The organism is Polymorphobacter multimanifer, assembly GCF_014205635.1.
Lineage (GTDB): Bacteria > Pseudomonadota > Alphaproteobacteria > Sphingomonadales > Sphingomonadaceae > Sandarakinorhabdus > Sandarakinorhabdus multimanifer.
The window spans coordinates 112,218-158,993 of record NZ_JACIIV010000008.1; the positions used below are offsets into that span (position 1 = coordinate 112,218).

Genomic DNA, 46,776 nt, shown 5'->3' on the forward strand with positions numbered 1-46,776 from the left:
GGGCTCGGCATATTCGCGCGCTGCGGTGACGCCCATCACATAGCCGGTGGCGGCGAGCACGATGAACAGCTGGTAACCCCAGAAGACGAAGCGCGCGAGGCCGCCGAACGCAAGCCGGGCGCGGCAGGTGCGCTGCACGACGTAGAAGCTGGTGGCGATGAGGGCATTGCCGCCGAAGGCGAAGATGACCGCCGAGGTGTGCAGCGGGCGCAAGCGGCCGAAGCTGGTGTACTCGATATCGAGGTTGAGCAGCGGGAAGGCGAGCTGCGAGGCAATGAGCAGCCCGGCCAGGAGCCCCACGACACCCCAGAAGGTCGTGGCGATCACGCCCCAGCGGATCACGTCGTCATCATAGCCGGTCAGGTCTTGCGAGATGCTGCCGACCGCGAGCTTGTGCTCGCGGTTGAGCGTGGCGACGACCATGAGGGCGGCGGCGACGGCGAAGATGATCATGTGGACGGCAAAGGGCGTGTCGACGGCTTGCGTGGCAGCAGCAAGTGCCAGCAAGGCGGCGAGCGACCAGCCCGCCGTTCTCAAAATTCTGAAATCCATGGAAAATCCGATCAGCGCTTCTCGCCTCCGCTTGCGGGCCCCTGCGGCGAGCGTCATTGATCTGGATCAAACTATGGGGTGTTTGCCTGCGCGTGCGGCAATTGGCCGCATGGAACTATCGATGGCTTCGGCGTGCCGCGTATCACTGACCCTTGAAGGCTCCAGCACGCTTTTCGACAAAGGCGGCCATGCCTTCCTTCTGGTCCTCGGAGCCGAACAGCGCGTGGAACAGCCGACGTTCCAGCCGGATGCCGGCGGTGAGTGTGGACTCGAAGGCGGCATCGACCGCCTCCTTGGTGGCGATGGCAGCGAGGGGTGCCATGGCGGCGATGGCGGCGGCGGTTTTCAAGGCCTCGTCGACCAGTTCGGCCATCGGCACCAGGCGCGCCACCAGCCCGGCGCGTTCGGCTTCAGCGGCGTCCATCATCCGGCCGGTGAGGCACATTTCCATCGCCTTGGCCTTGCCGATGGCGCGGACCAGCCGCTGTGAGCCGCCCATGCCGGGCATGACCGCGAGCTTTATCTCGGGCTGGCCGAATTTTGCGGTTTCGGATGCGATGATGAAATCCGCCATCATCGCGAGCTCGCAGCCGCCGCCGAGCGCGAAGCCCGAGACGGCGGCGATCCAGGGCTTGCGACAGGCGGTGATCCGGTCGTAGCCGGCGAAGAAATTGCCGCCATACATGGCGGCGAAGCTCTGCTGGCTCATCTCCTTGATGTCGGCACCCGCAGCAAAGGCCTTGTCGGATCCGGTGAGCACAAGACAGCGCTGGGCGGGATCGGTCTCATAGGCGGCGAACACCGTGATGAGATCGGCGAGGACGGCCGAATTGAGCGCGTTGAGGGCCTGGGGGCGATTGAGGCGAACCAGCGTGACCGCATCATGGGTTTCGACCAGCAGCGTTTCAAAGTTCATCGGATGCTCCTCAAGCAGCTTCGCCCATGGCAGCGCTCATGGCGCAGGGGGCGGGGCAGGCTTCGACGCCCGCTTCGATCTGGAACGTGGCGTGGACGATGCCGAAATCATGCGCCATCGCATGTGCCATATGGCCGATGGCGGCATCGCCGGGGTGGCCGCCGGGCATGACGAGATGGGCGGTGAGTGCCACCTGGCTCGTGGTCATCGGCCAGATGTGGAGATCGTGCACCGCCGCGACTCCGGGGGTCGCCAGCAGGGCGGTACGCACCTTGAGCGGGTCGATATGCGGCGGCACGGCATCGAGCACGGCGGCGAGCGACTCCTTGAGGAGGCCCCAGGTGCCGCGTACGATGAGCGCCACCACGAGCAGGCTGAGTGCCGCATCGATCCAGTGCGCGCCGGTGAGCAGGATGAGCAGCCCGGCGACCACCACGGCGGCGGAAATTCCGGCATCGGCCATCATGTGCAGATAGGCGCCGCGGATGTTGAGATCGTCCTTCCGGCCTTTCAGGAACAGCATTGCGGTGGCGAGATTGATGACGACGCCGATGCCTGCCACCAGCATCACCACGCCGCCGGGCACCGGCTCGGGCACCTGCAGCCGGCGCACCGCCTCCACGGCGATGGCACCGCAGGCGGCGAGCAGGATCATGGCGTTGGCGAGTGCTGCAAGGATGGTCGAGCGGCCGAGGCCGAAGGTGAAGCGCGCCGTGGCGGGGCGCGCGGCGAGCGCCACCGCTGCCCAGGCAAGGGCAAGGCCGAGCACATCCGACAGATTGTGCCCGGCATCGGCGAGCAGCGCCATCGAGCCGGTCATGAGCCCGGCCGCAACCTCGGCGATCACATAACCGAGGTTGAGCGCGATCCCGAGACGGAACGCCGGCCCCTGATCCTTGAGCTGGACGCCATGGTTGTGATGATCATGATCATGGTGATGGTGGTGGCCGGCCATGCTGGTCTCAGCCCGCGGTTTCGTCGCGGAAGGTCAGCCCGGCATGGCTGGACAGCCGGTCGACCAGCCGCTGGCCCAGCGCGGCCCCCGGCACCCAGATGCCGCCGGCCACATCGGGGGCTTCGATGAGGCAGAGGGCGGTTTCGGCGATGAGCTTTGAGGTGCTGGCATAGCCGGGATCGCGGTCCCCATGCACGCTGCCGCGCACCTGCCGGCCATCGGCGGCGACGGCGACGAACAGCAGGTCGTAGTATCCCGTCTCGCGTTCCTCGCGGCTGGGACCTTCGCCGGGGGCGGGAGCGTCTTCGGCCGAGAGGCTGGGGAATTCGGTCTGCACGCCGGGCTGGACGATCGCCATTTCGTCATACTGGAAGTCGGCGCCATAGGGCAGGCCCTGCAGCAGGTTTGAGCGGTGGACATTCTTGGTGTTGATCGCTGCCATCATGAAGGGGCCGACATCCTCACCGATGAGGTCGTCGTGCCGGGGCTTGTCGCCGCGCGGCTGCTCGGCGCCCTTGAAGCCGGGGGTGAGCGCGAAGGGATCGAACATCGTCGCCAGCAGGCCGGGGTTGGCCTGGATGGCGGCCATGGTGGCGCGACCGCTGGCAGCGGTGCCGCCCGAAAGCCCGCCCTTCATGTCGCGGACACGGCCGGCCACACGCGGCGCGGATGCCCCCAGAAGCCGGCGGGCGAGCGACTGCACATGGAAGACGCCGAGCTCGAACGGGATCGAATCGAAGCCGCAGGAGAAGAGGATGCGCGCACCGCTGGCCTTGGCGGCGGCATCGTGCTTCTCGATCATCGCTGCCATCCACAGCGGCTCGCCGGCGAGATCGAGATAATCCGTGCCCGCTGCGGCACACGCCGCCACGAGCGGCTCGCCGTAGAGCTGGTATGGCCCGACGGTGGTGATGACGGCCTTGGTCTGGCGCACCATGGCATCGAGCGAGGCGGGATCGGCGGCATCGGCGATGATGAGCGGCAGCGATTCGGGTGCGCCGATCTCATCGCGCACGGTGGCAAGCTTGTCGGCGCTGCGGCCGGACATTCCCCAGCGGATCGAACTGTCGGCACCATGGCGGGCAAGCAGGTGCTCGGCGATCAGCCGGCCGGTGAAGCCGGTGGCACCGTGCACGATGAGATCGAAGGGGGCATCGGGGTTCATGGGTCGGCTCCGGAAGGTCGCAGTCACCTTATCGCGTGTGTGCAGCCGAAAACAGGGGGTGCCAGTCAAGCGGGGCGGTCTTGTCGCGCTGGCAATGGCGGGCGGGCTGCGCTAGGCGCACGGCATGTCGAAACCACTCACCCTTGCCCTGCCGAAGGGGCGCATTCTCAAGGAGGCGCTGCCGCTGCTGGCGCGTGCGGGAATCGTGCCCGAGGCGGATTTTCACGATGATGCCAGCCGCAAGCTGATGTTCGAGACAAGCCGGCCGGATGTGCGCATCATTCGCGTGCGCAGCTTCGATGCCGCGACCTTCGTTGCCTTTGGCGCTGCCGAGATCGGCATCGCCGGCAATGATGTTCTGCTCGAATTCGCCTTTCCGGAAATCTATGCGCCGGTCGATCTCGGGATCGGCCATTGCCGGCTTTCGGTGGCGCAACCGGCGGCACTCGCCGAGGACATGGCGAGCCTGTCTGCCGTGCGCGTGGCGACGAAATATCCCGGCCTCACCCGGCGGCATTTCGCGGCGCGCGGAATCCAGGCCGAGTGCATCAAGCTGAACGGTGCGATGGAGCTGGCACCGCTGACCGGCCTTGCACCGCGGATTGTCGATCTGGTGAGCACCGGCAAGACGCTCGCCGAGAACGGGCTGGTCGAGGTCGAAGTGATTGCCGCGATCAGCTCGCGGCTGATCGTCAACCGGGCGGCATGGAAGACGCATGCGGCCGTGGTGCCGCTGGTGGAGCTGCTGCGCGGGCTGGTGGAGGGTGACCATGCCGCTGCGGCTTGACGCGGGCGCCCCCGGCTTTGCCGAGGCCTTTGCAGGCCTGGTCGCCGATGTGCGCGCCAGTGCCGGCGATGTGGCCGCCGATGTGCGCGCCATCATCGCTCGCGTGGCGGGCGAGGGCGATGCCGCGGTGGCGGAGCTGACCGAGCGCTTCGACGGTGTCGACCTCGACGCACAGGGCTGGGAGATCGGCCCGGCCGAGCTCGATGCCGCACTTCACGGCCTGTCGCCCGAACTGCGCGCTGCCCTCGATCTTGCCGCCGCGCGCATCCGCGCTTTCCATCTGCGGCAGATGCCGGCGGGCAATGACGCGACTGATGCGGTGGGTGTGCGCACCGGCGTGCGCTGGACGCCGGTCGATGCCGCCGGGCTTTATGTGCCCGGCGGGCGCGCGGCCTATCCATCGTCGGTGCTTATGAACGCCATTCCCGCGGTCGTGGCGGGCGTGCGCGACCTCATCATGGTCACGCCGACGCCGGGCGGCGAAGCCAATCCGCTGGTGCTGGCTGCCGCCCGGCTCGCCGGCGTCTCCCGCGTGTTCCGCATCGGCGGGGCGCAGGCGGTGGCGGCGCTGGCGCTGGGCACGGGGCGCATTCCCAAGGTCGATGTCATCACCGGGCCGGGCAATGCCTGGGTGGCCGAGGCCAAGCGCCAGCTCTATGGCACGGTGGGGATCGACATGATCGCCGGACCATCCGAAGTGGTGATCCTGTCCGACGGGATGAACGACCCGGCCTGGCTGGCGGCGGACCTGCTGGCGCAGGCCGAGCATGATCCGGTGGCGCAATCGATCCTCATCACCACCAGCGAGGTCGAAGCCGATGCGGTGATGGCGGCGGTGGAAGCCGCACTGCCGGCACTTTCCACCGAGGCGGTGGCGCGGGCGAGCTGGGAGCGTTATGGGGCCATCATCACGGTCGAGGCGCTGCAGGACGCGGTGCCGCTGCTCAATCTGCTCGCCGCCGAGCATGCCCAGCTGATGATCGAGGACCCCGAGCCGATCTTCGCGCAGCTGCGCCACGCGGGCTCGGTGTTCCTCGGCCGCCACACGCCCGAGGCGGTGGGGGACTATCTTGCCGGCCCCAACCATGTGCTGCCCACCGGGCGCCGCGCGCGCTTTGCTTCGGGGCTCTCGGTGGTCGATTTCATGAAGCGCACGACGTTTCTGGACTGCTCGGCCGAAGGGCTGGCCGCAATCGGCCCCGCCGGCGCGTTGCTCGCGGACACCGAGGGGCTGCCGGCGCACGCGGCGTCGATCCGGCTGCGGATGGGCAATGGCTAGAGCCTTTTCCCTCGTCGATGTCTTCGCCAATGGCGCGCTCGGCGGCAACCCGCTGGCGGTGGTGCATGATGCGGAAGCGCTGGGCGATGCCGAGATGCTGCAGTTGACGCGCTGGCTGAATTTTTCCGAGACGAGCTTCCTGCTGCCGCCGACCGATGCGGGGGCGGACTATCGCGTGCGTATATTCACCCCCGATCGCGAACTGCCCTTTGCCGGGCATCCGACGCTGGGCAGTGCGCATGCCTGGTTGGCGGCGGGCGGTGTGCCGCGCTTGGGCGGCGAATTGGTGCAGGAATGTGGCGTGGGGCTGGTGCCGCTGCGGGTGGCGGACGGGCTGATCGGTTTTGCGGCACCGCCGCTGCTGCGCGAAGGGCCGGTCGATGATGCCGACCGCGACGATGTCCTGGCGCTGCTCGGCATTGAGGGGGCCGACGTGCTCGACATGGCCTGGGCGGACAATGGGCCGGGCTGGATCGCGGTGCGGCTGGCGAGTGCCGAGGCGGTGCTGGCGCTGGCACCGGCGCGCAGCTGGCCGCGGCGGATCGAGGTGGGTGTTGTCGGCGCGCATCCGGCTGGCGGCGAGGTGGCGTTCGAGATCCGGACCTTCTTCACCGACCAGGCGCTGGTGGTGCGCGAGGACCCGGTGACGGGGAGTTTCAATGCTGCGGCGGCGCAATGGCAGGTTGCGCAGGGGTTGGCTGGGGGGTGCTGGCGGGCGGCGCAGGGGCAGGCGATGGGGCATGACGGGGTGGTGCATCTCGATGCGCGGGAGGCAGGACGGTTGTGGGTTTCCGGCGCGTGCCGCACCATCGTGCAGGGGTCGCTTTCAGGCGACGCTTGCGTCCTGAACCATCCCGCAGCATGAGGCGAAAATGACCTTCAAGCTCGGCACCCGTGGTTCTCCGCTCGCACTGGCACAGGCGAACATGACAGCAGCGGCCTTGCGCCAGGCGCATGGCTGGGCCGAGGACGCGACCGAAATCGTCGTCATCAACACCAAGGGCGATCAGGTGCAGGACCGGGCGCTCGCCGAGATCGGCGGCAAGGCGCTTTGGACCAAGGAGCTCGATGCGGCGCTTCTCGATGGGCGGATCGATTGCGGCGTGCATTCGATGAAGGATGTCGAGACGCAACTGCGCGACGGCATTGCGCTGGCGGCGATGCTGCCGCGCGCCGATGTGCGCGAGCGGCTGCTGGGGGCGGAATCGATCGCGGCACTTCCCCAGGGCGCCGTGATCGGCACCAGCAGCCCCCGCCGCGCTGCACAGCTGAAGGCGCTGCGGCCGGACCTGCGCACCGAGGTGCTGCGCGGCAATGTGGCGACGCGGATGGCCAAGGTGGAAGCCGGGGCCATTGACGCCACGCTGCTCGCCGCTGCCGGGCTCGACCGGCTGGGGGTGAAGGCCGGGCATCTGGTGCCGCTCGACGTGATGCTGCCGGCCAGTGCACAGGGGGCAGTGGGCATCACGGCGCGGCTTGGCGATGAGGCGGTGCTGGCGATGCTGGCGGCAATCGACGATGCCGACACCCATGCGGCGGTGCTGCTCGAGCGCGGCTTCCTCGCGGCGCTGGGCGGCTCCTGCCACAGTCCGGTGGCGGCGCTGGCGCGGCTGGAGGGCGAGCTTGTGCACTTTCGCGCCGAGATTCTGGCTGAGGACGGCAGCGAGCGGCTGGCCGGCGAGCTGATGGTACCGCGCGCCCATGCCGCCGACGAGGTGGCAGCGCTTGCGGTGCGGCTGCTCGGCGAGGCTTCGCCCGCGGTGCGCGCGCTGTTCGACCCGGCCTGAGCCGCCATGCCGGCACGCGTGCTGGTGACACGCCCCGAGCCCTCGGCGTCGCGCACCGCGGCAGCGCTGGAAGCCGCCGGCTTTGAAGCGGTGGTGGCGCCGCTGATGGACCATGAAGCGCTCGACTGGGCCTTGCCGGAGACTCGGCCGCAGGCGGTGATGATCACCAGCGCCGCCGGCGCGCGGCTTGCCGGGCCTGCCGCCGCAGCGCTGCACGATCTGCCGGCGCTGTGCGTGGGCGAGGCGACTGCCGCCGCGGCGCGCCGTGCCGGCTTTGCCGAAGCGCACGCACTCGGCGGGGACGTGGCGGCGCTGCTCGATGCGGCAGCCACCCGGGGGTTTTCCCGGTTGCTGCACCTCGCCGGCGAGGACCGGACTGCAGTGGGAATGCCTGCGGGCATCGCCATCACGGTGCGGACCGTCTATCGCGCCCGGCTGCTGCCGCTCGCCGATCCCGGGCCGCTCGAGGCAGTGCTCCTCTACAGCCCGCGCAGTGCAGCGCATTTCGCGGTCGAATGGGCGCGGCTGGGACGGGTTCCGGACCTCCTGCTCGCGGCCCTCAGCCCTGCCGTGCTGACGGCCGCGGGGCCATGGGCACGGACCGTTACGGCAGCCTCGCCCGATGAACCATCGCTGCTGGCGGCGCTGGCCGATGCCGGGCTATAAGCGCCACACATGGATACTCCCTTTGATCGTGGCGAAGTCGATCGCGCCAGCCTCGAAGCCACCGAGCGCCTGCGCCAGCGGCTGGCGACCGAGCGTGGCTCGCGAAGCGCCGGCGGCGAGCGCAGCCGCGCGCCGCTGCCCTGGCTGGTGGCCGGCGGGCTGCTGCTGTTCAGCGCCGGGATGATCGCCAACCCCTGGTTCGAGGACAAGGTGCGCACGCGGCTGCCTTTTGCCGATGATCGGCCAAGCGTGATCGCCGCCGCCGAGCTCGCCACGCTGGCGCGGCGGATGGAGGTGCTCGAAGCGCGCAAGGAGGAAACGCCGGCGCCCGATGAGCGGCTGGCGCGGACCGAGGCCAGGGTGGAAACCAGCACCGACCTGCTGGCGCGCGAGGCCGACCGGATCGACAGGTTGACTGCCGAAGTTGCCGGGCTTGCCGCCAAGCTGGAAGCCGATGAAGCGCGCGGCGAGTCGGCGCTGGTGAACGCCGAAGCCGCCTCGGGCCGCGTGCAGGCGATGCTGACGGTGATGCTGGCACGCCGCGCGCTTGTCGAGGGGCGCCCGCTCGGCGCGGTGGAAGCGCCGCTGCGGAGCGCCTTCGAGACGCGCTACCCTGGCGAAGTGCGCGCGGTGGCGGCGCTCGGCAATGCCCCGGTGACGCTGGCGCAATTGCAACGTGAACTCTCCGCGCTGTCGGCGACAACCGGTCCGGCAGCATCGGGGCAGAGCTGGTGGAACGTGTTCAGCCAGCGCGTTTCGAAGCTGGTGCGGCCCGCTGGCGCCGACGCCGGCCCGCCGCCACGGACAGCGGCCGAGCGCCTACTGGCAAATGGCAATGTCGAGGGGGCGGCACTGCAATTGCGCCGGCTGCCGAACCCGAGGCCGCCCGCCATCGATCGCTGGCTCGCGGCTGCCACCCGCCTTGTGGCCGGGCAGGAGGCGCTGGCGGCGCTGGAGGTTGCGGCGCTGATCCCGCCGCCTGCCGAGCCCAAGGAGGGTGCTGTGACGCGGCTGGGCGAAGAGCGGCCGGGCGAAAAGCGGCCAGCGGAGCGAACCGCCGCCTGACGGCAGCTCAGCCGCGCCCGCCGAACAGCGCGCTGCCGACGCGGACCATCGTGGCGCCCAATTGCACTGCCAGCGGATAATCCCCGGACATGCCCATCGAGACTTCCGGCAGCGCCAGGTCGCGCGCCATCTTGTGGAGCAGCGCGAAATAGGGAGCAGGGTCGGTTTCGGCCGGCGGCACCGCCATCAGGCCATGGATCTGCAATCCCGCGGCACGCGCCGAGGCGATGAGCGCCGGCGTTTCGGCAATGGCACAGCCGCCCTTCTGGGGTTCGTTGCCGATGTTCACCTGCACGAGCAACCGCGGTCGGCGATCGGTGGCGGCCAGGGCGCGGGCGAGCGCGGTCACGAGCGAGGGGCGGTCGACGGCATGGATGACATCGAACAGCGCCACGGCCTCGGCGACCTTGTTGGACTGGAGCTGGCCGACAAGATGCAGCTCCACACCCGGCCATTCGGCGCAAAGCGCCGGCCATTTCCCGGCGGCTTCCTGCACGCGGTTTTCCCCGAAGCGGCGCTGACCGGCGGCCAGCAGCGGCGTGATCGAATCGGCGCCGAAGGTCTTGCTGACGGCGACCAGCGCCACCGATGCGGAATCGCGCCCGCTGGTGCGGCAGGCGCTGCCGATATGCTGTTGCACGTCTGCAAGCCGGGTGGCGGGTGTGTCAGCACCCTGCGGAAGGCCGGCGATGGTCAAACCCCGATCAGAAGGCGATGTTGGTGCCGACATAGACCGACTGGTCGGCCCGGTTGCTCTCGAGCGGGGTGGGGGCCTCGGGCGCCAGCTTGTAGCGGACGCCGCCGGTGACCGACAGGCGGGGAGCGACCATGTATGCGCCGCCGAGCGCCACCGAATAGCGCCGGTCGACAGGCGAAAAGCCGAGATCGATCCGCTCCTCGGCGGTGCCCTGCAGGCTGGTCCGCCAATTGGCGCCGCCGAAGCTCAGGCCGAGGTCGACCGAATCCCGAATGCTTGCGAGGGGTGCAGCGCGTTCCGCCGGCTCGGCATGACTATAGCCTGTGTTGATCGCAAAGCCCTTCCAGGCGATCGACACATCGACGTTATAGGCACGGTTGTTGACGAGGATCGGTTCGGCGGCGGCCAGCGTGCGCGAGCGATCGAGGGCCGGCGTGTTGACGCGTGTGGCGACGCCGACCGAAAGCGCCTTGCGATTGTCGCTCTGGCCCGACGGCGTGAAGCGAAAGGCGCGCTCGACGGTCTGCGCCCGTGCCGATGCGGCGCCGGGAACGGTGAAGCTGAAATTGGTGCTGTCGTCGGTCATCGGCGACTTGAACGGCGTGATCGGAGTCTCGAGGACCAGCTTGGGCTTGGGCGGCACCTTGGCAGCCTGCGCCGGTGCCGCTGCGCACAGGGCGATCGCCACAGGCAGTGCCCATGCCAAAGCGCTTGCCAATGCGCGCGAATCAGACGTCCCGATCATCATTTTGCCCTACCAGTCTCTCATCTTGCCGCCCATAGCTTAACGACTGCTGAGCAGCGAAATGGTCCCGCATTTTTCTGCATCTGTTGTTTCAGACCCACAGTTTTCGGGTGTGGCGCACGCAGGGGCGGAAGGGATTGGCGCAATGCGCCGGGCACGCTTATATGCGTGCACCTGTTGCACTGAAAGATTGACGATGCGTCGCCCCTCCGCCCTGCTCGCTTCCACCCTTGTGATTGTTCTTGCCGCCTCGCTCGCGGGCTGCGGCAAGTCCCGCGAGGAAGGGCTTGCGAGCCGCGAGGCGCCGGCACGCGTGACCACCATCGGTGTCAACGCCTATCTCTGGCGCGCCTCGCTCGACACGCTGGGCTTCATGCCGATCATGCAGGTCGATTCGAACGGCGGCGTGATCGTGACCGACTGGTACAGCACCCCTGCTGCCCCCAATGAGCGGGTGAAGGTGACCGTGGCGATCCTCGACACCGAGCTGCGCGCCGATGCGCTGAAGGTCTCCGCCGTGCGGCAGACGCTCGCCGGCTCGGGTTGGGTCGATGCCGCAGTGCGCGCCGGCACCGTGCAGAAGCTGGAGGAAGTGATCCTCGGCCGCGCGCGTGATCTGCGCCGCGCCCAGATGATCGGCTGACCGGAAACCATGGCGGAAAAGTTCGATTCAAGCGCCGCCGAGCGGCGTTGGCAGGACGCATGGGACAAGGCAGGCAGTTTTCGCGCGCGCGATGACAGCCCCAAGCCCAAAGCCTATGTGCTTGAAATGTTTCCCTATCCTTCGGGGCGCATCCATATCGGGCATGTTCGCAACTATACGATGGGCGACGTGATTGCGCGCACGCGGCGCGCCCAGGGCTTCGAGGTGCTGCACCCGATGGGTTGGGATGCCTTCGGCATGCCGGCGGAAAATGCCGCAATGGAGCGCAAGGTGCATCCCGGCGCCTGGACGCGCGCCAACATCGCCAACATGAAGGCACAGCTGCAGCGTCTCGGCTTCGCGCTCGACTGGTCGCGTGAGCTGGCCACCTGCGACCCCGAATATTATGGCCATGAGCAGGCGCTGTTCCTCGACATGCTCGCCGCCGGGCTGGTTTATCGCAAGGAATCGGCCGTCAACTGGGATCCGGTCGACAACACCGTGCTCGCCAACGAGCAGGTGATCGATGGCCGCGGCTGGCGCTCGGGGGCGCTTGTCGAGCGGCGGCGGCTGAGCCAATGGTTCCTGCGCATCACCGACTTTGCCGATGAACTGCTTGAAGGCCTGGCAACGCTCGACGCCTGGCCCGAAAAGGTGCGGCTGATGCAGGAGAACTGGATCGGTCGGTCGCGCGGCATGAAGTTCCGCTTCGCGCTTGCCGGGCGCGATGATGGTTTCGAGGTTTTCACCACGCGCCCCGACACGCTGTTCGGCGCGAGCTTCGCCGCGATTGCCGCCGAGCATCCGCTCGCACTGGCGCTCGCCGAGACCGATCCCGCCCTCGCCGCCTTCATTGCCGAATGCCGCGCCGGGGGCACTGCCACCGCCGACATCGAGACGCAGGAAAAGCGCGGGCACGACACCGGCCTCGAAGTCATCCACCCGCTCGACCCCGCCATACGGCTGCCGGTGTTCGTCGCCAATTTCGTGCTGATGGACTATGGCACAGGCGCCGTTTTCGGCTGCCCGGCGCACGACCAGCGCGACCTTGATTTCGCGCGCAAATATGCGCTGCCGGTGCCACGCGTTGTTGCCCCGGAAGGCGAGGCCGACACGCCGATTCAGGACGAGGCCTATACCGGGCCGGGCGTGCTGGTGCACTCGCACTTCCTCGATGGCTTGAGCGTCGATGCCGCCAAGGCGGCGGTGATCGCGCGCGGCGAGGCCGAGGGCTGGGGACAGGGCACGACCCAGTATCGTCTGCGCGACTGGGGTGTGTCCCGCCAGCGCTATTGGGGGACGCCGATCCCGATCATCCATTGCGAGGCCTGTGGCGCAGTGCCGGTGCCGCGTGACCAGCTTCCGGTGGTGCTGCCCGAGGATGTGAGCTTCGATGCGCCGGGCAACCCGCTCGACCGCCACCCGAGCTGGAAGCATGTCGATTGCCCGGCGTGCGGCAAGCCGGCGCGGCGCGAGACCGACACACTCGACACCTTCACCAATTCTTCGTGGTATTTCATCCGCTTCGCCAGTGCGCCGGCCGACAAGCCGTTCGACCGCGCGGTGGCCGAGCAATGGCTGCCGGTGGGCCAGTATATCGGCGGCGTGGAACATGCGATCCTGCATCTGCTGTATGCGCGCTTCTGGACGCGGGCGCTCTCGCACATCGGCAAGCTCGATGTGGCCGAGCCGTTTGCCGGGCTGTTCACCCAAGGCATGGTGACCCACGAGACGTACAAATCGGAGGCCGGGGCCTGGCTCGAACCCGGGGCGATCGAGCGGCGCGACGGGGGGCTGATCGAGACCGCGACCGGCCTGCCGGTGGCGCTCGGGCGTGCGGAGAAAATGTCCAAATCGAAGAAGAACACGATCGATCCGGATATGATCATCGGCACCTATGGCGCCGATGCGGTGCGCTGGTTCATGCTTTCCGACAGCCCACCCGAGCGCGACCTTGCCTGGTCCGAATCGGGCATCGATGGCGCCTGGCGCTTCGTGCAGCGCGTCTGGCGGCTGGCGAGCGATGAGTCCCTGGCTGCCGACGTCACCGACGACAAGCTGGCGCGCGTGCTGCACCGCACCATCGCCGGGGTGACCGAAGACATCGACCGTCTGCAGTTCAACAAGGCCGTCGCCAAGCTTTACGAGCTGGTCAATGCGCTCGAGCGTGCTGCTCCCTCCGCCACACGGGCTGCTGCCATCCCCGTGCTGCTGCAGCTGGTGGCGCCGATGTGTCCGCATCTGGCCGAAGAAGGCTGGGCAGCCCGCGGCTTGGACGGCATGGTGTGCGACGCCGCCTGGCCGGTCGCCGACCCGGCCCTGCTGGTGGAGGACCAGGTGACGATCGCCATCCAGATCAACGGCAAGCTGCGCGACAGCTTCGAGACGCCCAAGGGCCGCGACCGTGCCGAACTCGAAGCCGAGGTGCTGGCGCGCGACAAGGTGGTGCGCGCGCTCGAAGGCAAGGCGCCGCGCAAGGTGATCGTGGTGCCCGACCGGCTGGTGAACCTTGTCGCTTAAGCCGGCCCTTGCTGCGGGCGCGCTGGCGCTGGCGCTGGCTGGCTGCGGGCTGTCGCCGGTCTATTCGGGCGGGGCCGGCGGTGCGGCGGCGGCGAGCTTCCGGAATATCAGCGTCGCTCCCATTCCCGATCGCTCGGGCTTTCTCGTCCGGCAGGCGCTGCTCGACCGGCTTGGGGGGCCGGTGGATGATGCCCGCTACCGGCTGGAGATCGAGCTAGACGACCAGATCGTCGCCTTCGGTGTGCGCGGCGACAACTCGGCTGCCCGCGAGCGCCGCACGCTGCGTGCCCGCTATCGACTGGTCGACACGACGACCAACACCGTGGTGCTCGACGCAACCGCCGGCGCCGATTCGGGCATTGACCGGGTGAGCTCCAACTATGCCGTGGTCGCTGCCGAGGCGACGGCGCTGGAGCGGCTTTCGACCGAGTTGGCGCGCCAGATCGGCGCCAAGCTGGCGCTTTTTGCGCGTGGCCGCTGAGGGCCAGCGCGCGTGAATGCCCGCGTCAGCGAGCTTGCCCGCCGCTGGCCCGACGGTTTGAGGCTGGTGCTGCTCCATGGCTATGACCCGAGCCAGTCGCTCGAACATGCCGGACGCATCGTCCGCGGGCTTGGCGATCCTGCCAATCCGATGGCGCTCGAACGGCTGACGGGCGATCAGATTGCCGCCGATCCGGAGGCGCTGGTCGCTGCGGCGGCAGGGATCTCGATGTTCGGCGGGCAGACACTCGTGCGGATCGATGGCGTGGATGACAAGGCCGTTCCGGCGCTGGTGCGGCTGCTGGATGCGCCGCCGGGCAATCCGGTGATCGTCGTGGCGGAGGGGCTGAAAAAGTCGAGCGCGCTTCTGGCTCTCGCCGGGCGGCCAGGCGTGATGGCGCTTGAAAGCAGGCAGACCGGGCCGGGCGATCTCAAGGAAATTGCTGCCGAATTCGGCCTGCAGCCCGACCGGGAGGCGCTGCAGCTGCTATACGAAGCCAGTGCCGGGGACCGCACGCTGATCCGCAGCGAGCTGGAAAAGCTGGCACTTTACCTTGATGCCCGGCCCGAGGCGCCGCAGCCGCTGGGTGTCCCCGCGCTCACCGCGGTCGCCGCCGGGATCGATCCTTTCGACCAAAATGCGCTGCTCCAGGCGGTGCTCGCCGGGCGCCGGGCGGAGGCGGTGGCGCTGCTCGGCGCGATGCCCGATGGTTTTGGCATCGTCGTGCTGCGCCAGCTCGGGGGCCGGCTGGCGCAGCTTGCGGAGCTGCGGCTGGCGGTCGATCGCGGGCAGCGGCCCGAAGCTGCGGTCGAGTCCGCACGGCCGCCGGTGTTCTTCAAGGAAAAGCCGATCTGGATCACGGCGTTGCGCCGCTTCACGTCGAAAACGCTGGCCGATGCGCTGGCAGCGACGTTGGCGGCAGAGCGCGCGGTGAAGTCGAGCGGCAGCACCGGTGACCTGCTCGTGCATGCCCTGATCGTGCGGCTGGCGCGCGTCTAGCCGCCCAGGCGAGCGCAAAGCCAGTCGAGCTGGTCGAGGCTGTCGAAGCGCACGGTGAGGCTGCCGCTGCTGGCGCTACCGCCCATCGCCACCGCCACCGGCATCCCGATCTGCTCGGCCAGCTGCAGTTCGAGTGCTTCCAGATTGGCGTCGCTGGTTGCGGCCGGGGCTGCAAGCGCGTGGCGCGGACGCGGCGTCTTGCTGCCGGCGGCGAGCGTTTCGGTCGCTCGCACCGACAGCCCCTCCTTGATCACCCGCTGGGACAAAGCCACCGGGTCCGCGGCGGCCGCGACCGCGCGCGCATGGCCCATCGACAGTTCGCCAGCTTCCAGCAATGATTGCACTGCCTCGGGAAGATCGAGCAACCGCAGCAGATTGGCGACATGGCTTCGCGACTTGCCGATGATATCGGCCATCGCTGCCTGGGTGTGGCCGAACTCGGTCATCAGCCGACGATAGCCACGCGCCTCCTCCATGGCATTGAGATCACTCCGCTGAATGTTCTCAATCAAAGCAAATTCAAAGGCTTGGCCATCATCAAGCGGTTTGATGAGCGCCGGAATGTCGTGCAAGCCGGCGGTCTGCGAGGCCCGCCAGCGGCGTTCGCCCGCCACGATCTCGTAGCGACCATCGGCAACCGGCCGCACCAGGATGGGCTGAAGGACGCCATGGGCTTTCACCGAAGCGACGAGCTCGGCCATGGCTTCGACGGTGAACTGGCGCCGTGGCTGGGTGGGATTGGCGACGATGTCTGCCAGTGAGAGGCGCGTGGCGCTTGCGGCGGCGGCGGGGCTCGACGCCTCTTCGAGCAGAGCGGAAAGCCCGCGGCCGAGGCCGGACATGCGTTTCTTTTCAGCCATCAGATCGCCTCGACAGGGATTGCAGTCCGGGTTCGGCCGAGCATCTCGCGGGCCAGCGCGACATAGGCCTCCGAACCGGCGCAGCGATGATCGTAAAGCAATGCGGGCAAGCCGTGGCTTGGCGCTTCCGAAAGCCGGACGTTGCGGGGGATCATCGTGTCGAACACCTTGGCGCCCATCACACTTCGCACATCCTCGGCGACGTTTTCGCTGAGACGGTTTCGGCGATCCACCATTGTAAGCACGATGCCGAGCAACTTGAGCCTGGGATTGAGCTTGCCGCGGACACGCTCGATCGTCCCAAGCAACTGGCTCAAGCCTTCGAGCGCGAAGAATTCGGCTTGGAGCGGCACGATGACCTGGTCCGCTGCGACCAGGGCATTGACGGTGAGCAGGCCGAGCGACGGCGGGCAATCAATCAGGATGAAATCGAAATCATCCAGTGTTGCCAAGGCGTTGGCCAGCCGATGGGTGCGCTGCTCGAGCTCGACAAGCTCGATCTCGGCGCCGGAGAGCGCCGAGGCAGAGGGCATGATCATCAATCCGGGAACACACGTCGGCAAGATGGCCTCGGCGGCGTCATTGTCCCCGATCAGCACCTGATAGGTGGAGATCTCGCGTGCCTTGCGATCGATACCAAGGCCGGTCGACGCATTGCCTTGCGGGTCGCAATCGACCACGAGCACCCTGAGGCCCGAAGCCGCCAGCGCAGTCGCAAGGTTGATCGTCGTCGTCGTCTTGCCGACGCCGCCTTTCTGATTTGCCAGCGCCACTATCATTGCGCCACCACATCATGTGCGATGATGATCCGCGCCTGAGCGTCGGTCAGGCTCGGGCGTGTGACATGGCTGAAGCGGTATCGTCCTTCGGTCGCGGCAAGCTCCTCCTCCCATCGGGCGCCCTTGGGCAGCACCCAGCGCGTATCCTTGTCAGCAAGGTGTCGCGCCCAATCGAATATCTGTACGATCGGCGCCAGTGCGCGAGCGGTGATGATGTCGAACCGCTGGCGGGGCAGCGCTTCGACGCGACGGTTCTCGATTATCACGCGGCGATCCAATCCAAGTTCCGATGCCACAGTCTCGAGAAAGCGGCACTTCTTGGCAATCGATTCGACGAGGGTGACGGTCGATTTCGGGTCGATCGTTGCAATCAGCAGACCGGGGAAGCCACCCCCGGCACCGATATCGAGCCAAGTTCTGCCATGTCCTGCATGGACGAGGAGTTGGGCCGAGTCGGCGAAATGCCGATGCCAGGTTTGCGGGAGCGTGCTTGGGCCTACGAGGTTCATGCGCGTCTGCCAGTCCGTCAGCAATGTCGCATACCGGTCGAGCTGCGCCATTGTTTCACGTGGAACATCGAACGCTGCCGCAAATCCCTCGCGATCAATCACGCTGCGCGCCGTACGAAGGGCAAGAGTGCCATCAATGCTGCCGGGCTGACGCCGGGCACGCGACCAGCCGCGCCAAGGGTGGCCGGTCGTGCTGCCTGCAGCCGGTCTGCCATCTCGTGGCTGAGGCCAGGAACTCGCGTATAATCGATCGTGCCGGGAAGCTGCAGATTTTCGTCACGATGGAAGCTCGCAAGATCCTGTTCTTGCCGCTCGACATAGGTCGCGTATCGCGCATCGATAACGAGCGTTTCAAGCAGGGCGGGGGGAAGGCCTGCCAGTTCGGGCCAGATGATCACAGCTTCGGCTGTGCCGACCGTGGGGAAACGCAACCACTTGAATGCGCTGCGGCTGACGCCGTCCTGTCGCGTCTCCACGCCCTTCTGCGCCAACTGATGCGGGGTCGCGCGCAGCGTGTGCAGCAACGCTCTTCCGGCTTCCCGTTCGTGCAAGATGGCCAGTGTTTCGCCCGCATGCGTTTCGCTCAGAAGCCCGTGCGCGATGGCCATCGCGCCCAAGCGCTCCGCCGCATTGTCGGTTCGCAGCCGCAGCCGATATTCGGCGCGTGACGTGAACATGCGATAGGGCTCGCTGACGCCATGGGTCACGAGATCATCGATCATCACGCCGACATAGCCCTCGGCGCGGCTGACATGGAGCCGTGCTAGCCCGCACGCTTGCGCCGCGGCGTTGGCGCCGGCAACAAGGCCCTGCGCGGCTGCCTCCTCATAACCCGTAGTGCCATTGATCTGGCCAGCGAGGAACAGGCCTTTCACATCATGCGCCTCCAGCGTGGGCTTCAGCGCACGTGGGTCAACATGGTCATACTCGATGGCGTAGCCGGGTTTCAGGATGCGCGCCTCTTCCAGGCCGGCAATGGTGGCAAGCATCGCCTGCTGGATTTCTTCGGGCAGAGATGTGGAAAGGCCGTTCGGATAGATGCTGATGTCATCATAGCCTTCCGGCTCCAGATAGATTTGATGACCATCACGGTCGCCGAAACGCACAACCTTGTCTTCTATCGACGGGCAATAACGCGGGCCGATCGAGCTGATATGCCCGCCATAAAGTGCGGAACGTTGCAAGTTCTCGCGAATGATGCGGTGCGTTTCGGACGTTGTCCGCGTCACCGCGCAGGGCAAGGCCGGCAGCCGCCGCTTCGGCATGGGGCCGAAGCAGGGATCGTCGGCATCACCATATTGCCAATCAAGACGTGACCAGTCGATGGTCCGGGCATCGAGGCGCGGCGGCGTGCCGGTTTTCAGTCGCGCGACTGGCAGCCCGAGACGGCGCAGTGCGTCGCCGAGGGTCGAGGCACCGGCGCCCATGCGCCCGCCAATCTCTCGCTCGGCACCGCGGTGCATCACGCCGCCGAGAAACGTACCTGTCGTCATCACAACGGTATTGGCGCGGATTTCTCCGTCGTTCGTCTCGACCCCCTCGACGGCATTGCCGTTGAGAATCAACGCCGTTGCGTGACCGATCAGCGGCGTGACGCCGTCAACATTCGCCAAGGCATCCCTCATGGCCAAGCGATAACGCCGGCGATCGACCTGGGCGCGGGGTCCGTGAACTGCTGGGCCTTTCGACCGGTTGAGGATGCGAGACTGGAGACGAGCGGCATCGGTCACGCGGCCCATGAGCCCGCCGAGGGCCTCGATCTCCGCCACAAGATGACCCTTGCCGATTCCGCCTACCGCGGGATTGCACGACAGGGTGCCGGCATCATCTGCATCGAGCGTGAGCAAGGCAGTGCGCGCACCTCGCCGAGCGGCGGCCGCCGCAGCTTCGCATCCGGCGTGGCCGGCGCCGATCACAAGAACATCCCAACAACTCATGCCGCATCTTTACAGCGATGGCCGTCAATGTTCCACGTGAAACAACATCGCTATTTTCCGATGCAGAACCGGCTGAAGATCTGATCGAGCACATCATCGATGTCCACACGCCCGGCAATGCGAGCAAAGGCACTGGTGGCGAGCCGCAGGGCTTCAGCGCGAAGCTCGGGCAATGGTGCCGATGCAGCCTCGCGAAGCCGAGCGGCGGCTTCGGCGAACGCCTCACGGTGGCGAGCGTGAGCGAGCAAGGCCGGCTCGCCGGGCCGGAGGAGCACTGCGGCCCAGTCGACCAGCCATTGCCGCAGGGCTGGCATGCCTGCGCCACTGAGCGCCGAGATTGCAACATGGCCTGCCGGCGCCGAACGGCCGTGAAGATCGAGCTTGTTGATGACGAGCAGCGCGGAGGCTGGCAGGGGGGCATCCGGATTGTCGGTGACATGCATCACAAGGTCGGCTGCCGCCGCCTTGGCCCGGGCACGCGCAATGCCTTCGGCCTCGACCGGGTCGGCTGTGTCCCGAAGACCGGCGGTGTCGATCAATACTGCGGCGACGCCGCCAAGGTCGATCGGCACTTCGATCGAGTCTCTGGTCGTGCCGGGCACCGGCGTCACGATCGCTACGTCGCGCATCGACAAAGCATTGACGATGCTAGATTTTCCGACATTTGGTGGCCCAGTTACGACGATGGTCAGCCCATCCCGTATCCGCGCTGCGCGAGCGCTGTCTGCGATCATCTGGTCCAGCTCATCGGCCATCGTCGTCAAGGCGTCAGCCGCTGCCAGGTCGAGCCGTGTGGCAACGTCAGCCTCGTCTTCGGCAAAATCCAACCCGGCCTCTGCCTCGGCGAGCAATTGCAGGCACCGCTCGCGCCATGCCTCGGCCAGCCGTCCCAGGGTGCCGCCTGCGAGTGCCAGCGCCTGCTGCCTCTGGCTTGCGGTTTCTGCCGACAGCAGATCGGCGAGGCCTTCGACTTGCGACATGTCGAGCCTTCCATTGTCGAAGGCGCGGCGGGTGAACTCGCCAGGTGTCGCAAGCCGGGTGCCGGCGCACGCGAGCACGGCGTCGACAAGCCCGGCGATGACAGCGGCACCGCCATGCAGGTGGAACTCTGCAGTGTCTTCGCCTGTAGCGCTCGCCCGGCCGGGCATCCACGCCACCAATGTCCTGTCGATCGCGCTGTCGGGTCCATGCAGATCACGCATTGTGAGTGCGCGCGGCACGGGCAAGGGGGCGCCGGATATCTGCTGCAGCACTGTGCCGGCGGCAGGTCCGGAGACGCGTACCACTGCGATTGCCGTTGGCGGTCGCCCGGAGGCGAGCGCCACGATCGTATCTGTCATGCTATTGCGGGGGCTTGGGGATCGCCGACAGCATCATCTGGCGCCATTGCTCGAAACTATCCGCCACGCCGGGCATCCAGCTGCGCGTCATCTTCTCGATATCGGCAGCCTGCACGCCATCGGTGATCATCGACTTCATCTTGTCGACATAGGCATCATGCACGGGAGACAGGTCGGGAAGCCCGAAAAATGCGCGCGCTTCCTCGGGTGAGCATTCGATCTCGACATTGACCTTCATGGCGATCCTTCCACCCGCGCGCTCTTGGCATCGAGGCTTCCGAAGTCTAGCCTCGGCAACGTCGGCTTCGCAAGTCACAAGCCGCAGGTCGCCAGTGTGACCAGGCGTGGAGACCAGTCAAAACATGCATGTAAATGCGCTCAATCTTCTTTGAATTGAATATCTTACCGCGCAACATCAGGAGTTATCGAGAATGCAGTCGATCCGTTTTTCAGCACCCGGCGGCCCTGAGGTTCTTCGGATGGAAGCGCTATCGCTTCCGCAGCCGGAAGCCGGCGAGGTGCGCGTCCGCCATACGGCGGTCGGCCTCAACTTCATCGACACCTACCACCGCACCGGACTGTATCCGATCCCCATGCCGAGCGGTCTGGGACTGGAAGCGGCCGGGGTGATCGAGGCGGTGGGGCCGGGGGTGGAGACGCTGCGCCCCGGAATGCGGATCGGTTATTGCTGGGGGCCGATCGGCGCCTATGCAACGCACCGGAACATCGCTGCCGGCAAGGTCGTGGCGCTGCCCGACGGTGTTTCGGACGAGGTTGCCGCGGCGGTGCTGCTGAAGGGCTGCACGGCCGAGTTTCTTGTCGAGCGGTGTGCGCGGGTCCGGCCGGGCCAATGGGCGCTTGTGCAGGCGGCCGCGGGCGGCGTGGGGCTGCTGCTCGTGCAGTGGCTCAAGCATGTCGGCGCCCATGTGATCGCAGTGGCCGGCTCGGACGCGAAAGTGGCGATGGCGACGGCGCACGGGGCGGACCATGGCATTGTGCAGTCGGACACGCTGGCCGCGCAGGTTCGCGACATTACCGGCGGGCGGGGCGTCGATGTCGTGTTCGATGGCGTGGGCAAGGCGACCTTCGAGGCTTCGCTCGACAGCCTTGCGCGACGCGGGCTGAACATCAGCTATGGCAACGCCTCGGGCGCGGTTGGTGCGGTCGATTTCGGCATTCTGGCGCGAAAGGGCTCGCTGTTCACCACCCGGCCGACGCTGTTCGATTATTACACGACGCGTGAGGAGATCGAACGCCATGCGGGGCGGGTGCTCGACCTTGTGGCCTCGGGGGTGCTGAAGGTGAATATCGACCAGCGATATCCGCTTGCGGATGCTGCCCGGGCGCATGCCGATCTTGAAGGGCGGCGCACCACCGGATCGACAGTGCTGGTGCCGGGGTGACGCCGGCACTTGCAGGGGACATGGTGCTGCCGGGGAGGATTGAACTCCCGACCTCAGCCTTACCAAGGATGCGCTCTACCACTGAGCTACGGCAGCATGCCCATGCCATGATGCGAACACCATGAGACGCGGGCCTATGGGGGAGGGGCCGCCCCCTGTCAAGCGGTGGGGACTGGCACTATCGTGGCGTGGCGGTTAGGTTGCCCGCCATGACCGATCCCGAGGCCAAGAATTCCACCAGCCCTCGCGATGCCAGGCTGGCTGCAGCACTCCGCGCCAATCTGGCACGCCGCAAGTCGCTCAGCCGCGCGATGGGCAGCGAGGACGAGGCGGCGGCGCAGGCCGAGATCCGGCCTGCGCCCACCGATTCGCGCTAGCCCCTGGTGGCGATCGCCTTGTCGACTGCGGCGACGAGCTCGGGCGCCTGCGGGGTGACCTTGGAGGGGAAGGCAGCGATCAGCTTGCCGTCCCGGCCGACGAGATATTTGTGGAAGTTCCAGCCCGGCGTCTTGTCGGCGCCGAGCGTGGCCGATGCCCAGCGATAGAAGGGCGCCGCACCCGGGCCTTTGACCACGGCCTTTTCGGTCATGGGGAATTTCACGCGGTAGGTGGCCTCGCAGAAGTCCTTGATCTGCTTGCCGTCCTTATATTCCTGGTCGCCGAAATCACCGCTCGGCACGCCGATGACGGTGAAGCCTTTGGGGGCATATTCGTCCTGCAGCTTTTGCAGTCCTTCATACTGCGGGGTGAAGCCGCAGAAGCTGGCGGTGTTGACCACGAGCAGCACCTTGCCCTTGTACTGCGCCCAAGGCATCGGCTTGCCGTCGATCGTCTTGGTGGTGAACTGGAAGGCCGATTGCGGGCCGGCGGGTGTTGCTGCGGTGAGCAGCGTGACGGCGGCGACGGCGACGGCGGTGGTGGCGATGGACTTGAGCATGGATATTCTCCCCTGAAAGCTGATCTGGATTAGCAGCATCGTGCGGCGCGCGCGAGTGCTGCACGCTGTCGCTGGCAGCGCGCGCCCGTGGCGGCTATGGGACGGGGATGAGCATCGTCCTCGGCCTTGAATCCTCGTGCGACGAGACGGCGGTGGCACTGGTCACCAGTGACCGCCAAATTCTCGCCCAGCGTATCGCCAGCCAGGACGAGGCGCATCGGCCATTCGGCGGCGTGGTGCCCGAGCTGGCGGCGCGCGCACATGCCGAGCGGCTGGCACCGATGGTGGAAACTGTGCTTGCCGAAGCGGGGCTGACGCTCGCCGATGTCGATGGCATCGCTGCCACCGCCGGGCCGGGGCTGATCGGCGGGGTGATGATCGGGCTGGTGACGGGCAAGGCGCTGGCCATGGCGGCGGACAAGCCGCTGATCGCGGTCAACCATCTGGAGGGCCATGCACTTTCGGCGCGGCTGACCGATTCAAGCCTCGAGTTTCCCTATCTGCTGCTGCTGGTTTCGGGTGGGCATTGCCAGCTGCTTGCGGTGGAGGGCGTAGGGCGTTTCCGGCGGCTGGCAACGACGATCGACGATGCGGTGGGGGAGGCGTTCGACAAGTCCGCCAAGGTCATGGGGCTGGGCTTCCCCGGCGGGCCTGCGGTGGAGCGTGCGGCGCGCGGCGGCGACCCCAGGCGTTTCGCGCTGCCGCGGCCGCTGCTGGGGACCGATGAGCCGCATTTCAGCTTTGCCGGGCTCAAGTCAGCGGTGCTGCGCAGCTGGGCGGCACTGGATGCGCCTGGCGCGCAGGCGCAGGCGGACATGGCGGCATCCTTCCAGGCGGCGGCGACCGATTGCCTGGTCGATCGCACCGCGCGAGCCATGGCGGTGGCCAAGGGGCCGCTGGTGGTGGCAGGCGGAGTCGCCTCCAACGCGCATATCCGGGGAGCGCTTGCGGGGCTTGCGGAGACGCATGGCCGTCGTTTCGTGGCGCCTCCCGCCTGGCTGTGCACCGACAATGCGGCGATGATCGCCTGGGCGGGTGTGGAGCGGCTGGCGCTGGGGCTGGTCGACGGCCTCGATGCACCGGCGCGGGCGCGCTGGCCGCTCGATCCCGATGCTGCTCCGGCGCGCGGGGCGGGGGTGCGGGCATGACGATCGGCGTGATCGGTGGCGGCGCCTGGGGGACGGCGCTGGCGCAGGCGATGGCAAGCGGCGAGGATGTGCTGCTCTGGGCGCGCGAGCCGCAAGTGGTGGCCGATATCAACAGCGCCCGAGAGAACCGCAGCTTCCTGCCCGGCGTGGCGCTGTCGGCGCGCGTGGCAGCGACGGATGACATTGCCCGGCTTGCCGAGGCCGATCTCTGGCTGGTGGTCTGCCCGGCCCAGCATCTGCGCGCTGTGCTCGGTGCAGCCCCTTTGGCGCATCGGCCGACGCTGGTGCTGTGCGCCAAGGGCATCGAGGCGGGCTCGCTCAAGCTGATGGCCGAAGTGGCGGCGGATGTGTGCGACGCGCCGCTGGCGGTACTCTCCGGCCCCAGCTTCGCTGGAGAAGTGGCAAGGGGGCTGCCCACCGCGATCACGCTCGCCTGCGCCGATCCGGTGCTGGGGCCGGCGCTGGTGCAGCGGCTGGTGCGCGAGCGGCTGCGGCTTTATCTCACCGATGATGTGGTGGGTGCCGAGATCGGCGGGGCGGTGAAGAATGTCCTCGCCATCGGCTGCGGCGTGGTCGAGGGCGCCGGCCTTGGCCTCAATGCGCGGGCGGCGCTGATCGCGCGGGGCTTTGCCGAGATGCTGCGCTTCGGCATCGCGCGCGGCGCGCGGGCGGAGACGCTGGGCGGACTTTCGGGGCTGGGGGACCTTGTGCTCACCTGCACCTCTACCAACAGCCGCAATTTTTCGGTGGGCGTGGGGCTTGGCCAGGGGCGCAGCGCCGCCGAATTGCTGGGGGGCAGTGCGACCGTGGCTGAGGGTGCTGCCACGGCACCCGTCGTGGTGGCAGCGGCGCGCGCCGCAGGGGTCGACATGCCGATTGCCGAGGCGGTGGCGGACCTGCTTGCCGGTGCGCCGCTGGCCGATGTGGTGGAAGCGCTGCTGAGCCGGCCTTTGCGCGAGGAATAGCTACCAGATACTGAGCAGCTTGGCGCCCGCCACCAGCAGCACGGCCGCCAGCAGCCGGAACAGCACCGGCTGCGACACCTTGATGCCGAGCCGCGTGCCGGCAAGCCCGCCGACGAGCACCGCGGCCGCATAGAGCGGGAGCGCTGCCGGCAGTGCCTGCACCGAGGCCAGATTGCCGGCCAGCCCGGCGATGGAATTGGCGAGGATGAAGGCGGCTGCCACGCCCGAAGCGATCTTGGGTGCCGACCAGCCGGTGAACAGCAGGATGGGGGAGAGGAAGATGCCGCCGCCGGTGCCGGTGAGCCCCGCCAGCAGGCCGATGCCGGTGCCGGCGAGAATGCCCGGCACGACAGGCGGGTCCTTGGGCGCAGTGACGCTCGGCAGTGGGGTGGGCCAGAGCAGCCGGGCGGCAGAAAACCACAGCACCAGCCCTACCAGCGGCCGGTAGAGCGTGCTGGGGAGGGTGATGCCGCCGCCGATGAAGGCGAAGGGCACCGCCCCGATGAGGAACGGCCAGAGTGTGCGCCAGCGGAAAAGCCCGGCGCGGGCATAGCGGGTGGTGGCCAGCGTCGCCACAAGGACATTGAGGACGAGTGCCGTGGGCCGCATTTCCTCGGGCGCCACGCCGGCAATCGCCATCAGCGCGATATAGGCCGAGGCGCCGGCATGGCCGACGCTCGAATAGAGCAAAGCCCCTGCCAGCAGGCCCAGCGCCAGCAGCAGGGTTTGCGGGTCGGTCATTCAGAAGTCGACGGCGATGCCGCCCTTTTCCCAATCGCCGTAGCGCACCGGATCGGGGCCGCCACGGCCGCCGATCTCCTTTTCCTTGGGCGGGGCAGGCGGGGACGCAGGCTGCTCGATTTCGGGGGCTGGCGCGGGGGTGGGCTTATCGGTCATGGTCGCCGGGTTACGCCGCATGTGCACGGCTGAAAAGGGGGAGCGACCATTGAGCATCCTGAGCGGCCGCGTGATCGCGGTGACAGGCGCGGCCAGCGGCATCGGCCGCGCGCTCGCCGTCAACCTCGCCGCGCGCGGCGCGAAGCTGGCGCTGGCGGACCGGGATGCCATGGGGCTTGCTGAGACCAAGGCGATGCTCGGCAACGCCCATGCCACCACCACTGCGTTCGACGTCACCGACACCGCCGCACTGCAGGCTTTCATCGATGCCGCAGCGGCGGAGTTCGGGCGACTCGATGGCATGATCAACAATGCCGGGCTGACCGTGGTGGCCCCATTTACCCAGACCCCAAAGGAAAAGTTCGATCTCGTCATGCGCGTCAATTTCGATGCCGTGGTCGAGGGCTGCCGCGCCGCCATTCCGCACCTGCGCAAGAGCGACCAGGCCTGGCTGGTCAACATCTCGAGCGTGTTCGGCATGATGGCCTACCCCACCCAATCCGCGTACAATGCCAGCAAGTTCGCGGTACGCGGGCTCACCGAAGCGCTGCATATCGAGCTCGCCGCTACCGACCCGCAAATCACCGTCATCCGCGTCCACCCCGGCGGTATCAAGACCAACGTCGCGCGCAACGCCGAGCGGTTGGCAGTGATGCCCGGCACACCGGCAGCAGCTGATTCCGGGGTGGACTTTGCCGCCGAATTCGAGAAAGCCGCCAAGACGACGCCCGAACAGGCGGCGGAAACCATCGTGCGCGGCATGGAAAAGCGGCAGCACCGGGTGCTCATCGGCCCCGATGCCCGTTTCATCGACTGGATGGTGCGGCTTTTCCCGGTGACGCACGCACGGCGCATCGGATCATTTCTGGGAGGCGGCAATCGCAAGAGTTGAAAAGCAGCGCGAGCCGGTGGCAGCGGGCGTGCCCGCGCGGCGATCGGCGCTCAAGCTGGTGATGGCGGTGCTTGGCCGTGGGACGCCGCTGGAGCTGGCGCTCGATGCGGCGCTTACCGAAGTGAAGCTGCCGCAGGACCGCGCACTCGCCCGCCACCTTGCCGCCACGGTGCTGCGCTGGCTGCCCGATATCGACGCGCTGATCGATTCGGCGACGCCGCGCCCGCTGCCCGAGGACGCGCGGGCGCGGATGGCGCTGCGCGTGGCGGTGGCCGGCTGGCTCAAGCTCGGCACGCCGCCACATGCCGTGGTCGCCACGGCGCTGCCGCTGGTGGAAGGCGGCCCGCGCCGGCTGGTGCATGGCGTGCTCGGCACGCTGCTGCGTGGTGACCTGCGGCTGCCCGATTCGCCGCATCTGCCCGATCTGTTCGCCATCCGCTGGGCGATGGACTGGGGTCCGGAGGTCGCCGAAGCCGCCGGCCGCGCACTGGTCGATGAGCCCGCGACCGATCTGACGCTGCGCGATGCGGCCGAGACGGCGAAATGGGTGGAGGCACTGGGTGGCACGAGCCTGGCACCCGGCCATGTCCGCGTGCCGCGCACCAAGGACCTGGGGCAGATCACCGAATGGCCCGGCTTTGCCGAGGGTGCCTGGTGGGTGCAGGACCTCGCCGCCTCGCTGCCGGTGCGGCTGCTGGGCGCGCAGGCTGGCGAGAGCGTGCTCGACATGTGTGCGGCACCGGGGGGCAAGACGCTGCAGCTGGCTGCGCTCGGTGCCGATGTGACGGCGCTCGATGTGTCCGACGCGCGGCTGGAGCGGGTGCGGGAGAATCTCGATCGCACCGGGCTTTCCGCCACGCTTGCCACCGGCGATGCGCTGCGCTGGGAGCCGGGCCGGCAGTTCGACCGCATCCTGCTCGATGCGCCCTGCTCGGCGACGGGCATCTACCGCCGCCACCCCGATGTGCTGCACCTGAAAGGCGCGCGTGATCTGCAGCCGTTGACCTTGCTGCAGGCGGCGCTGCTGCGGCGTGCGGCTGGCTGGCTCAAGCCCGGCGCGACGCTTGTCTATGCCACATGCTCGCTCGATCCGCGCGAGGGCGAGCGGATTGCCGAACGGATCATCGCCACGCTGCCGCGCGTGCCCGTGGAGGCGCGGGAGCTTCCCGCGGGGCTTGTGCCGACCGGTGAAGGCTGGGTGCGGACGCTGCCGGGGCAGCTCGAGGGCGAGGGTGGACTTGACGGGTTCTTCATTGCGCGCTTCCGGAAGATCTGAAGCGGTCGCGCAGGGGGCAGTTGCGGTCGGTGGCGACGCTCAGCCGGCGGTGAAATAGTCCATGATCCAGGCCAGTTCCGCGGCCATTGGTTCGTTGCATTTCCCCAACAGGAGTCGCCATTGGCTGTAGATGACATTTCCGTCTTCAATGATCGTGATTCCGCCGCCACCCTTTCCGCCACGGCTGAAGGCCAGCATGCTGATGGCAAGCCGCGCGTCACGACCGACCGGGACGATGTTTCTTTCGCCGAACATCTGCATGTGGAGATGTGGATAAACCCAGCGCCTCTGAAAGTTTCCATCGAAGTAGAGATCGGCGCTGGGCTGGTTCCAGCCACGCCGCGTAAAGACGCCGTAAATATCGTATTTCCCCATGTATTGGCGTGGGGGTGGTGGTTGAGTGGCCATGGTCGAGCCTCGCGAGCATGCTGACACCTGAGGTCAAATCATCACCCTTTGCGCATTGCTCGTCAAGACGGCGCTTCTTGTGCACGCCAAGAAGTAATCGGGCGCCGTTCCGGGGATTTTCAGGCAATGCCAACTTCGCGCGCGAAGTCGAGCGCCAGCGCAGCATGGGCGGCGGGGTCTTCCTCGTGCGCCAGATGACCAAGGGCGGGGAGGATGAGGGCGCGGCCCCGGGGGAGGCGGGCGGCGACTTTGGTGGAGACGGTGGGCGGGATGGTGGCATCCTTGGCACCGTGGACGAGGAGGATGGGGAGATCGAGGCTCGGCAAAGCGGCCTCGAGGGGGTTCAGGTCCCAGTTCGCCATCAGCGCGAGGGCGCCGCCGACGTGGCTGGAGGCGCCCATCAGCCGCTCGTAAAGGGCGATGCCGCGGGCATCGAGGTGCGAGCCGGTGGAGCGGGCGAGGAAGCCCGGCACTTCGCCGGGGCGGCGGGCGCGCATGGCGAAAAGCTCGGGCACGAAGGGATTGACGAACAACATCCGCGCCATGGCGGGGAAGATCTTGCCCGCCATGCCGGGGAAGGGCAGCAGCGCGCCGCCGAAGCCGATGATGGCGCGGGGGGCCGCGAGCTTGCGCTGCGCCATGGTGAGCGCCAGCGCAGCCCCGGCGCTGTGGCCGATGGTGAGGTCCGGGGCGAGGCCGAGAGCGTCCATGAGGGCGGCGGTGGCGGTCGCGACGGCGGATGGCGTGGGGCGGCTCATGCGGCTGGAGAAGCCATGGCCGGGGAGATCGGGGGCGACGACGGTGAAATGCTCCGAAAGCATCGGCGCCAGGTCGCGCCAGCTGTGGGTGCTCGCGGCGGTGCCGTGGAGGAGGAGGAGCACCGGGCCGCTGCCGCTGACCTGCACATGCCATTTGATGCCGCCCGCCGACACGAAGCGGCTGGCTTGCGCATTGGGCCAGGTCCTGCTGTCGGTGGGCCAGTGCAACGCGCTCATGTTATTGCCTTTTGTGCTACTTCGACGGCGGCGACCACCGCCTTTGCATCGAGCCTCGGCAGCGGCACATGCGGGGCACCCATGGCCGCGGCGAGGGCCGGGCCTTCGGGGCGGGGGCGGGCGGCGCAATCGATGAACACGGCGCGGATGCCGGTGGTGGCGAGCGCCCGCGCCTCGGCGAGGGCGGCTTCCTGCGGGGGTTTGCCGCTGGCATCGGGCACATTGGCGCGGCCATCGGTGAGGATGACGATGAGCGGCGTGCGACCACGGCCGCGCTCGGTCTCGGCGACGCGGCGGGCGAGTGCCAGCCCGGCGGCGATCGGCGTGCCGCCGCCGGCGGCGAGGGCTGCGAGTTCCTTCTTGGCGCGGGCGAGGCTGCGGGTGGGGGGAAGGGCGAGCAATGCTTCGGTGCCGCGGAAGGCGACAAGGGCAACTTCTGCCCTTTTTACATAGGCTTGCGCCAGCAAGAGCTCGATGGCGCCCTTGGTTTCGGCGAGCCTTGTGAAGGCAGCAGAGCCCGAGGCATCGACCGCAAAGATGGTGGTGGAGGCAGCGCGCGCCACGAAACGGCGGATGCGCAGATCGTCGTGGCGGATGGTCAAACGGCCATCGTCGCGCGGAGGGCGGAGCTTCTGGCGGGGGGCTGCGGTCTTGATCGTCTCGATGATTGCCAGCCTGGCACCGCGGCCGGGGGCGCCGGCGCGGACACCGGCGGGGCGGCCGCTGGTGATCGAGCGCAACTTGGCGCCGGCACTGCCGCCGGCGCTGTTTTTGGCGGCCAGGCCCTTGGACAGGCTGTCGAGGACGCCGGGCGGAATGGTGGCGGCGGCGGCTTCGAGCACCAGGTCGGTCAGATCCTCCGGATTGGGCTGCTGCTGTTCATTGTCGGGGGAATCGGGGGGTGTATCGGGGTTGGGCGGGGGCGGTTCGTCGGGGGGCGGAGGGTCGTTTTCGGGCTCCTGGGGGGCATCGCCGGGCGGCAGACGGGTGGCGCGGGGGCCGAGGACGAGGGCGGCGGCGAGTTGCAGATCGGGGGCGGCAGGACCTGAGCGGCCATCCGAGCGGGCATGGGCATGGGCGAGGCGCAGCGCATGGATGGGGGCGCGCACCGATGCGATGCCGAGGGCGACGGCGGCTGCGGCGAGGTTGCCGGCGGGATCGTCGACGCGGGTCATGTCCCCTTCGGGCATGAAGGGATCGAGATCGGGGGTTTCGCCGGCCAGAAGGGCGGCCATCGGCAGGCGGACGCCGGTGAGATCGAGGTGAATCGCCAGCCGCTCGATGAGCGATTGCGGGATGGGGTTTTCAGGCATTTCGCCCGGCTCGGGGGGTGGGGATTCGTCGAGCAGCACCACCACCGGGCCGCGCTCATCGAGGCTGGCGGCAAGGCGGGCGGCAAGGCTGCGTGACAGGCGCTCGGCCATGGGGACGAGGAGAATACCGTCCCCCAGTTCGGCGAGCAGGCCGGGGCGCTGGGCCGGGCGGCCGGCGGCGAGGGTGGCGGCGAGATCGAGGCCGCCATCGAGCGCATCGGCATCGGCGCTGCTCGGAAGGCGGCGGACGGGTTTATGGCGCGCCAGTGCCTCGCACCAGATGTCACGGACCGGGCCGGGGGGGGCCTTCATCCAGATGCCGCCGAGCATGGGCGCATCGGCGATGAGCGGGATGGCGGCGAGGGCCAGCGCCCAGCGGGCGGCGGCGGCAGCGGCGGCATCCGGAGCGGCTTCGGCGGGTGCATCGAGCAAGCCCGCCTTGGCCATGGCGTTCATGCGGCAACCAGCTCTGCCACCGCCCGCTCGATGCGCGCGGTGCTGCCGGTATCGTCGAGGACGTTCTTGCGCATGCGGTGGCGCAGCGCCAGCGTGGCGACGGATGCCAGATGATGCGGCGCCACCAGCTTCTTGCCGGCAAGTGCGGCCGTGGCGCGAGCGGCGCGGAGCAGGGTGAGTTCGCCGCGCAGGCCATCGGCGCCGACGGCCTGGCAGAGCCGGGTTCCCAGTTCCAATATGCTGTCGGGCACCTCGACCTTGGGGAGGCGCTTGCGCGCGGCGGCAATCTGGTCGACGACCTTGTGTTCGGCGTCTTCGAAGCGCGCGCAAAAGGCATCGGGCTCGCGGTCGAAGGCGTCGCAGCGCTTCACGATCTCGATCCGGTCGCCGATATCGGTCGGGGTGCGGACATCGACCGAAAGCCCGAAGCGATCGAGCAGCTGCGGGCGCAGCTCGCCCTCCTCGGGGTTGCCGCTGCCGACGAGGATGAAGCGCGCCGGGTGGCGGATGCTCAGGCCCTCGCGCTCGACGACATTCTGGCCCGACACTGCCACATCGAGCAGCAGATCGACCAGATGATCTTCGAGAAGGTTGATCTCGTCGATATAGAGAAAGCCGCGATTGGCCTTGGCGAGCAGACCGGGCTCGAAGCGCTTCTCGCCCGTCGCCAGCGCCCGCTCCAGATCGAGGCTGCCGACCACCCGGTCTTCCGTCGCACCGAGCGGCAGATCGACAAAGGGCACCGGCACTTGCTGCACCGCCTTGCCGGCACGCTCGCGGCAGCCTTCGATGCACGGCGCACTGTCCACCGGCGCGCAGCTGTAGCGGCAACCGGGCACGATCATCATCGGTGGCAGCAGCGCCGCAAGGGCGCGCACCGCGGTCGATTTGCCGGTGCCGCGATCGCCGAACACCATGACCCCGCCAAGGCGCGGCTCGACCGCCGCCATAAGAAGAGCCTGTTTCATTTCGGTCTGGCCGACGATGGCCGAGAAGGGGAAAGCCTTGCGCATGGGTGAAGGCTCTACGGTGCGCTTCGGGTGCCTGCAAGCGGTGCGGCGCTTTGGGTCTGGGGCCTCCGGCGGCTGGGGCCTTAGGCCCCAGACCCCATGTGTCGGGCTTTCGCTTGCAATGGCTTGGTCGGGTACGGCGAAAGCGGCATTGATGGGGTCTGGGGCCTAAGGCCCCAGCCGCCGGAGGCTCAACCCAAGGCCGCTGTTGCCGCTTCGAACCAGCCGCGCGTCTCTTCCGGGAGGGCATCGCCCAACTCCGCGCGCACGCGGGCGTGGTAGGCGTCGATCCAGGCGATTTCGTGCGCGCTGAGCAGGCTGGGTTCGATCAGGTCGCGGTCGAGGGGCGCGAGGGTGAGTTCGCGGAAGCGGAGCATGGGCTTTTCGGCGCCGGGGACATCGGCTTCCTCGATGAGGACGAGGTTCTCGATGCGGATGCCGTAGGCGCCGGTCTTGTAATAGCCGGGCTCGTTGGAGAGGATCATGCCGGCCACCAGCGGCTCGTCGCTGCCGGCATAGGCAGCGGAGCTGGCGATGCGCTGCGGGCCTTCATGGACGGCGAGATAGCTGCCGACGCCGTGGCCGGTGCCGTGCGCATAATCGAGGCCGGCAGCCCAGAGCGGGGCGCGGGCGAGCGAATCGAGCTGGCCGCCGCGGGTGCCGGCGGGGAAGACGGCGGTGGCGAGCGCGATATGGCCCTTGAGGACGCGGGTGTACCGATCCTGCATTTCCGCACTCGGGGTGCCAATGGCGAGGGTGCGGGTGACATCGGTGGTGCCGTCGCGATATTGGCCGCCCGAATCGACGAGGTAGAGGCTGCCGTCCTCGAGCGGGCGGTTGGTCGCGGGGCTCGAGCGGTAGTGGACGATGGCGCCGTTGGGGCCGCTGCCCGAGATGGTGTCGAAGCTCAGGTCTTCGAGCATGTTGGTCTCGCGGCGGAAGGACAGCAGCTGGTCCGAGGCGGAAAGCTCGTCCTCGGCGCCCGGCGGCTGCGCCTTGACCCAGTGGAGGAAGCGGGTGAGCGCCGCGCCATCGCGGCGGTGGGCGGCTTGTGTGCCGGCGATCTCGACCGGGTTCTTGATGGCCTTGGGGAGCACGCAAGGGTCGCGGCCTTCGATGATTTTCGCCCCGCCGGCTTCGAGCGCGTTGAAGATGCCGGCAACGCCCGAGGCGGGATCGACCTGCACGCGCTTTCCAGTGAGCGTGGCGAGATGGGCGGCGAAGGCGCTGCGATCATGGGTGCGGACGCCCTGCCCCAGATGGTCGCGCACGGCGGGGGTGATCTTTTCGGGCGCGGTGAACAGATCGACGCTGGCATCGGCGTGGAGGAGCGCGAAGGCGAGGGCGACGGGGGTGTGATCGACGTCGCGGCCGCGGATGTTGAGCGCCCAGGCTATCGAATCGAGGGCCGAGATGACCGCGCAGTCGATCTTGCGGTCACGCAGGGTGGCGGCGAGGGCGGCGCGCTTGTCGGCGCTGCTGCGGCCGGCAAACTGGTCGGCATGGACTTCGACCGGGGCGAGCGAGGGGGCGGGTTGGTCTTGCCAGATGGCATCGATGGGGTTGGTTTCGGTGGCGACAAGCTCGGCGCCGCGCGCGGCGAGGGCGGCGGCGGTGGTGCGCGCCCAGCTGCGCGTGTGGAGCCATTGATCGTGACCGATCCTTGCGCCGGCGGGGGCATGGGCGGCGAGCCAATCGGTGGCGCTGGTGGCGGGGATATCCTGATATTCGAAGAGATCGCCATCGACCTGGGCGCGGACCTGGATCGTGTAGCGGCCATCGGTGAAGATGGCGGCGCGGTCTGCCAGCACGGCGGCATGGCCGGCGGAGCCATGGAAGCCGGTGAGCCAGGCGAGGCGCTGGGCATAGCTGCCGACATACTCGCTCATGTGCTCATCGGTGAGCGGCACCACGAAGCCGTCCAGCCCGCGCGCTGCAAGTTCGGTGCGGAGGGCGGCGAGGCGGGCGGCGTGAGCGGTCAGGGGTGCTCTCAGGGGTGCTGTCGGGGGGGCGGTCATCGGGATTCCTGCTTTGGCTATCGTGTGGGGGCAGCATAGGGATAGATGCGGGGCGATACCAGTTGACGGGCGTGAGCCCGAAAGGACGCGGATGACTGACTTGACCCTTCCCCCCCTGGCGCCGCAGCGCTCGAATGTGCGCGAATATCATGGCGAAACGCTTGAAGATCCGTGGTTCTGGCTGAAGGATCCGGGTTATCCGAACGTGACCGATCCGGACGTGCTCGGCTATCTGGAGGCGGAGAATCGCTGGTTCGAGGCGGGCATGGCGCCGCTGCGGCCGCTGGTGGACACGCTCTTCGAGGAGCTGAAGGGGCGGGTGACGCCCGACGAGAGCAGCGTGCCGGTGCGCAAGGGCGGCCATGAATATTGGTGGGCGTTCGAGCCGGGCGCGCAGTATCGGCAATGGTGGCGGCGGCCAGCTGCCGAGAATGGGGGCGGCGGGCCTGATGAATTGATCCTGTCGGAGCCGGCACTGGCTGAGGGCAAGGATTACTTCCGGCTGGCGGGAATCAGCGCCAGCCCCGATGGGCGGCTGCTGGCCTATGCCTTTGATGACAATGGCTCGGAGCGGTTCACGCTCAAGGTGCGCGATCTGGCGAGCGGGGCGGATGTGGCGACGGTGGCGACCACGAGCATCGGTGTGCCGGTGTGGACGGCGGATTCGACCGCACTGGCCTGGACCGAGGTGAACGAGAATTGGCGGAGCTTCCGGGTGGCGCTGCACCGGTTGGGGGGCGGAGACGACATCACGCTTTACGAGGAGTCGGACCCCGGCTTTTCGGTGGGGGTCGACAAGTCACAGGATGGCAAGTGGCTGATCATTGCGGCGGGGGACAAGGTGACGAGCGAGGTGCGGCTGTTGCCGGCGGGCGATCCGCTGGCGCCGCCGCGGCTGGTGCGGGCGCGGCAGGTGGGGCTCGAATATGATGTCGATGTGCGCGGGGACACGCTGTTCGTGCGCGCCAATGACACGCATCCGAACTTTCGGGTCGCCACGGCCTCGGTGGCTGGTCCGCCAGAAGCGTTAGGCGAGTGGACGACGCTGATCGAAGGCAGCGACACGGATTACATCCAGGGGATCAGCGCCTTCACTTCCTTTCTGGCGGTGAGTGGCCGCGAGGCGGGGCTCGACCAGGTCTGGCTGCATTTCGGGGATGGGCGGACCCAGCGGATCGCGTTTCCCGAAGCCAGCTATTCGGCGCGGATCGGGGACAATCGCGAGCCCGATGCGCCGCTGCTGCGGCTGGGATACAGCTCGATGGTGACGCCTTCGAGCGTGTTCGACTATGAGGTGGCGACGGCCATGCTGCACATCCGCAAGGTGCAGCAGGTGGCCTCGGGCTATGACGCCAATCTTTATGCGACCGAGCGGCTGATGATTGCGGCGCGCGACGGGGTGCTGGTGCCGGTGTCGCTGGTCTATCGCAAGGACTGGGACCGGCAGCGACTGCACCTCTATGGCTATGGCGCCTATGGCATCGCGATCCCGCCGGGGTTTTCCGCCAGCCGGCTCAGCCTGCTCGACCGCGGGCTGGGCTATGCGATTGCGCATGTGCGCGGCGGCGATGACCTGGGGCACCAATGGTATCTCGACGGCAAGCTGGAGAAGCGCGCCAATGCCTTCACCGACTTCATCGATGTGGCGCGCGGGCTGGTGGCATTGGGGTATGCCGCACCGGGTCAGATTTCGGCGAGTGGGGGCTCGGCCGGCGGCGAGCTGATGGGGGTGGTGATCAACGATGCGCCCGAGCTCTGGGCGGCGGTGGTGGCGGATGTGCCCTTTGTCGATGTGCTCAACACCATGCTCGATGACAGCCTGCCGCTGACGCCCGGCGAATGGCCCGAATGGGGCAACCCGATCATCGACAAGGCGGCGTATGACCTGATCCGCAGCTATTCGCCCTATGACCAGGTGAAGCGCCAAGACTATCCGCCGCTGCTGGTGACCGCGGGGCTCAACGATCCGCGCGTGACCTATTGGGAGCCGGCGAAATGGGTGGCGAAGCTGCGCACCCGCAAGACCGATGCCAACCCGCTGTATCTGAAGACCAACATGGGCGCGGGGCACGGCGGAAAGTCCGGGCGGTTTGCAGCACTTGAGGAGACGGCGGAGGAGTTCGCCTTCATCTTGAAGGCGTTCGGGCTCGCCTGATGCCGGCGCCGGGGCGTCGGCATCAGGGCGGCGGCATCAGGGCGTCTCGGGCTCCTGGTGCGACCATAGGGTGTGGCTGTCGATGCGCAGCCGGGTGATGGCTTCGAGGGCGGCGGTCCGGGCCTTGACCTCGTCGACCGCGGCATCGCGCGCCAGCCGTTCGGCGACCAGCCGGTCTGCAAGGTCGATGCCGCCGAGTGCATGGCCCTTGCGCTGGCGGGTTGCCGCTGCTGCTGCGCCGTCGGCGGCGGCGGCGGCCTGTTCCCACGCCTTGAGATAGCCCGAGGCAAAGGCGGCATCCTCGGCGGCCACGGCATCGACGACGGTGCGCATCGCTGCCAGTTCGGCACCCGCCGATTGCGCCATCGCTGCCGCCTGGTCGGCGGCTGCCGAGCGCGCGCGGCCGCCGAGCGGCATCGACAGGATGAGCCCGAGGCCACGCTCGTTGCCGCCCTGTTCGGAGAATCCGCGCAGGCCGATGCTGGGGTCGGCGATGCGATCGCGGGCGGCGCGCGCCTTCAAGGCCTCGGCATGGGCTGCGTCGGCGGCCGAGGCGCCGATCTCGTGGCTGCGCTCGACGACAAGTGCCTGCAGCCGGGCGATGCCTTCGGCGGGGATTGCGGGCTCCGGCAGGGGCGGTGCCGATACCGGCAAGGGCAGCTCGGGAAAGTTTGCCGCCAGGGCGGCGCGGCCGGCGGCGGCGCGGGCGGTGGCTGCCAGCGCCGACGCCCGGGCAGCGGCCTCGGCGGCGTTGGCCTGGTCGAGCTCGAGGGCGCTGGCATCGCGCAGCGCCAGCCGCCGCCGCGTGGCGGTGACGGCGGTGGCGAGGATATCGGCGGCTTCGGCCAGTGTGCGCGCTTCGGCGGCAGCACCAGTCCAGCTCCACCACAGCCGCGCCAGCAGCAGGGCGGTCTGGTGGCGGGCATCGTCGGCGCGGTTGTCGGCGGCGGAGACTGCGGCGTCGCCGGCCTTGCGATCGAGCGCGGCCTTGCCGGGGAGCCGGAACGGGCGGGTGAACTGCAGGTCGTATTCCGCGACCATTCCGGTGCCGCGGACATCGCGGCGCTGGACGATGCCTTGTGCGACGATCTCCTGGCTGCCGACCGCCAGCCCGCGCGCGGCCGCGCGTGCGGCGCCGATCCGTGCGCGTGCGGCGATGACGCCGGGATGGTTTTCCAGCGCCTCGACCACCGCCGCTTCGGGGGCAGGCCGGGCTCGGCGGAGGCCGGCGAGGTGGCGAGGATGATGAGGGCCAGCCAGTGCTTCATGCCGCACGTCCTTCACCGAAACGCGCGTAGAGCAGCGGCAGCAGCACCAGCGTCAACAGCGTTGCGCTGACGAGGCCGCCGATGACGACGATGGCGAGCGGCCGCTGGATCTCGGAGCCGGGGCCGGTGGCGAACAGCAGCGGCACCAGACCGAAGGCGGCGATGCTCGCGGTCATCAGCACCGGGCGCAGCCGGCGGCGGGCGCCCTGATCGACCGCCTGATCGAGCGGCAGGCCCGCACCGCGAAGCTGGCGGATGTGGCTGACCATCACCAGCCCGTTGAGCACCGCGATGCCGAGCAGGGCGATGAAGCCGACCGAGGCGGGCACCGACAGATATTCGCCGCTCGCCCATAGCGCCAGGATGCCGCCGACGAGCGCGAAAGGGATCATCAGCAGGATCAGCACGGCCGGGCGGAGCGCGCCGAAGGTGAGCACGAGCAGTGCGAAGATGAGCGCCAGCGCCACCGGCAGGACGAGCGACAGGCGCTCGGCGGCACGCTGCTGGTTTTCGAACTGGCCGCCCCAGACGATCCGGTAGCCGGGGGGCATCGGAACTTCGGCGGCGATGCGGGCCTGCGCCTCGTCGACATAGCCGACAATGTCGCGGCCCGAGACGAAGGCCTGGACGAGGGCGAAGCGCGAGCCGTTCTCGTGCTCGAGCTTCACCGGGCCCTCGACGCGCGCCACCGTGGCGACATCGCCGGCGCGCACGAGCTGGCCATCGGCCCCGACGAGCGGGGTGTCGGCGAGTGCCGCTGCTCCTTCGGCCAGCGCACTGCCGCCGGTGTTGATCATCACCGGCACCCGGCGCAGGCCCTGGGTGACGGTGCCGGCGGGGAGGCCTTCGAGCTGGGCGCGCAGCGTGTCCTGCACCGCCGTCACCGTCAGCCCGGCGCGGCCGGCGGCCTCGCGATCGACTGTCAGTTGCAGATAATCGACGCTGTCGTCGGCCACGGTGATCACTTCGGTGGCGCCTGCCGTGGTGCGCAGCCGGGCCGCCACTTGCGAGGCCAGCCGTGACAGTTCGCCAAGGTCCGGACCGAAGATCTTGACGGCGAGATCTCCGCGGGCGCCGGTGAGCATCTCCGACACGCGCATCTCGATCGGCTGGGTGAAGCTCGGCTCGATGCCGGGATGCCGGGCAAGGGCGGTGCGCAGCTTTTCGGTCAGCGCTGCCTTGTCGGCGACCTGCCATTCGGCGCGCGGCTTCAATGTGAAGAACACATCGGTCTCGTTGAGGCTCATCGGATCGAGCCCCAGTTCGTCGGTGCCGAGCCGTGCAATGGCGCCGCTCACCTCGGGCACCGCTGCCAGCACGGTTTTCTGGACGGCAGTGTCGCTGGCGATGCCGTGATCGAGGCCGATCGACGGGTGCTTGGCGAGCTGCACCAGCACCGTGCCTTCATCGAGCGTGGGCAGGAAGATCTTGCCGACCTGGGTATAGGCAAAGCCGGCAACGAGCAGGGCGGCGGCGGCGATGCCGGCGACGACCGCAAGGCGGCTGCGTGCCCAGCCGAGCAGCCGGGCATAGCCGGGGTTGAGCTTGCGCATCAGCCAGGGTTCGCCATGGTCGCCGTCCTTCAGCGCCAGTTCGGCGAGGACCGGGATGAGGGTGAGCGCCAGCAGCAGCGACGCTGCCAGCGCCAGAACGATCGTCACCGCCACCGGGGCGAAGAGCTTGCCTTCGAGCCCCTGCAGCGCCAGCAGCGGCAGGAAGACGAGGATGATGATGAGGATGCCCGAGGCCACCGGCTGGATGACATCGCCGGTCGCCTCGGCCACGCGCTGTCGCCGCGGCGTGTCTGCCGGTGCTGCCAGCCGCTCGACGATGTTCTCGACAACGACAACGGCACCGTCGACGAGCAGGCCGATGGCGATGGCGAGGCCGCCGAGGCTCATCAGATTGGCGCTGAGCCCGAACATCCGCATCAGGATGAAGGTGATGAGCGCCGCCATCGGCAGCGCTGACGTGACGACCAGTGCCGCGCGCCAGTCTCCCAGGAACAGCAGCAGCAGGATGACGACCAGCACGGCCGCCTCCAGCAGGGCCTTTTCGACGGTCGAGACGGCATGGTCGATGAGTTCCGAGCGGTCGTAAAAGACGCCGATCTTCATGCCGGCGGGCAGGGTCGGTGCCAGTTCGGCCAGCCGCGCCTTGACGCCGGTCACCACTTCATCGGCATTGCTGCCGCGCAAGCCGATGACAACCGCCTGCACGGTCTCGCCGCGCCCGTTGGCGGTGACCGCGCCGTAGCGCGCGAGGCTGCCGGTGCGCAGTGCTGCAACGTCGCGCACCCGCACCGGGCCGGCGGGCGTGACGCGAATCACCGTGGCGCCAAGATCATCGAGCGTCTGCACGGCACCGACGGCGCGGACGATCAGCGTTGATTCGCCGGCCGCCGCACGGCCGGGACCGTCGTTGCGATTGCCGGCCTCCAGCGCCGTGCGCAGCATCTCAAGGTCGATGCCCGCTGCCGTCAGCGCTGCCATGTCGGGCGCCACCTCGAAGGTTTCGACCCGCCCGCCCAACACATTGACATCGGCGACGCCCGTCACCGTCCGCAGCGCCGGGCGAACCAGATAATCGAGCACCCGCCGCCGCTCGGCGAGGCTCTGCGGGCCATCGAGGGTGAACATGAACATGTCGCTCAGCGGCGTGGAAATCGGCGCAAGGCCACCACTGACGCCAGGTGGCAGTTCGCCGATCACGGCGGCGAAGCGTTCCGCGACCTGTGCCCGCGCCCAGTAGATGTCGGCGCTGTCGGAGAAGCTGATGGTGATGTCGGCCAGCGCGTACTTCGCCACCGACCGCATCACCTGCTGGTCCGGCATGCCCAGCAACTGCTGCTCGATGGGGGTGATGACGCGGGCCTCGACTTCCTCGGGTGTCATGCCCGGCGCCTTGAGGATGAGCTTGACCTGGGTGGGAGCGATTTCGGGGAAGGCGTCGATCGGCAGCGTCAGGAACGACCAGACGCCGGCGACGAGCACGACGAGCGCCAGCGCCGCTGTCAGCCAGCGCCGGGCGAGCGCGGTATCGACCAGTTTCTGCAACATCAGCGTGCCGATGCCGCGCGCAGCTCGGGCAAGTCGGTTGTCGCCACCTGCTCCCCGGCTTTCAGCCCGGCCAGGATCACGGCCATCGTGCCGCCTCCCTGCGCACGCTGCACCTGCCGGATGGCAAAGCCGGCAGCGGTCTTCACGAAGACCTGGTCAGCGCCATCCTGATGCACCACTGCTGACACCGGCACGGTGACCGCGCCCTCCGGTGCCATTGCCACCAGCGAGACCGGCAGCAGCCGGCCGCCGACGAGCGCCGGGCCGCCGTCATCGAGCTGTGCTCGCGCCGCAAAGGACCGCGTTGCCGGGTCGATGCCGCTGGCAACCGTTTCGAGCCGGCCGCGGCGGCCGTCGCCGGTGATCACTGCCATCCCCGGCTTCGCCAGCCCGGCGAGGCGCTCGGGCAATTGCAGGGCGAGCCAGCGGCTGCCATCGGCCTCGATGACAAAGGGTGCGGTCATGCCATCGACGGGTGCACCGGCCTCGATCGTCATCCGTGCCACCCGGCCGGTGATCGGCGCCACCAGCCGCACCGTGCCATCGCGATCGGCGCCGGCGCGCGCCAGCAGCCGCTGCGCCTCGCGGGCATTGATCGCCGCCTCCCTGTCGGCCGCAACCGCACTGTCGGCGCGCGCGCCGGCCACAACGCCTTCGCGCGCCAGCGTTGTCATCCGGGCAGCCTCGGCGCCGGTCATGGCCCGCCGCGCCTCGGCACGCGCCAGATCCGAGGACACCATCAAGGCTTCGCGGCTGACCAGCGTTGCCAGCAACTGCCCGCGCTGCACCGCCTGGCCGGGCTGCACCATCACATCGCGGACCATGCCGGCGAAGGGGGCGGCCACTGCGACGCTGGAGCCGGGCGGCTGGACAACGGACGCGGGCAATTCGGCCAGCACCATTTCGGCGGCGGGCCGCGCCGTGGCGGTTTGCGGGCTGATCGGCTGGACCGCGGGCGGCGGCGGCGGCGTGTCGCTCCCGCAGCCGGCAAGAGCGGAGGCGAGCAGGATCAGGGCAACATGGCGTTTCATGCCGTCTTCCCTGCCAACCAGAGCTTGCACCAACCTGTCATTCTGTCAGCTTGCTGCAAGATTGCGGCGGCATATCCGACGCGGTGGAGCCGGTGATGCGCCTTTTGCTCGTGGAAGATGACGCTGACCTCGCCGCGCGGCTGTCCCGCCGGCTGACAAGTGCCGGCTATGCCGTCGATATCGCGAGCGATGGCCCGATGGCGCTCGACTGGCCCGACCTCGGCGAGCATTCGGTGATCATTCTCGACCTCGGCCTGCCCGGCATCGATGGCCTTTCGGTGCTGCGCCAATGGCGGGCCCGCGGCGTGCGCACGCCGATCATCGTGCTGACCGCACGCGGCAGCTGGCAGGAGAAGGTGGAAGGGCTGAACGCCGGCGCCGATGATTTTGTCGTGAAGCCGGTGCATTCGGAAGAGTTGATCGCCCGCATCCACGCCCAGATCCGCCGCGTGCAGGACAGGGGCGCCCCCACCCTCATGGTCAATGACCTGACGCTCGATCCGGTAGCCCATACCGCAAGCCGCGCCGGCGCGGCGCTCGACCTGTCGCGGCAGGAATTCCGGCTGCTCGAGACCTTCATGCGCCGGCCGGGCAGCATCCTGTCGCAGGGGGATTTGCTCGAACGCCTGTATCCGCTCGGCGCCGAACGCGACTGGAACGCGCTGGAAGTGCAGGTCAGCCGCCTGCGGCGCAAACTGGGTGGCCCGGCGATCACCACGGTGCGCGGGCTCGGCTATCGGCTCGACCGGTGAGCGGGATGCAGGCCATCGCCAGACTCGGGCTGCGGGCGCGGTTCACGCTGGCGATACTGGCCTTTGTCGCGCTGGGTCTGCTCGCGGTGGGGCTTTCGGCGAGCGCCTTGTTTCGCAGCCATGTCGAGAAGGTGTTCCATGCCGAGCTCGAGGAGCATCTTGTCGAGCTGATCGGCCTTGCCGAAGTCGATGAGCCGCTGCGGGGCCCGCTCGGGCTGGCGCGGCCGCTTTCGGACCCGCGCTTCGGCGCCGACAGATCCGGCTATTATTGGCAGATCAGCCGCGATGCAGGCCCGCCGCTGCGCTCGCCGTCGCTTGCCGGGGCGACGCTCGACGACCGGCTGGCCCACAGCGCCGGGATCACCCATGTTCGCGCACCCGGCCCGGCGGGCCCGGCGATGGTCTATGGCACCACGCGCCGGGCCGATGCCGGCGATACCATCCATTATCTGGTGGCCACCGACACCCGCCATCTCGAGGAGCTGGTGGCCGACTTCCGGCGCGACCTTTTCGTCTGGCTGGCGGCGCTGGCGGTGGCGCTGCTGGGCGGTGCTGCGCTGGCGCTGCGGTTCGCGACCCGGCCGCTCGACCGGCTTGGTGCGGCGATCGCGGCGGTGAGGGCCGGAACCCTGCGCCGCATGGGGGACCAATGGCCGATCGAGATTGCGCCGCTGGCAACCGACCTCGACCGGCTGCTGGACAGCCGCGAAGCGATGGTGACGGCGGCGCGGATCGAAGCAGGCAACCTTGCCCATGGCCTGCGCACCTCGCTCGCGGTGCTGACCGACGAGGCGGAAAGCCTGTCCGACCAGCCGGCGGGCGCCACGCTATTTGCCGAATGCCGCCGCATCGCCCGTCAGCTGGACTGGCACCTGGCGCGGGCACGCGCCGCCGCCGGCCAGGGGCCGGTGCGGCACACCCGGCTTCCCGATGCACTGGTGCCGTTGCTGAGCGCGATGACACGCCTGCACCAGGACCGGGGCATCGTCTTTGCCGCGAACGGCCCGCCGGTCGGACTCGTCATCGAGCCCGAGGCCTTTGCCGAGATCCTGTCCAACCTGCTCGACAATGCCGGCAAATGGGCGGGCGGCGACGTCGATGTGCAATGGGCTTCGGACGGCGGCACGGTCACCCTGCTGGTGACCGACGACGGCCCCGGCATTCCCGCCGACGCGCTCGAGCGGCTGTTCGTGCCGGGGGTGCGCCTCGATGAGCAGGTCCCCGGCCATGGCCTCGGGCTGGCGATCGCCCGCGACCTGGCGGAAAGCGCCAACGGCCGGCTGCGCCTCGGCCGGCGCGGCGATGGCCGGCCCGGCACGACGGCCGAGCTTGCCCTGCCTGCCGGTCAGGACACCGCCATGGGCGGGAGCGGCACGCGCGGAGCGGGCTGATGCTCAGCCGGCGGCGAGGGCGGCGCGGATTTGCGCTGCGCCCAGCGGCATCGATCGCAGCCGCTGCCCGGTCGCGCGGGCGACTGCATTGGCGAACGCCGCGGCCGCCGGGCCCTGTGCGGCCTCTCCGGCGCCGAGAAAAGGCAGGCCGGGGCGATCGACGACGTGCACGGCCACGCGGAGCGGCACCGCCTCGAAGCGCATGACCGGATAGCTGCTCCAGTCCAGCGCGGTGCGGCGGCCGGCGTCGAAGCGGACCTCCTCGAGCGCGGTCCAGCTGAGGGACTGGATGATGCCGCCTTCGATCTGGTTGCGCAGCCCGTCGGGGCTGACGGTCTCTCCGGCATCCACCACGGCTTCGGTACGCAGAACGGTGGTGGCGCCGGTCTCGGGATCGACGCGCAGGTCGATTGCCACCGCGCAATAGGCTCCGCTGTTCTTGTAGCGCGCAAAGGCGATGCCGCTTCCGCGCCAGCGCTCGGCTTGTGGTCGGGCCCAACCGAAGCGGTCGGCGAGTGTCCGCATCACTTCGATTGCGCGCGGATCGGACAGGTGGCGCAGGCGGAATGCCACCGGGTCGCTGCCGGCGGCGGCCGCCAGCTCATCGATCATGCTTTCGATGGCGAAGATGTTCATGTGTGCGCCCAGGGCGCGCAAGGCCGATACGCGCACCGGCATCTCCGGCACGAAGACGTTGGTGATCGTGGCGCGCGGCAGCGTGTAGAGCGGGATGGCGTTGCGATCGCCGCCGCCGTTGGGCTGCGGAATGGCGCGGGGTGGCGATGGCGCGAAGCTCTTGCCGACTTCCAGCCCGGCAAGCAGGTCCCCTGCCCGTGACGGGCGGGTGCTGTGGGTGTTGCTCCAGACCGCATGGGTCCATTCGGTGATGTGCCCGCGCGAATCAAGGCCTGCCGAAAGTTCGGTTACCATTGCCGGGCCGAGCGGCTCCCAGCCATGTTCCTGCTCGCGGGTCCACATGAGCTTCACCGGGCGGCCGGGGACGGCGCGGGCGGCAAGGGCCGCGTCGGCGGCGGCGTCATCGGCGCCGTTGTGGCCGTAGCAGCCGGCGCCTTCGCGGTGGATGCAGCGGACGCGATCGGGGGTCAGGTCGAGCAGTTCCGCTATCGCCGTGCGCAGCGGATAGACGCCCTGGCTGTGTGTCCAGACGGTCATGATGCCATCGTGCCAGAGGGCCACCGCGCAGGATGGCCCGATCGCGCCGTGCATCAGAAAGGGGCGATCGTAGCGCGCGGCGATGCGCCGGACGGCGGCGGGCGCTGCGGTGCCGCGCTCGAGGATGACCTTGCGCCGGTTGGGGAGGGTGCGGATGGCGTCGCGCAGGTCGCCTGCGGGCAGCGGCGGCTTGTGCCGCGTCCAGGGCATTTCCCCGACAGCAAGCATGGCCTGCACCAGCGGCCATTCGCGCGGGCCGAGAATCGCGACGAAATCGCCGACGCGCACGAGCTGCTGAACGCCGGGCAGCTTTGCGATGGCGCCCAGATCGGGTGCTGTCAGCCGCGTGCCCTCGGCCGGTCCGCGGATGACACGCGCGTGGAGCATTCCCGGCAGCTGCATGTCGTGGACAAAGGCGGGGGCCCCGGCCAGCTTGGGCGGGATGTCGCGGCGGGGGCGGTCCTGGCCGATGTGCTTGTGCGCGCTGGCGGGCTTGCGCGGTAGCTGGGGCCGCGCCTCGACGTGCAGCGACACCGACGCCGCCAGCTCGCCATAGGTCGCCCGCCGGCCATCGGGTGCCTGGACGATGCCGTTGGCGATCGTCAGCGTGTCGACCGCGACGCCGAAGCGCTCCGCCGCCTGTTCGGCGAGCAGGTGGCGGACATTGGCGGCGGCATGGGCGACCGCAGTGCCGCTGTTCTGAAGGGACTGGCTGCCCGAGGTGATGCCTTCGTTCGGCGTGCGCGCGGTGTCGGCGGTGACCAGTGACACCCGGTCGAGCGGCAGATCGAGCTCGTCGGCGGCGATCTGCAGCAGCGCGGTGCCAATGCCCTGGCCGAGTTCGGCCTTGCCGGTGAAGACGGTGGCGGCACCGTCGGGAGCGATGCGGATCCAGGCATCGAGATGCGGGAATTCGGCGAGGCTGCCGGGCAGGCCAGGGGCGACCTCGGGCGGCGCGCCCCGGCCCTCGCCGCCACCGGTGGTGCCAGCTTCCTGGCCGACGCCGGTGCCCGACAGTGCGAACAGCACCACCAGCCCGCTGCCGCGCAGCAGGTTGCGGCGGGCGATGCCGCTCATGACACCGGCTCGGCCGGATCGACGATACCGCCGCCCATCGCGACGGCGGCGCGCCGGACCGCGCGCAGGATGCGCATGTGCGTGCCGCAGCGGCAGAGCGACGGCTGCAGTGCGCTGCGCATCATGGCCTCGGTGGGGCGGGGATCGGCGCGCAGCAAGGCTTCGGCGCGCGCGATCATGCCGGGGATGCAATAGCCGCATTGGGCGGCCTGCTCCTGGATGAACGCCTGTTGCACGACGCCGGGTGCCTCGGCGGTGCCAAGTCCTTCGACAGTGGTGACCTTGCGGCCATCGAGGGTTGCGAGCGGGGTGACGCACGATGGCACCGCCTCGCCGTCCACCAGCACCGAACATGACCCGCACTGGCCGAGGCCACTGAACTGCCCCGGGTTTACCGGAGGGTGGGCGGTTCAAATGTCAGGCGGCGATATCGAGTTTCTTGAGGTTTGCATAGAAGGCCAGTTCGGCCT

The 46,776-nt window shown here is 68.6% G+C and carries 44 protein-coding genes and 1 tRNA gene (1 of these 45 cut by a window edge); 19 read left to right on the forward strand and 26 right to left on the reverse strand.

Translation table 11 applies throughout. The features are described 5' to 3' along the window. The 4 genes from ccoN to FHS79_RS06735 all read right to left on the reverse strand — a co-directional run. Nucleotides 1–552, reverse strand: partial view of a cytochrome-c oxidase, cbb3-type subunit I gene (gene ccoN / locus FHS79_RS06720; RefSeq protein WP_184197267.1) — the 5' end (the start) only. It extends 1,095 nt beyond the left edge of the window; the window shows 552 of its 1,647 coding nt (coding positions 1–552); the start codon lies at nucleotides 550–552; the stop codon falls past the left edge of the window. Between the two features lie 142 nt (nucleotides 553–694). Then, nucleotides 695–1,468: an enoyl-CoA hydratase-related protein gene (locus FHS79_RS06725; protein WP_184197270.1), complete on the reverse strand. Its 774-nt coding sequence runs from the start codon at nucleotides 1,466–1,468 to the stop codon at nucleotides 695–697. Between the two features lie 10 nt (nucleotides 1,469–1,478). Then, nucleotides 1,479–2,423: a cation diffusion facilitator family transporter gene (locus tag FHS79_RS06730; protein ID WP_184197273.1), complete on the reverse strand. Its 945-nt coding sequence runs from the start codon at nucleotides 2,421–2,423 to the stop codon at nucleotides 1,479–1,481. Nucleotides 2,424–2,430: 7 nt separating this feature from the next. Then, nucleotides 2,431–3,588 (reverse strand): saccharopine dehydrogenase family protein, encoded by a 1,158-nt coding sequence (locus FHS79_RS06735; RefSeq protein WP_184197276.1) that lies wholly within the window; start codon nucleotides 3,586–3,588, stop codon nucleotides 2,431–2,433. A 124-nt stretch (nucleotides 3,589–3,712) separates the two neighbouring features. Here FHS79_RS06735 and hisG point away from each other — a divergent pair, with 124 nt between their 5' ends. From hisG to FHS79_RS06765, 6 genes are read left to right on the forward strand one after another with little or no spacing between them, the layout of a single operon-like run. Next, entirely contained in the window at nucleotides 3,713–4,375 is a 663-nt protein-coding gene (gene hisG, locus FHS79_RS06740) for an ATP phosphoribosyltransferase (RefSeq protein WP_184197279.1), read from the forward strand. After that, nucleotides 4,359–5,654 carry a histidinol dehydrogenase gene (gene hisD, locus FHS79_RS06745; protein WP_184197282.1) on the forward strand — a complete coding sequence of 432 codons (1,296 nt, stop codon included), beginning with the start codon at nucleotides 4,359–4,361 and terminating at the stop codon, nucleotides 5,652–5,654. The genes hisG and hisD overlap by 17 nt, the downstream gene beginning before the upstream one ends. Then, on the forward strand, nucleotides 5,647–6,519 hold the full coding sequence (locus FHS79_RS06750) for a PhzF family phenazine biosynthesis protein (RefSeq protein ID WP_184197285.1): 873 nt from the start codon (nucleotides 5,647–5,649) through the stop codon (nucleotides 6,517–6,519). Before hisD ends, FHS79_RS06750 begins: the two co-directional genes overlap by 8 nt. 7 nt (nucleotides 6,520–6,526) lie before the next feature. Further along, nucleotides 6,527–7,441: a hydroxymethylbilane synthase gene (gene hemC / locus FHS79_RS06755; protein ID WP_184197288.1), complete on the forward strand. Its 915-nt coding sequence runs from the start codon at nucleotides 6,527–6,529 to the stop codon at nucleotides 7,439–7,441. 6 nt (nucleotides 7,442–7,447) lie between these two features. Beyond that, on the forward strand, nucleotides 7,448–8,107 hold the full coding sequence (locus tag FHS79_RS06760) for a uroporphyrinogen-III synthase (protein WP_184197291.1): 660 nt from the start codon (nucleotides 7,448–7,450) through the stop codon (nucleotides 8,105–8,107). Nucleotides 8,108–8,116: 9 nt separating this feature from the next. Beyond that, the gene (locus tag FHS79_RS06765) at nucleotides 8,117–9,172 is read left to right on the forward strand and encodes a hypothetical protein (protein ID WP_184197294.1); all 1,056 of its coding nucleotides are present in this window, start codon (nucleotides 8,117–8,119) and stop codon (nucleotides 9,170–9,172) included. Between the two features lie 7 nt (nucleotides 9,173–9,179). Here the strand turns inward: FHS79_RS06765 and FHS79_RS06770 are convergent, their stop codons facing one another. Beyond that, nucleotides 9,180–9,869: a YggS family pyridoxal phosphate-dependent enzyme gene (locus FHS79_RS06770; RefSeq protein ID WP_243452720.1), complete on the reverse strand. Its 690-nt coding sequence runs from the start codon at nucleotides 9,867–9,869 to the stop codon at nucleotides 9,180–9,182. Between the two features lie 7 nt (nucleotides 9,870–9,876). Further along, on the reverse strand, nucleotides 9,877–10,557 hold the full coding sequence (locus FHS79_RS06775) for a hypothetical protein (protein ID WP_184197300.1): 681 nt from the start codon (nucleotides 10,555–10,557) through the stop codon (nucleotides 9,877–9,879). 253 nt (nucleotides 10,558–10,810) lie between these two features. On the opposite strand from FHS79_RS06775, the gene FHS79_RS06780 reads away from it, so the two are divergent. Genes FHS79_RS06780 through holA form a run of 4 tightly spaced genes read left to right on the forward strand, consistent with a single transcriptional unit; the run spans nucleotide 10,811 to nucleotide 15,257 of the window. After that, nucleotides 10,811–11,257, forward strand: a complete 447-nt coding sequence (locus FHS79_RS06780; RefSeq protein WP_184197303.1) for a DUF3576 domain-containing protein — start codon at nucleotides 10,811–10,813, stop codon at nucleotides 11,255–11,257. Between the two features lie 9 nt (nucleotides 11,258–11,266). Continuing rightward, complete coding sequence (leuS, locus tag FHS79_RS06785; protein WP_184197306.1) at nucleotides 11,267–13,777, forward strand: leucine--tRNA ligase; 2,511 nt, start codon at nucleotides 11,267–11,269, stop codon at nucleotides 13,775–13,777. Then, nucleotides 13,767–14,258, forward strand: a complete 492-nt coding sequence (gene lptE / locus FHS79_RS06790) for an LPS assembly lipoprotein LptE (RefSeq protein WP_184197309.1) — start codon at nucleotides 13,767–13,769, stop codon at nucleotides 14,256–14,258. Before leuS ends, lptE begins: the two co-directional genes overlap by 11 nt. Before the next feature lie 12 nt (nucleotides 14,259–14,270). Then, nucleotides 14,271–15,257, forward strand: coding sequence for a DNA polymerase III subunit delta (gene holA, locus FHS79_RS06795; protein WP_184197312.1), 987 nt, complete (start codon nucleotides 14,271–14,273; stop codon nucleotides 15,255–15,257). Here holA and FHS79_RS06800 read toward each other — a convergent pair. From FHS79_RS06800 to FHS79_RS06825, 6 genes are read right to left on the reverse strand one after another with little or no spacing between them, the layout of a single operon-like run. Further along, complete coding sequence (locus FHS79_RS06800) at nucleotides 15,254–16,117, reverse strand: ParB/RepB/Spo0J family partition protein (protein WP_184197315.1); 864 nt, start codon at nucleotides 16,115–16,117, stop codon at nucleotides 15,254–15,256. The genes holA and FHS79_RS06800 overlap by 4 nt on opposite strands. Continuing rightward, the gene (locus tag FHS79_RS06805; RefSeq protein ID WP_184197318.1) at nucleotides 16,117–16,896 is read right to left on the reverse strand and encodes a ParA family protein; all 780 of its coding nucleotides are present in this window, start codon (nucleotides 16,894–16,896) and stop codon (nucleotides 16,117–16,119) included. Before FHS79_RS06805 ends, FHS79_RS06800 begins: the two co-directional genes overlap by 1 nt. Further along, a complete protein-coding gene (gene rsmG / locus FHS79_RS06810; protein ID WP_184197321.1) occupies nucleotides 16,893–17,507 on the reverse strand; it encodes a 16S rRNA (guanine(527)-N(7))-methyltransferase RsmG in 615 nt (204 codons plus the stop codon). The genes FHS79_RS06805 and rsmG overlap by 4 nt, the downstream gene beginning before the upstream one ends. Next, a complete protein-coding gene (gene mnmG / locus FHS79_RS06815) occupies nucleotides 17,504–19,342 on the reverse strand; it encodes a tRNA uridine-5-carboxymethylaminomethyl(34) synthesis enzyme MnmG (RefSeq protein ID WP_184197324.1) in 1,839 nt (612 codons plus the stop codon). Before mnmG ends, rsmG begins: the two co-directional genes overlap by 4 nt. A gap of 50 nt (nucleotides 19,343–19,392) precedes the next feature. Next, the gene (mnmE, locus tag FHS79_RS06820; RefSeq protein WP_184197326.1) at nucleotides 19,393–20,682 is read right to left on the reverse strand and encodes a tRNA uridine-5-carboxymethylaminomethyl(34) synthesis GTPase MnmE; all 1,290 of its coding nucleotides are present in this window, start codon (nucleotides 20,680–20,682) and stop codon (nucleotides 19,393–19,395) included. Nucleotide 20,683: 1 nt separating this feature from the next. Next, a complete protein-coding gene (locus FHS79_RS06825; RefSeq protein ID WP_184197329.1) occupies nucleotides 20,684–20,920 on the reverse strand; it encodes a DUF6489 family protein in 237 nt (78 codons plus the stop codon). Between the two features lie 193 nt (nucleotides 20,921–21,113). Here FHS79_RS06825 and FHS79_RS06830 point away from each other — a divergent pair, with 193 nt between their 5' ends. Next, nucleotides 21,114–22,085 carry a quinone oxidoreductase family protein gene (locus FHS79_RS06830; RefSeq protein ID WP_184197332.1) on the forward strand — a complete coding sequence of 324 codons (972 nt, stop codon included), beginning with the start codon at nucleotides 21,114–21,116 and terminating at the stop codon, nucleotides 22,083–22,085. A gap of 21 nt (nucleotides 22,086–22,106) precedes the next feature. On the opposite strand, the gene FHS79_RS06835 is transcribed toward FHS79_RS06830, so the two are convergent. After that, nucleotides 22,107–22,181: transfer RNA gene (locus FHS79_RS06835), tRNA-Thr, on the reverse strand. A gap of 113 nt (nucleotides 22,182–22,294) precedes the next feature. Between FHS79_RS06835 and FHS79_RS06840 the strand changes: the two genes are divergently transcribed. After that, nucleotides 22,295–22,462, forward strand: coding sequence for a hypothetical protein (locus FHS79_RS06840; RefSeq protein ID WP_184197335.1), 168 nt, complete (start codon nucleotides 22,295–22,297; stop codon nucleotides 22,460–22,462). On the opposite strand, the gene FHS79_RS06845 is transcribed toward FHS79_RS06840, so the two are convergent. Then, nucleotides 22,459–23,022 (reverse strand): glutathione peroxidase, encoded by a 564-nt coding sequence (locus tag FHS79_RS06845; protein ID WP_184197338.1) that lies wholly within the window; start codon nucleotides 23,020–23,022, stop codon nucleotides 22,459–22,461. The genes FHS79_RS06840 and FHS79_RS06845 overlap by 4 nt on opposite strands. A gap of 107 nt (nucleotides 23,023–23,129) precedes the next feature. Here FHS79_RS06845 and tsaD point away from each other — a divergent pair, with 107 nt between their 5' ends. Continuing rightward, entirely contained in the window at nucleotides 23,130–24,170 is a 1,041-nt protein-coding gene (gene tsaD / locus FHS79_RS06850; RefSeq protein WP_184197341.1) for a tRNA (adenosine(37)-N6)-threonylcarbamoyltransferase complex transferase subunit TsaD, read from the forward strand. Next, nucleotides 24,167–25,135 (forward strand): NAD(P)H-dependent glycerol-3-phosphate dehydrogenase, encoded by a 969-nt coding sequence (locus FHS79_RS06855; protein ID WP_184197344.1) that lies wholly within the window; start codon nucleotides 24,167–24,169, stop codon nucleotides 25,133–25,135. Before tsaD ends, FHS79_RS06855 begins: the two co-directional genes overlap by 4 nt. Here FHS79_RS06855 and FHS79_RS06860 read toward each other — a convergent pair whose 3' ends face one another. Beyond that, on the reverse strand, nucleotides 25,136–25,876 hold the full coding sequence (locus tag FHS79_RS06860; RefSeq protein ID WP_184197347.1) for a sulfite exporter TauE/SafE family protein: 741 nt from the start codon (nucleotides 25,874–25,876) through the stop codon (nucleotides 25,136–25,138). Further along, entirely contained in the window at nucleotides 25,877–26,032 is a 156-nt protein-coding gene (locus FHS79_RS06865) for a DUF1674 domain-containing protein (RefSeq protein ID WP_184197350.1), read from the reverse strand. A gap of 49 nt (nucleotides 26,033–26,081) precedes the next feature. Between FHS79_RS06865 and FHS79_RS06870 the strand changes: the two genes are divergently transcribed. Both FHS79_RS06870 and FHS79_RS06875 read left to right on the forward strand, forming a co-directional pair. Continuing rightward, the gene (locus tag FHS79_RS06870; RefSeq protein WP_243452721.1) at nucleotides 26,082–26,924 is read left to right on the forward strand and encodes an SDR family NAD(P)-dependent oxidoreductase; all 843 of its coding nucleotides are present in this window, start codon (nucleotides 26,082–26,084) and stop codon (nucleotides 26,922–26,924) included. A 28-nt stretch (nucleotides 26,925–26,952) separates the two neighbouring features. Next, nucleotides 26,953–28,200 carry an RsmB/NOP family class I SAM-dependent RNA methyltransferase gene (locus FHS79_RS06875; protein ID WP_274603686.1) on the forward strand — a complete coding sequence of 416 codons (1,248 nt, stop codon included), beginning with the start codon at nucleotides 26,953–26,955 and terminating at the stop codon, nucleotides 28,198–28,200. A gap of 39 nt (nucleotides 28,201–28,239) precedes the next feature. Here the strand turns inward: FHS79_RS06875 and FHS79_RS06880 are convergent, their stop codons facing one another. From FHS79_RS06880 to FHS79_RS06900, 5 genes are all read right to left on the reverse strand, one after another. Next, entirely contained in the window at nucleotides 28,240–28,575 is a 336-nt protein-coding gene (locus tag FHS79_RS06880) for a hypothetical protein (protein WP_184197353.1), read from the reverse strand. 152 nt (nucleotides 28,576–28,727) lie between these two features. Next, entirely contained in the window at nucleotides 28,728–29,603 is an 876-nt protein-coding gene (gene bchO, locus FHS79_RS06885; protein WP_184197357.1) for an alpha/beta fold hydrolase BchO, read from the reverse strand. Beyond that, a complete protein-coding gene (locus tag FHS79_RS06890) occupies nucleotides 29,600–31,363 on the reverse strand; it encodes a VWA domain-containing protein (protein WP_184197449.1) in 1,764 nt (587 codons plus the stop codon). Before FHS79_RS06890 ends, bchO begins: the two co-directional genes overlap by 4 nt. A gap of 5 nt (nucleotides 31,364–31,368) precedes the next feature. After that, a complete protein-coding gene (gene bchI / locus FHS79_RS06895; RefSeq protein ID WP_184197360.1) occupies nucleotides 31,369–32,385 on the reverse strand; it encodes a magnesium chelatase ATPase subunit I in 1,017 nt (338 codons plus the stop codon). Nucleotides 32,386–32,573: 188 nt separating this feature from the next. Beyond that, on the reverse strand, nucleotides 32,574–34,364 hold the full coding sequence (locus FHS79_RS06900; protein ID WP_184197452.1) for an aminopeptidase P family protein: 1,791 nt from the start codon (nucleotides 34,362–34,364) through the stop codon (nucleotides 32,574–32,576). Between the two features lie 127 nt (nucleotides 34,365–34,491). Between FHS79_RS06900 and FHS79_RS06905 the strand changes: the two genes are divergently transcribed. Beyond that, nucleotides 34,492–36,555, forward strand: coding sequence for a S9 family peptidase (locus tag FHS79_RS06905; protein ID WP_184197363.1), 2,064 nt, complete (start codon nucleotides 34,492–34,494; stop codon nucleotides 36,553–36,555). Nucleotides 36,556–36,591: 36 nt separating this feature from the next. On the opposite strand, the gene FHS79_RS06910 is transcribed toward FHS79_RS06905, so the two are convergent. Genes FHS79_RS06910 through FHS79_RS06920 form a run of 3 tightly spaced genes read right to left on the reverse strand, consistent with a single transcriptional unit; the run spans nucleotide 36,592 to nucleotide 41,913 of the window. Beyond that, nucleotides 36,592–37,839 (reverse strand): TolC family protein, encoded by a 1,248-nt coding sequence (locus FHS79_RS06910; protein ID WP_184197366.1) that lies wholly within the window; start codon nucleotides 37,837–37,839, stop codon nucleotides 36,592–36,594. Beyond that, a complete protein-coding gene (locus tag FHS79_RS06915) occupies nucleotides 37,820–40,882 on the reverse strand; it encodes an efflux RND transporter permease subunit (protein WP_184197369.1) in 3,063 nt (1,020 codons plus the stop codon). Before FHS79_RS06915 ends, FHS79_RS06910 begins: the two co-directional genes overlap by 20 nt. Further along, entirely contained in the window at nucleotides 40,882–41,913 is a 1,032-nt protein-coding gene (locus FHS79_RS06920) for an efflux RND transporter periplasmic adaptor subunit (protein ID WP_184197372.1), read from the reverse strand. The genes FHS79_RS06915 and FHS79_RS06920 overlap by 1 nt, the downstream gene beginning before the upstream one ends. Before the next feature lie 95 nt (nucleotides 41,914–42,008). Between FHS79_RS06920 and FHS79_RS06925 the strand changes: the two genes are divergently transcribed. Both FHS79_RS06925 and FHS79_RS06930 read left to right on the forward strand, forming a co-directional pair. Further along, entirely contained in the window at nucleotides 42,009–42,665 is a 657-nt protein-coding gene (locus FHS79_RS06925; RefSeq protein ID WP_184197374.1) for a response regulator transcription factor, read from the forward strand. A 5-nt stretch (nucleotides 42,666–42,670) separates the two neighbouring features. Next, entirely contained in the window at nucleotides 42,671–44,056 is a 1,386-nt protein-coding gene (locus FHS79_RS06930; protein WP_243452732.1) for a sensor histidine kinase, read from the forward strand. 3 nt (nucleotides 44,057–44,059) lie between these two features. On the opposite strand, the gene FHS79_RS06935 is transcribed toward FHS79_RS06930, so the two are convergent. Together FHS79_RS06935 and FHS79_RS06940 are read right to left on the reverse strand one after the other, a co-directional pair. Then, nucleotides 44,060–46,306 carry a molybdopterin cofactor-binding domain-containing protein gene (locus FHS79_RS06935; protein WP_184197380.1) on the reverse strand — a complete coding sequence of 749 codons (2,247 nt, stop codon included), beginning with the start codon at nucleotides 46,304–46,306 and terminating at the stop codon, nucleotides 44,060–44,062. Then, nucleotides 46,303–46,647 carry a (2Fe-2S)-binding protein gene (locus FHS79_RS06940; protein ID WP_341534425.1) on the reverse strand — a complete coding sequence of 115 codons (345 nt, stop codon included), beginning with the start codon at nucleotides 46,645–46,647 and terminating at the stop codon, nucleotides 46,303–46,305. Before FHS79_RS06940 ends, FHS79_RS06935 begins: the two co-directional genes overlap by 4 nt. Nucleotides 46,648–46,776: the final 129 nt, after the last annotated feature.

What these genes read in the sequence shown, in the direction of transcription:
- FHS79_RS06725 (WP_184197270.1), bottom strand. Translation starts at nt 1,468, where the DNA reads ATGAACTTTGAAACGCTGCTGGTCGAAACCCATGATGCGGTCACGCTG.
- FHS79_RS06730 (WP_184197273.1), bottom strand. Translation starts at nt 2,423, where the DNA reads ATGGCCGGCCACCACCATCACCATGATCATGATCATCACAACCATGGC.
- FHS79_RS06735 (WP_184197276.1), bottom strand. Translation starts at nt 3,588, where the DNA reads ATGAACCCCGATGCCCCCTTCGATCTCATCGTGCACGGTGCCACCGGC.
- hisG (WP_184197279.1), top strand. Translation starts at nt 3,713, where the DNA reads ATGTCGAAACCACTCACCCTTGCCCTGCCGAAGGGGCGCATTCTCAAG.
- hisD (WP_184197282.1), top strand. Translation starts at nt 4,359, where the DNA reads ATGCCGCTGCGGCTTGACGCGGGCGCCCCCGGCTTTGCCGAGGCCTTT.
- FHS79_RS06750 (WP_184197285.1), top strand. Translation starts at nt 5,647, where the DNA reads ATGGCTAGAGCCTTTTCCCTCGTCGATGTCTTCGCCAATGGCGCGCTC.
- hemC (WP_184197288.1), top strand. Translation starts at nt 6,527, where the DNA reads ATGACCTTCAAGCTCGGCACCCGTGGTTCTCCGCTCGCACTGGCACAG.
- FHS79_RS06760 (WP_184197291.1), top strand. Translation starts at nt 7,448, where the DNA reads ATGCCGGCACGCGTGCTGGTGACACGCCCCGAGCCCTCGGCGTCGCGC.
- FHS79_RS06765 (WP_184197294.1), top strand. Translation starts at nt 8,117, where the DNA reads ATGGATACTCCCTTTGATCGTGGCGAAGTCGATCGCGCCAGCCTCGAA.
- FHS79_RS06780 (WP_184197303.1), top strand. Translation starts at nt 10,811, where the DNA reads ATGCGTCGCCCCTCCGCCCTGCTCGCTTCCACCCTTGTGATTGTTCTT.
- leuS (WP_184197306.1), top strand. Translation starts at nt 11,267, where the DNA reads ATGGCGGAAAAGTTCGATTCAAGCGCCGCCGAGCGGCGTTGGCAGGAC.
- FHS79_RS06800 (WP_184197315.1), bottom strand. Translation starts at nt 16,117, where the DNA reads ATGGCTGAAAAGAAACGCATGTCCGGCCTCGGCCGCGGGCTTTCCGCT.
- FHS79_RS06805 (WP_184197318.1), bottom strand. Translation starts at nt 16,896, where the DNA reads ATGATAGTGGCGCTGGCAAATCAGAAAGGCGGCGTCGGCAAGACGACG.
- mnmG (WP_184197324.1), bottom strand. Translation starts at nt 19,342, where the DNA reads ATGAGTTGTTGGGATGTTCTTGTGATCGGCGCCGGCCACGCCGGATGC.
- mnmE (WP_184197326.1), bottom strand. Translation starts at nt 20,682, where the DNA reads ATGACAGATACGATCGTGGCGCTCGCCTCCGGGCGACCGCCAACGGCA.
- FHS79_RS06825 (WP_184197329.1), bottom strand. Translation starts at nt 20,920, where the DNA reads ATGAAGGTCAATGTCGAGATCGAATGCTCACCCGAGGAAGCGCGCGCA.
- FHS79_RS06830 (WP_184197332.1), top strand. Translation starts at nt 21,114, where the DNA reads ATGCAGTCGATCCGTTTTTCAGCACCCGGCGGCCCTGAGGTTCTTCGG.
- FHS79_RS06840 (WP_184197335.1), top strand. Translation starts at nt 22,295, where the DNA reads ATGACCGATCCCGAGGCCAAGAATTCCACCAGCCCTCGCGATGCCAGG.
- FHS79_RS06845 (WP_184197338.1), bottom strand. Translation starts at nt 23,022, where the DNA reads ATGCTCAAGTCCATCGCCACCACCGCCGTCGCCGTCGCCGCCGTCACG.
- tsaD (WP_184197341.1), top strand. Translation starts at nt 23,130, where the DNA reads ATGAGCATCGTCCTCGGCCTTGAATCCTCGTGCGACGAGACGGCGGTG.
- FHS79_RS06855 (WP_184197344.1), top strand. Translation starts at nt 24,167, where the DNA reads ATGACGATCGGCGTGATCGGTGGCGGCGCCTGGGGGACGGCGCTGGCG.
- FHS79_RS06860 (WP_184197347.1), bottom strand. Translation starts at nt 25,876, where the DNA reads ATGACCGACCCGCAAACCCTGCTGCTGGCGCTGGGCCTGCTGGCAGGG.
- FHS79_RS06865 (WP_184197350.1), bottom strand. Translation starts at nt 26,032, where the DNA reads ATGACCGATAAGCCCACCCCCGCGCCAGCCCCCGAAATCGAGCAGCCT.
- FHS79_RS06880 (WP_184197353.1), bottom strand. Translation starts at nt 28,575, where the DNA reads ATGGGGAAATACGATATTTACGGCGTCTTTACGCGGCGTGGCTGGAAC.
- bchO (WP_184197357.1), bottom strand. Translation starts at nt 29,603, where the DNA reads ATGAGCGCGTTGCACTGGCCCACCGACAGCAGGACCTGGCCCAATGCG.
- FHS79_RS06890 (WP_184197449.1), bottom strand. Translation starts at nt 31,363, where the DNA reads ATGGCCAAGGCGGGCTTGCTCGATGCACCCGCCGAAGCCGCTCCGGAT.
- bchI (WP_184197360.1), bottom strand. Translation starts at nt 32,385, where the DNA reads ATGCGCAAGGCTTTCCCCTTCTCGGCCATCGTCGGCCAGACCGAAATG.
- FHS79_RS06905 (WP_184197363.1), top strand. Translation starts at nt 34,492, where the DNA reads ATGACTGACTTGACCCTTCCCCCCCTGGCGCCGCAGCGCTCGAATGTG.
- FHS79_RS06915 (WP_184197369.1), bottom strand. Translation starts at nt 40,882, where the DNA reads ATGTTGCAGAAACTGGTCGATACCGCGCTCGCCCGGCGCTGGCTGACA.
- FHS79_RS06920 (WP_184197372.1), bottom strand. Translation starts at nt 41,913, where the DNA reads ATGAAACGCCATGTTGCCCTGATCCTGCTCGCCTCCGCTCTTGCCGGC.
- FHS79_RS06925 (WP_184197374.1), top strand. Translation starts at nt 42,009, where the DNA reads ATGCGCCTTTTGCTCGTGGAAGATGACGCTGACCTCGCCGCGCGGCTG.
- FHS79_RS06930 (WP_243452732.1), top strand. Translation starts at nt 42,671, where the DNA reads ATGCAGGCCATCGCCAGACTCGGGCTGCGGGCGCGGTTCACGCTGGCG.
- FHS79_RS06935 (WP_184197380.1), bottom strand. Translation starts at nt 46,306, where the DNA reads ATGAGCGGCATCGCCCGCCGCAACCTGCTGCGCGGCAGCGGGCTGGTG.